Origin of the sequence: Gluconobacter japonicus, assembly GCF_015244665.1 — a bacterium.
In the GTDB taxonomy this organism is placed as follows: Bacteria; Pseudomonadota; Alphaproteobacteria; order Acetobacterales; family Acetobacteraceae; genus Gluconobacter; species Gluconobacter japonicus.
Map to the genome: position 1 here is coordinate 628375 of NZ_JABCQN010000001.1, position 55818 is coordinate 684192.

Sequence of the window (55818 nt, forward strand, 5' to 3'; positions counted from 1 at the left end):
TTCTATCAGTTTGAAGTGCGCGTACACGATGAGCGCGCTAAGGGTGAGTTGTCCGCAGAGCAGCTTGGCTCCATCTGGCGCGATGTGCAGGAACGCAGCCTCGGCCCGGCGTTTCACTTTACACCGGATTATGACGCTTACTGGTCCTACATTCCGCACTTCGTGCATTCACCGTTCTATGTGTATGCCTATGCCTTCGGGGACTGTCTGGTGAATGCGTTGTATGGCGTCTATCAGGATCAGCCTGAGGGTTTTGCTGACAAATATCGGACCATGCTCGAAGCTGGCGGAACGCTTCGCCACAAGGAATTGCTAGCGCCGTTCGGTCTTGATGCGACGGATCCGGGTTTCTGGCGTAAAGGACTGGATGTAATCTCGGGTCTGATTGATCAGCTCGAGCAGGAGGGCTGAGGGCACCATGGCGCGCGATCTCGATAATACCGGTTTGATGGGCGAACTGCGCCGGATGGCTCGGACATCTGGTGCAGTCGGCGGCATCGCTGCGCGCCTGGCTGGAAACCGTCTTGGCATCAAGACGGACAAGGGTGTTCACGCGGAAGGTCTGAAGTCTTCGCTGGGCAATCTGAAGGGGCCGCTTATGAAGGCGGCCCAGCTTCTTTCCACCATTCCCGGTGCCCTCCCGGATGAGTATGCGGAAGAATTGGCTCATCTTCAGGCCAATGCACCCCCGATGGGCTGGAACTTCGTGCGCCGTCGAATGACGGCGGAACTGGGGGTCGGCTGGGAAAAGAACTTCCGCTCTTTCAGCCATGACGCCGTGGCGGCTGCCTCATTGGGGCAGGTTCATCGGGCCCGTCTGGTTGATGGACGCGAAGTGGCCTGCAAGCTCCAGTACCCGGACATGCAGGGCGCGGTGGATTCCGATCTAAGGCAGTTCCGTGCGGCTCTTGGTGTTTACAAGCGGTTTGAGACGACGATCCGTCAGGACGAGGTTTACACCGAATTGTCCGACCGCCTTCGGGAAGAGCTGGATTACCGTCGGGAAGCCAGCCATCTGCGCCTGTATCGGGACATGCTGTCCGAAACCCCGACTGTGACGGTTCCGGCCCCCATTGAAGAACTGTCCACCGGCCGCTTGCTGACCATGGACTGGGTCTCGGGTCGCAGCATGAAGACGGTGCTGGCGTCTGATGCAACGCAGGAACAGCGGGATGATATGGCGCGGGCGTTGTTCCGGGCCTGGTATACGCCGGTCTATCGCTATGGCGTCATTCACGGTGACCCGCATATGGGCAATTTCACCGTGCGGGATGATTACGGTCTGAACCTGCTGGATTTCGGTGCCGTCCGTATCTTCTCTCCTCGCTTTGTTGAGGGCGTAGTGGATCTGTTCGCGGCTCTGCGGGACAAGGACGAAGACCGTGCCTTCCATGCTTATAGCAAATGGGGCTTTGAAGGGCTTTCCCGCGAAACGGCTGCTGTGCTGAATGAATGGGCGCGGTTCTTCTATCGCCCGCTCATGACGGATCGCGTTTGTGCCATGCAGGAGAGCAATGATCCGGCAGAAGCCAAGCAGGTTTTGGAACGGGTCTATGAAGGGCTGAAGCGTACGGGGGGCGTAAAACTGCCTCGTGAGTTCGTTCTGATGGACCGGTCAGCCATTGGACTGGGCAGCGCGTTCCTGCGTCTGGGAGCACGTCTGAACTGGCATCAGATGTTCCAGGAGTTGATTGAAGGCTTTGACGTTAATGTTCTTGCTGAGCGTCAGAAAGAAGCACTCGCTAAAGCCAAGGTTCCTCCAGCGATTTCGTCTCGCTGAACCAATTGAAAAGGCGCTTCTCTCAGGGAGGCGCCTTTTTTCATGGAATGAGGATCTCGCTTCCGGTTTTGACGCGGTCCAGCGCAATCAGACTGCGATAGCTGGCAACGGCTTCGTTCTGCGCAAACAGGCGGCGCGTTGTTTCTTCGTATGTTGTCATGTCCTGTGAGACGATGATCAGCATGAAGCTGACGCCGCCGGTCACATAATAGCATTGCTGGACTTCTGGCGCGGCGCGAAAGAGAGCCTTGGCCGTATCAACAGTCTGAATCCGTTCGTCCGTCAGCATGACTTCAACAATGGAGGTGATGCCCATCTGAACGGCACGGGCCTCTACTGTGGCGCTGTTGCGGGTAATGACGCCGGATTTTTCCATGGCGGCAATGCGTCTCTGCACAGCCGCAGCAGACAGATTGACCTTCTCGGCAATCTGGCGCTGCGGCATTTTGTTGTCTTTCTGAATGATCCGCAGGATGGCGCGGTCAAACGGGTCCAGGGAGCGGGAGGGCGCAGGAGGCTTCTTGGTCATGGGATGAGTTTTTGTTGCATTTGATCCCCCAATCAAGAGCGCAAAACTCGCCGAACCGATGATATGCCTCTCGTCCCCAGAGGAAAGATCATCGTGAACACATCGTCGCATCATTCAGACAGATCCAGTCAGACCACATTGGGAGTTCTGTGTGGTGCAGGGGCGGGGGCGTTGTGGGGGCTGGTTTTTCTGGCTCCCGAATTGGTGCGGTCTTTTGCGCCTCTTCAGCTTTCTGTAGGACGGTATCTCGCTTACGGTCTTATCGCCGTCATTCTGATTGCTCCCCGCTGGAACCGTGTTTTCTACGCCGTCAAATTTCAGGACTGGAAAGCCCTGTTCTGGCTCTCTTTGTTTGGCAACACGCTCTATTACGTTCTGGTGTCTTCTGCCGTGCATGCCGGGGGGATTGCCCTGACGTCGCTTGTGCTGGGGTTCATGCCGGTGGCTGTGACGATCATTGGCAGTCGGGATAAAGGTGCGGTGCCGCTCAGGTCTCTGCTCCCGTCATTAGGATTATGTGCGGCGGGTGCGGTGTGTATCGGGTGGCAGGCGCTGACCATGCCCTCATCGTCAGGGCAATCCGTGATGGGGTTGGTTTATGCGTTGGCTGCTTTGACGTGCTGGACGACCTATGCCGTGTGGAACAGTCGATGCCTGATGCGTCTGCACCATCTTTCGGTGCATGACTGGAATCTGCTGACCGGGCTGGTCACGGGAGGGCAGGCGGTGGTTCTGTTGCCTATTGCTGTGCTGGTGTCTTCAGGCAGTCACTCCCTGCCGGAATGGGGGCGCTTTGCACTTGTTTCGGCAAGTGTTGCCGTGATTGCCTCTTTGTTCGGAAATGCCCTGTGGAACCGAATGTCCCGACTTTTGCCGCTGACCATGACGGGCCAGATGATCCTGTTCGAGACACTGTTTGGTCTGACTTACGGATTTTTGTGGGAGCAGCGAGCGCCGCGTGTTCTGGAAATGGCGGCGTTTGCTCTGGTGATCGGGAGCGTTCTGTCCTGCGTTGCCGTTCACCGCAGGTATTCAGCCCGCGAGACGCTGCCAGTCGTGGATCTTGCGGCCTGATGAGGTCTGCTTTTGTCAGTGGATGATCGGGCCAGACAGTCTCAGAAGATTTCCTTGATGAGATCATTCCCGATACTGAAACCAGCGCCAGCTTCAACGGAACGGGCAAAGCCAGAATTGAGGATATTGGAAAAGAAACTGTTTTCAGCCAGTTGTTCCACGGCCTGAACAGGAGGCTGTGCTTGATATGGCTGGGGCGAGACATAGGTGTTCTGGCTGTTTGCCGCGCTTTCAAGCGCTGCATGCAATTGCTGGAGCAGGGTTGTGACCTGTTGCTGCTCGGCCTGAAACGAGAGCGCGACTTCCCGCAGATCCAGTGCCCATTCCCGAGCCTGCATGTCTCCGCTCTGGGCCGCACTCTGCATCTTGGCGCCTAGCGTCTGGAGAGAATGTGCGGATTGCTGGGCCTGTTCCTGAAGCTGGTTATATGTCTGCTCGATCGCCTGGACGTCCATGATCGGTTTCCCTTCAAAGATACGCGGCCTGAATACGCCCTCTTGGCGAGTCTCTCCATCCTTTTCAGCAATAAAATGACATAAAGATACGCCGCCGGAACGCCTTCCGTGCTGCTGCGCTCTTGTGATGTTCCCGTTTCTTTCCCATCTTGGATCTCATGGCCAAAAAACCTTCCGCCCTCCGCAATGCGACCGCAATGCCCATGACGGCATTCATTCCTGAAAAGCAGCCTGCAAAGGCCAAGACGCGGAAGTTCGTGGTCAAGGCGGACTATGAGCCGGCAGGCGATCAGCCCACGGCCATTTCCGAACTTGTGCAGGGCGTGGAGAATGGGGAGCGCGATCAGGTTCTGCTGGGCGTGACGGGGTCCGGCAAGACGTTCAGCATGGCGAAGGTCATTGAAGCGACGCAGAAGCCGACGCTCATTCTGGCCCCGAACAAGACTCTCGCCGCGCAGCTTTATGGCGAGATGCGGCAGTTTTTTCCGGATAATGCCGTCGAATATTTCGTCTCGTACTACGACTACTACCAGCCGGAAGCCTATGTTCCGCGGTCGGACACGTATATCGAGAAAGACAGCCAGATCAACGAGCAGATTGACCGGATGCGCCATGCGGCCACGCAGGCACTTCTGGAGCGGAATGACGTTATCATCGTTGCATCCGTGTCCTGTATTTACGGTATCGGGTCGGTTGAGACGTACTCGAAAATGGTCGTTCGGCTTGAGGTCGGGGGCGAGATTGATCGCGAGAAGCTCATCAAGGCCCTTGTTGAACTTCAATATCGTCGAAACGATGCCGGGTTCGAGCGCGGGACGTTCCGGGTGCGTGGAGAGCAGATCGACATTTTCCCGGTCCAGAATGAAGACCGCGCCTGGCGCGTCTCGCTGTTTGGCGACGAGATTGATCAGATCACCGAGTTTGACCCGCTGACGGGTAACAAGACGGCAGATCTTGCGGAAATCAGCGTTTACGCAAACTCCCATTACGTCACGCCGCGCCCAACGTTGAATCAGGCGATGATCGGAATCAAGAACGAGCTTCGTAAGCGGCTGGAGGAATTCACGGCTGATGGAAAACTGCTGGAAGCCGAGCGGCTGTCCCAGCGAACGACCTTCGATCTGGAAATGATCGAGACGACCGGCGCGTGCAAAGGCATCGAGAATTATTCCCGGTATCTGTCTGGCCGTGGGGCGGGCGATCCACCGCCTACATTGTTCGAATATTTGCCCGAAGATGCGCTTCTTATCGTCGATGAAAGTCACGTTACGGTTCCGCAGATTGGCGGCATGGAGCGTGGGGACAGGGCTCGGAAATCCGTTCTTTCCGATTATGGGTTCCGTCTTCCGTCCTGCGTTGATAACCGGCCATTGGCCTTCGGGGAGTGGAATGCCTTCCGGCCCCAAAGTATTTTTGTGTCTGCCACGCCGGGCCCATGGGAAATGGAACAGACAGGCGGCGTCTTTGCCGAGCAGATCATTCGCCCGACAGGTCTGATTGACCCGGTCACGATCGTGAAGCCCGTTGAAGGGCAGGTGGATGATCTGCTTCATGAAGCGCGTGAGACGATTGCGCAGGGTGGGCGTGTCCTTGTCACGACGCTGACCAAGCGCATGGCTGAGGATCTGACGGACTATCTGGGCGAAGCCGGGATCAAGGTCCGGTATCTGCATTCTGATGTGGATACACTGGAGCGGATCGAGATCATTCGGGACCTGCGTCTGGGCGCTTTTGACGTTCTGGTTGGCATTAACCTGCTGCGTGAAGGGTTGGATATTCCAGAATGTGCGCTCGTCGCCATTTTGGACGCAGACAAGGAAGGCTTCCTGCGCTCACGGACGTCACTGATCCAGACGATTGGTCGTGCCGCCCGTAACGTGGATGGGCGTGTGCTGCTCTATGCAGACAAGATGACGGACAGCCTGACCTTCGCCATTGAGGAAACGGCTCGACGTCGGACCCGTCAGATGGAATGGAATGAGGCGCACGGCATTACGCCGATGACGGTTCGTTCCAAGATTGGCGATGCACTGTCGTCCATCTTCGAGCAGGACTATGTCACGGTCGCGCCTGATGAGGCCGGGGATACCGAGCAGTTTGTTGGGAAATCCCTGCCTGTCACCATTCAGGAACTCGAAAAGCGGATGCGTGAAGCCGCTGCCAATCTGGACTTTGAACAGGCGGCGCGTTTGCGTGATGAAGTGCGTCGTCTTGAAGCGATTGATATGGGGTTGGAGCCTCCGCCAGTCGCGACATCGACGGCTGGGCGGCCTGGAGGAGGCAAGAAGCCAAAAGGTCCAACGCCACTTGGTCCAGGCGGCGGCGGGTATGATCCGGCCAAACGCAAACGTGGCGGTCGTCGCTGATCGGGGTATATGGGGCGACCCCGGTTGCCCATGACCGACCGCCACTATCAGGATTGCAGACTGTCATGATTGAATTGAGCCGCGGTAAGAGCCGCCTGACCATCCTCCCCGAAACGGGAGGCGCTGTGGGTGTCTGGCAACGGGACGGGAAAGACATTTTTCTTCCGGTGCCGAACGAAGCCCTGGCCGCGCAGAAGGGGGAGGCCGTTGGGGCATATCCGCTGATTCCCTACTCCAACCGGATCGCGAACGGACGTTTTTCATTTAATGGGCAGGATTATGATCTGGCCCCCAATATGGGCGATCACCCGCACACGATTCATGGCAATGCGTGGGAGCAGGAATGGACGGTCGCCCATCAGGGTACGAGCCATGCTGTCCTGACGCTGGATCATGTTCCGCAGGACAATGACCGGCAATGGCCCTTCGCCTATCGTGCGGTTCTGTCCTATCTGCTGACTGACGATGTGCTCGATGTCCACATGGTCGTCGAAAACCGCGATACGGTCGATCAGCCGGTCGGTTTTGGCTTTCATCCGTTTCTGGCAGCCGAGGGGCTGGCGACACTTTCGTTCGATGCGGAAAAAGTCTGGCTGACTTCACCGGATGGTCTCCCTGTTGAGTCCGTTCCGTGTGAAGGCGAATGGTCTTTTCACGCTGCAAAGGATGCTCACGCGCGGTCCATTGATAATTGCTTTGCAGGTTTTGGGGGAACGGTCGGGCTTGATCGTCCGGACGCAGGCGTAAAAGTCTCAGTAGAAGCTGATCCGATCTTTACACACCTAGTCGTTTTTACGTCTCCTGATGGACCTTTCGTCGCTGTGGAACCGGTGACGAACATGACGGATGCGGTCAATCGACCTGATATTCCGGGCCGGGGGCTGCATATACTCAAGCCGAAAACGCGGATTGGTGGCCGGATGCGTTTTCGTGTCGGGGCCGTCTGATGTCTGAAAAGACGCCGCTTTCGCATTACCTGTCTCCAAAAGGTGCTGCTGTCATGCGTGCGGAGCTTAAGGAACTGGCGCAGAAGGAGCGGCCTCGTATTGTCGAGATCGTATCCTGGGCGGCAGGGAATGGAGATCGGTCCGAAAACGCGGATTATCAGTACGGCAAGCGTCGTCTGCGTGAGATTGATCGTCGGTTGCGCTTTCTGGGTAAGCGGCTGGAAAACGCCGTGATCGTCGATCCGGCGGCTCAGACCACGCGTGATCGCGTGTTCTTTGGGGCAACAGTGACGTATGTCGATGAGGATGACACGGAACATACCGTGACGATTTTGGGTGTGGACGAGTCGGATCTCGTGCGGGGGGAAGTCAGTCTCATTTCCCCGATTGCACGTGCCCTTATGCGTACCCGCGTTGGGGATGTGGCGATGTTGCAGACGCCCCGTGGGCCTGTTGAAATCGAAATCCTGAAAATTACTTACCCTGATCTGCAGGACTGAAGAGGCATCTGTGCAATCTGAACCTCGCATCGGATGTGGTGCCGCCATTCTCGTTGACGGAAAGCTGCTGCTGATCCGCCGCAAAAAAGAGCCTGAAGCCGAATGCTGGGGGCTTCCAGGCGGCAAGGTTGATCTTTTTGAACCTGTTGCCCGCGCGGTTGAGCGGGAAGTGGCTGAAGAACTCGGCGTTACGATTCACGCCCGACAGATGCTGTGTCTGGTGGAACAGTCTGATCCCGCCGCAGGTACGCACTGGATTGCGCCCGTTTATCTGGTCACCGAATTCACAGGCGTACCAGCCCTCATGGAGCCTGAAAAACATAGTGCTTTCGGCTGGTTCGCTCTCGGGGAACTGCCCTCTCCACTGACAACGCCGACCATTCAGGCTGTAGAGGCACTTCACGGACATCCTCTCTAACGACAGGCCCATGCCCCGGCTTTGAAAAAGTCGTGCTGCCCGCTACAGAAGAATTCTCAACGTTTTTTCAGTTGGAGTTTCCGACATGTCCCGCTCACTCCGGGTTGCCGTACAGATGGACCCGCTAGAACAGGTCAATATCGACGGCGACTCCACTTTTGCCCTCATGCTTGAAGCGCAGGCGCGTGGACACGAGCTCTGGGTTTATCCTGTTTCCACCCTCAGCCTGACGGAAGGGCAGGGGAAAGGCGGTCGTCTTCAGGCCCGCGCCCGTCGTGTCGAGGTTCGTCGCGTGCATGGCGACCATGCGACGTTTGGGGAAGAAGAAATCCTTCCGCTGGGTGAGACGGACGTCATTCTGATGCGTCAGGATCCCCCCTTCGACATGGGCTACATCACAGCAACGCATATGCTGGAGCATGTTCATGGTGTCGGTGAGGGCCTGTCTCTGGTCGTGAATGATCCGGTGGCGGTCCGGAATGCGCCGGAAAAGCTGCTGGTAACGCATTTCCCACATCTGATGCCGCCGACACTGGTGGCGTGGGATCCACGGGATATTCTGGCCTTCCGCGAGAAGCATCAGGACATCATCGTCAAGCCGCTTTACGGCAATGGTGGTGCAGGCATTTTCCGTATCAAGCCTGATGATGAGAATCTGAAGGCCCTGTTGGAAATGCATTTTGCACGGACCAACGAGCCTCTGATGATCCAGCGCTATGAACCGGCTGTCCGTCAGGGCGACAAGCGCATTATCCTCGTGGACGGGTACCCGATCGGAGCGATTAACCGTGTTCCGGCGACAGGTGAGGCGCGTTCAAACATGCATGTTGGCGGGCGCGCCGAGCGTGTGGATCTGACGGAACGGGACAAGGAAATCTGTGACGCGATTGGCCCGTATCTTCGCGATCATGGCCTGATTTTCACGGGGATCGACGTGATTGGAGACTGGCTGACGGAAATCAACGTCACCTCACCAACCGGACTTCAGGAACTCGATCGTTTTGAAGGGATCAATAGCGCCGGTTTGATCTGGGACGCTATTGAACGGCGTTACCCGTCCTGAGCTGAAGGAAAGGCGGCTGAAAGCAGAATTCAGCCGTCACTCTTTGCCTCGGGCTCCGGCTTGTAGCGAATGGGCTCCGGTAGCTCGTCGGAAGCGGATGGTTCATCTTTTTCAAATCGGTTTGCAAACCAGGCTACGATCTCTTTGCGAAAATACATGGCGTAGATGCTTGTCCACAGAACAAGGCAAAGCAGGATCAGAAACACAATCAGCATCTGTTGCTTCCAAAATGATGAAAAACGGTCGAGTTAGTGACCATCCGCAACCCGTGTCTTGCCAGATGCATATCCGGAAGGGCAAGAAGGAGCCAACTGAACTACGTTTCCGGATATGCTCTCCAGTCTTGAGGGGAGCGGACACAGAAGGTCGCATAGAATATGTCTTCAACCCTCTCCCCGCGTTCCGCACTGGATGCGGAGGCCGTCAAAGCGGCCTATCGTCGATGGGCCCGCGTTTACGATACTGTTTTTGGCGGTATTTCCGGTTACGGGCGCAAGAGGGCTGTTGAGGCTGTCAATGCTCTTCCGGGTGAACGAGTACTCGAAGTCGGCGTTGGAACGGGACTCGCCCTGCCGTCCTACACGCCAGAGAAACGGATCACCGGCATTGATCTTTCAGAAGACATGCTTGACCGGGCACGGATGCGCGTTCTTCAGGACCGTCTGACGAATGTGGACGATCTTCTGGAAATGGATGCTGAAGCCACGACTTTTGAAGATGACAGTTTCGATATTGCCGTAGCGATGTTCGTGGCTTCCGTTGTGCCACATCCGGATCGTCTTCTGGCGGAGCTCAAGCGTGTTGTTCGGCCGGGCGGGCATATCCTTTTTGTAAATCACTTTCTTGCAACGGGTGGATTGCGCCTGACAGTTGAGCGGGGAATGGCCCGTGCATCCCGTTCACTGGGCTGGCATCCGGACTTCGCGATCGAATCCCTTCTGCCTCCGGAAGACCTGAAACGCGCTACTCTGACGCCTGTTCCGCCTGCAGGGCTGTTTACACTCGTGACATTGCCGCAATGCGAGAGTAAAAGCGACGCCGCAGCCCTGGTCGCCTGATCGGCGTATGGTTCCGGTATTGGCCGGCGCCGAGTATTCCGACGCTCGCTGCGGTATTCCTTGGCAGGGACCGACTACGCGACCATGACTTATCAGGCCTTCGACTCTACCCCCGTTCTTTCCAACAGACGGATCGGAACATCCTTCATTCTGCTGGCGCTGTTTGCCGGTCTTCTGGGTGGGTCGTTGGCGTTGCCATTTCTTCAGACACATCCGACAGCAGGGCTCGCGTTCTGCCACGGGATTCTGATGGCATTTTTCGTGATTTGTCCGGCTGCGCTCGGCGGGTTTGGCCAATGGCTGCTTCCAGCCGAGCTGGGGACGGACAGAACCACGCTTCCTGCTTTCAGTCTGGCCGGTTTCGGTTTTCTGTCTTCGGGCGTTGTCCTGCTGCCGTTGCAACCTCTTCTGGCTCTTGCACTTTGGGCCGTCGGCGTTCTTGCGCTCGCAGTGGATATCATCACGACTGTCCTCGAGGGCCGGACGCGCCTTTTTCGTACGCTGTCTCCACTTGCCTGGTCTATGTTGGCCACGGCTTCAGGCGTGGCAATTGTGGCCCCAACGCTTGCGGCTGTTGTGACCCGCATGCTGATCAATGATGCCCCTGACAGTGCGGCTCAGGGTCTGATCGGGATGCTCCATCTTCCTGAGACGGCGTTGATGCTGACGCCTGCTCTTGGTCTGGTGTGCCATCTTTTGATGCCGCGTCCGGATACGAATAGTTTTTCAGGCCGCGTTGCGCCTTATGTGTTCGGATGTATGTCCGTTCTGGGACCGCTCTGCTGGATGGATAGTCTTTTCGGCGGAATGCCGGGTCTTTCCCAGAGCAGCTTTGTCGCTCTGACGCAGCTTCTTCCGTCTTTTGTGCTTGTGGCGACACTTTGCGTGGATGTCTGGAAGCAGAAGCGCGCCTTGGACGGTACAACGCTTTGGGCGTTGGGGAGCCTCGTTCTTTTCTCGGCGGGCTGGATTGCGGAGTTCATGCCGGGGCATGCGCTCGACCATACTGCTGCGGCATTTGGCGGTGTGATGGCACTCTGTGGCGGGTTCTACGCCTGGATGATGCGTCTTCTGCCAGATCATATTCCTGCGCCTCTCAGTCGTCTTCATGCAGGCCTGACGTTCGTGGGGGCTCTTTGCTCTTTGACGCCGGTTCTGATGCCTGTTGGCGAAGGACTGATGGGCCTTAGCCTGCTGACATTCGGGCTGCTGGGACTGTTCCTGATCAGGGAGACCGGGCGTGCCCGGGTCAGAGCATGAGCGAGACAACCCCTCTAGCCCCGTCGGGGCTTTTTTCTGTTCTGGGCGCTGACGGCGACTCGTCTTTGAAGGACTGGCTTGCGCTCCTGAAACCACGCGTCATTTCACTCGTGGTCTTTACGGGCGCAGCAGGCATGGCGGTTGCGCCGCGATGGCCTTCCATCCCCATCGGGATTATTACCATCCTGTGTATCTGCATTGGGGCAGGAGCCGCCGGTGCGATCAACATGTGGTACGACCGCGACATCGACGCGATTATGAAGCGTACGAATGTCCGACCTATCCCAGACGGACGGATGCCAGCCGATAGTGCGCTGATCTACGGTGTGGTGCTGTCAGTTCTGTCTGTGCTGGTGCTTTGGCTCGCAACCAATGCTCTGGCCGCTGGTATTCTGGCGTTCTCGATCTTCTTCTACAGCGTGATCTACACAATGTGGCTCAAGCGAAGCACGCCACAGAATATCGTTATTGGCGGCGCGGCGGGCGCATTCCCACCCATGATTGGCTGGGCTGCAACCATGAATTCCATGGCTGTTTTGCCTGTCGCCATGTTTGCCATCGTGTTTCTGTGGACGCCGCCGCATTTCTGGTCCCTGTCGCTGTATGCCTGTAAGGATTACGACAAAGCCGGGATTCCGATGTTACCGGTCGTCAAGGGTGCACGACACACGCGCTGGCAAATCCTGCTCTACACATTCATTTTGACGGCTGTTTCGCTGGTTCCGTCTTTCGTCCATGAATGTGGACTGTTCTACACGGTTACAACCAGTCTGCTTGATCTCGGATTTATTCTCTGCGCGGTTCGTGTGCTGATGGATCAGCAGGACGCTCAGGGCGTCAGCCTTACAAAAGACAAGCCCGCACGGTTCGCGTTCCGCTACTCGCTGGCGTATCTGTTCTTCTTGTTCTGTGGATTGTTGGTGGATCGGGTGCTGCTGTCATGAAAACAACAACCGATCTTGCCGCCAAGAGGCGTCAAAGCCGGATCGTGGGAATTGCAGCAGGGGTCATCACCCTCGCTGCAATCTTTTACGTGATTACCCTGATCCGCTTCTAAGAAAGTTTCTCAGCCACCCTGCTGAATGGCTGAGAGGATCCAGTTTCCGCGCCCGTCAGCACGAACAAACGTCCAGAGTTCCGTGACTGTAACCGGCTCGGTCGAACTACCGTCAATGACATTACCAAACGAGTCTGTCGTCACGTCGGTCATGGAATACTGCATGGCGACTGTGGCGTAGGTCAGGTTGCGTTCACGCCAGGCTTCCGAAAGATCACCACGCAGGAACCGGACGTTGGAAACGATATTCCGTGCACCACGGCTCGCCAGATCGGACAACTGTTCGTTGAAGTAGCCTGCCATTTCCGGCGTTGTCATGGACGACAGGGCGCGCATGTTCTGTGCGCTCCAGGCAGACTGGATGTCGAGCAGCAGACGCTGGAAGCTGGTGTAATCGTCGTTGCTTAGCGTCACTGGCGCATTGCCGCTGGCTGCACCAAATGGCGTTGCAGCAGATGAACCAGAGGCGCCCTGACGGCGGTTAAACAGGCGCAGAGCGAACATGATCAGCGCGCCAATCACAAAAACCTGGAACAGGAAGCCAAGGATCGACGTCCCGCCTGTCATGCCGCCGAAGAAGCCGTGTCCGCTCAACATTCCAAAGAGCCCAGCCCCCAGTAGACCGCCCGCAAAGCCCGTCATGAACGGGTGGCGGTTTGGGAAAGAGGGACGGTACCCTGGTGTCATGGGCGCCATAGGGCGAGGGGCGGCGGACTGGGCACCGTAGTTGGACTGCGGCGTCATGGTCCGGTCCATCGGGCGTGTCCAGCTCGGCGTAATGGAGGTCCGGGGAGGCGCGCTCCAGGTACGGGATCCACGGCTGCCCATGGACGACCCTCCACCCGGACGGGCATCAGCGGAACCCAGCACACAAAGAAGTGCACAGGCGATAGAGAAAAGACGAAAATTACGCATCAAAGTCCTGCAATGCTCATGCCATCAATCCGGATGCTCGGCGCATTCACGCTGTTCCGGAAGGAAAGATCACTGGCTGGAACCATCCGGGTGAACATGTCCCGCAGATTCCCGGCAATCGTGAGTTCCGCTACCGGCTCAGCAAGTTCACCGTTGCGGATCATGAAGCCGGAAGCCCCACGGCTGTAATCCCCCGTCAGCATATTGACGGACGATCCCATGAGTTCCGTAACCAGAATCCCTTCCTTTATATCGGAACGCAGTTCAACGGCGGAAAGATCACCCGGTGCAAGATGAAGATTTGTCACACTTGGGCTTGGCGGCCCCGAAACGCCCCGGCTGGCTCGACCATTCGAGCGTAGGTCCAACTGGCGGGCGCTTCGTGAGTCCAGCAGCCAGGTTTGCAAAACGCCGTCGATGACGAGATCCAGCACATTAGCAGCACAGCCTTCCCCATCGAATGGACGCGAAGCGGGGCCGCGGACAAGGCGTGGATTGTCCCTGACCGTCAGACCTGTGCTGAGGATTCGTGTCCCCATTGCTTCTTTCAGGAAGGACGTACCGCGCGCAATCGATGCACCGTTGATCGCGCTGACCAGATGTCCGAGCAGACTGGAGGAAACACGGGGATCATAGATGACGTCATAAGTGCCCGTCTTTGGACGGCCTGGATTAATGCGGGCAACAGCGCGTTCACCAGCCAGACGGCCAACGGTTTCAGGCCTATCCAGATCTTCCAGATGCACGGTGCTGTGATACGCGTAGTCGCGCTGCATGGACGCCCCTTCGCCCGCAAGAACGCTGGCGCTGAGGGAATGGCCGGTGCGGCTGTAGCTGCCCATGAAGCCAGCGGACGTGCCTAAGGCAATCACAGTGCGGCCGTGTCCGACGGATGCGCCGTTAGTGTTGGTGACGCCTGATACCGCCAGAGCGGCCTCTTCGGCTTCTCGGGCGCGGCTCAACAGGGTGTCCATATCTGGTGATGCCGTGTCGGACAGATCCAGCCCTTCAGCATCGAAATGCCCGATCATGGCATCAGGAGCCAACCCTCCAAAGCGGTCTTCCGGCACCACAAGCGCCATGGCGCAGGCCTGTTCGGCCAGACGGTCGAATTCGGCATCATCTAGCACGCTTGTAGAGACGGAAGCTGCTTTCTGGCCACGGAAAACCCGCAGACCGAGGGCTACGCTTTCAGAGCGCTCGATGCCTTCGGGAATGCCTTTCCGCACCATGGCGGACTCGGATTCGTTCCGGATGAAAATGGCGTCGGCATGGTCGGCGCCGTGACGTTTTGCCGCAGCAAGAAGGGCTTCAACGTGACGGGTTGTACTCATGCAGCAAGCCTCGCGGTGATGTCGTTCATCGTCGGCATGTTCTTGACCGGGCCGATGGCGGTGAAGGTTGGTGTGCCAGCGAAAATTTCGCGGGCGACGCGCAGAATGTCCTCTTCCGTCACGGCATCAATCTTTCCGACCGTTTCGGTTACGGGGACAGGGCGACCATGGATCTGGATCTGGCGGGCGAGCTGCTCACAGCGGCTGCCTGTGCTTTCCAGAGACATCAGCAGAGAGGATTTAAGCTGTGCGCGGGCACGGGACAGTTCTTCCGCTGTCAGGCCATCCTGAAGGCGCTTGAGTTCGTCGATCATGACCGGGACAAGTTCGGCCGTCTCGGCTTCACCAGTGCCTGCGTAGAGGCCAAACAGTCCGCTGTCGCTGAAGGGAGAGGCGAAGGAATAAACGCTGTACACCAGACCACGGCGTTCCCGGATTTCCTGGAAGAGACGTGAGGACATGCCGCCGCCCAGAAGGGTGGAGAGGATCATAACCGCGTAATGATCGGGATGGTGATAGCTGACGGACGGGAAGCCCATGACCAGATGGGCCTGATCCAGCTCGCGTGTCGTGCGCAGGTCACCACCCGCATAAGCTGCCCCTCGGGGGCGCGGCGTCTGATGTGTTGGAAGGTCCCGGAAGTGCTCTTTCACCAGATCGACAACCTGCTGATGATGCAGGTTTCCGGCGGCGGCGATCGTGATGTTGTGCGTGGTGTAGTGCTCACGCATGTAGCCCATCAGGGTCTCGCGCGTCATACCGGAGACGAGCTGTTCCGTACCGAGTGTCGGGCGACCCATGGGCTGTTCCGGGAAAGCGCGTTCCTGAAACTGGTCGAAGATGATGTCATCCGGCGTGTCATTCGCCTGACCGATTTCCTGAAGGATCACGCCGCGTTCACGCTCGATCTCGGCATCCAGAAACGTGCTGTGCGTCAGGATATCGCCGATGATGTCCACGCCGAGAGCCAGATCTTCTTTAAGAAGTTTGACGTAGTAGGCTGTGGTTTCACGGGCGGTATAGGCATTGATGTAACCGCCGACATTCTCGATTTCCTCAGCAATACGGGAGGCAGAGCGGCGTTCGGTTCCCTTGAAGGCCATATGTTCAAGGAAATGGGATACACCGTTGTTTTCGGCGGTTTCGTCACGGGTGCCAATCGAGACATACGCCCCGAACGAGATCGTCTCAACGCGATCCATGCGTTCCGTAATGATGGTCAGACCGTTGTCGAGCGTAGTGACTTCAATCGTATCGGGCATGAGTTTCCGTAAGTCATAAAAAGACAGGCTCCCTGAGATGGGGAGCCTGCGGGAAGGAACAAGGTATTAGTGGCTTTTGAGATGGGTACGGACCGCATCCTGAATGCCAGTGATCTGACTGCTCATCGTGTCATAGCGTTCCGGACGCTCGAAAAGATCGGCCAGATGTGGAGGCAGGGCAGCTCTGATGCCGGTCGCTGAGAAGACTGCATCCGGGAATTTGGCGGGATGAGCCGTCGCGGCGGCGATCATCGGAATACCGGGTTCCTGAAAGCGTTTGCCGACAGCCAGACCGATGGCCGTATGCGGATCAGCCAGATAGAGGCTCTCATCATAGAAATGACGCATGGCTTCGCTGGTCTGCTCATCATTGAGCGTCATACCATCGAAGACGTCTTTCATGCGCGTCCAGGCATCATGCGGAACAGCCATACGGCCAGTTTCGCGGAACTCTCTCATGATCGCAGCGCAACGCGTTGGGTTACGGTCCAGAAGTTCGAACAGGAGGCGTTCGAAGTTGGACGAAACCTGAATATCCATCGACGGCGACAGGCTGGGCTCAACCGTGCGGACGCTCATGTCGTTTTCCAGAAGGAAGCGCGTGAGAATGTCGTTGCGGTTTGATCCGATGCACAAACGGCGGATGGGGAGGCCCATCTGGCGGGCAGCCCATGCCGCAAGCACATTACCGAAATTGCCAGTCGGAACGGAGAAGGACACTTCCCGATCTGGCGCGCCGAGAGCCAGCGCTGCACGGACGTAATAGGGAATCTGTGCGGCGATACGTGCCCAGTTGATGGAATTGACGGCGGACAGGGAGACTTCGTCCCGGAACGGCTGGTCGGCGAAGAGCGCCTTGACGATATCCTGACAGGTATCGAAGTCACCTTCGACAGCAATATTCAGAATGTTGTCGTCCGGTACAGTCGTCATCTGGCGACGTTGGACTTCCGAGGTGCGACCCTTCGGGTGGAGAATCACAACCGAGAGGCGTTCACGGCCTCGGCAGGCTTCAATGGCAGCCGAACCGGTATCGCCGGATGTTGCGCCGACGATCGTGACCTTCTGGTTTCGCTGGGTCAGAACATGGTCGAACAGGCGGCCAAGCATCTGCATCGCCATATCTTTGAAGGCGAGCGTCGGACCATGGAACAGTTCGAGCGAGAACAGATCCAGCTCGACTTCGCAAAGCGGTGCTACGGCCGCGTGATCGAAACCGGCATAGGCATCCCGGGCCATATCGCGCAGGGTATCGCGATCAATGGCACCTTCAGAGAACAGGGAAATGACTTCAGCCGTCAGATCTGCGTAGGACAGGGAGCGCCAGTCCCGGAATGTCTGGGGGCTGATTTTGGGCCATGTCTCCGGCATGTAGAGACCGCCGTCTCCAGCAAGGCCGGCAAGCAGAATGTCGGAAAAGTTGGGGGCGTCGGCGGTCAGGTCGCCGCGAGTAGATCGGTAGCGCATGCCGCCTTTATATCACGACCTTCTATGGCAAGGCGATGCGAAGAATGTGCGGTTTTCCATCTTCTGATGTCAGAACACTGACCTCATGATCGCCTGAAACCGCCAGTGCCCCAGCATCAAGAAGACGTTTGTCCCGAAGAAGGATCAGCGGATTGCGGTCGCTACCGAATTTCAGCAATGCCCCATCAGTGATGTCAGACATATAGAAAATATTGTCTGCGGACAGGGTGAGACCGCCCAGGCTAGGTGTGTCACGCCATTCGACGATCCCATCAAGTTGTTCCACGGGCGTGAAAGCCGGGTCGGTAAGAAGGGCGCTGCCAATACGATAAAGGGGGCCACAGGCAGGCATATAGAACAGCCACTGGCCTTTGGCATCCAGCGTTAGAAATCGCACATTTCCGCCTGTCAGCGGATGATTGTCAGGACCATTGGTTATCTGGTCGTTCCGTTTAAGGGGGCGGCGACCTGTTACGGAGGGATCATAGGGAAGAAAACGCTGTGCCTTGCCGTCTCTGAGCGCCACTACAACGAGAGCAGCCTGTCCTTCATCGGTCAGATAAGCGTAATTTCCATAGACCTGAATGGCCGTGAAACGGCTGCCTGCGCTGTGGGCACCTTGAAGAGGAATTGTTTGAAGCAGTTTTCCGTCTGAGGATAACTGAACGAGCGCGGCTTCTGGGGAGGCTGCCAGTCCCCAAAAAATAGTGTCCTGTTTGGTGAGCGCGGAAAGAGGCGGAATTTTTGCTCTTTCAGCCCCATTTTCAGGAAACAAATGTTCCTGATTGGCCGAATCGATGAGGGCAGGTCGTCCATCTACATCCAGCCCCAAGAGAGACAGGGCATTATGCTGCGTCAGGGCCGTAAGCTGAATATTCTCAAGTTGGGCATCCGTCGTAATCCTTGCTGACTGAGGCGCGTCTTTCCACGGATGATCGGCGTACGCAGGAAAAGCGAACAGACAGGACGTTCCCAGAAGAACGGCGGAGACGGAATGCAGAAGCCAGCTTTTCATGGTTCGAGACATCGGCCTGTCTGGAAAATTTGACAAGACCGAAAAGGGATTAATTCTCCAGTGTCAGCTCTGAGCAGGCTTTGTCAGTAAACTTCGCACTTGGAGAAGATGAGCCTGCTTTTTCTGGAATGCGGGAATCTTGGTTTGTTGGGAGGGGCGCTGGGCGCGGATTGGATAGCCAGGGGGCATGTTCATGCTCCACAGGGAAAAGAACAGCCGCATGCATCAGGAGAGCGGAATCGATGGTCTGGCATTCAATGGACCAGCGTTGATCGGGCATACGGGAAATGTAGTGCCCTGACGCAGTTTGTCTGACTTCAATCGGGAAGGTTCGTGTCGTCATACCCTGACGGACTGTCGCGAAAACCAGGCCGGGAACATTGCCTGTCCGTTGTTCAAGATGCATGGTCAGACGCCTCTGATTGTCTTGTTCACACGCACCATGCTGTCCAAAGACTGAATACTTCGTTAACGGCGTTTAATATTCACCGGATATATCGGTACGTTGTGACGGAGATGTACCGGCTTTTCTTTCTCCTTCCGGTTTGACGGAAACACGATGCGCAGCCTTTCTTCTGATCCCACCCGATATGCTTTTGAATGCTTTGCTCGGGGAGATCTGAGCGAAGCGGCGCGCTGGTTTCAGGATATTCTGACGTCTGATCCGACGCAGCCGGATGCTCTGCATGGTATGGCCTGTCTGGCACGTGCCAACGGCCGAAACGCTGTGGCGATTGCGCTATGTGGAAAGGCCCTTAAAGCGGCTGAGGGCCTCCCGCGATCCCGGCTGGCCCGTATTCATCTCACGCTGGGTCTGGCCTTAATGGCGGAAGGTCATTCGGAGCCTGCACGTGCTGCTCTTGTTGTGGCTCAAACGCTTCAGCCTTCTGATCCGCGTACGTCGGCGGCCCTTGGTGAGGCTTTGCTACTCTTGGGGCGGAGAGACGAGGCGAAAGAGGCCTTTGGAGAAGCCGCCAGACTTGCGTCAGACGACACGAATTATCTGACAAGGCTGGGGCAGATTTATCTTGAGGATGGTCAGGGGGAGCAAGCTGTTATCTGCTTTGAAACAGTCACGCGCCGCTGTGCACAGGACGGACGGGCCTGGGCAAATCTCGGAGCCGTTCTGTTCGGGCTGGGGCAGTATGGAGAGGCGCGGGAAACTTTACTGCGGTCCTGTGAGCTGGGGCCGCGAACGGCGGAGACGCTGAATAATTTTGGTCTTGTTCTGATGGCGCTGGGAGATTTGCCACAGGCGCGATCCGTTCTCGAAGAGGCGCTGTCGCTTCGACCGGAGGATGGCCGTGTTGCCAACAGTCTGGGTACGGTTCTCATGGAAATGGATGAGGATACCGTAGCGGGAGCGCTTTTTAGTGCTGTGATGGAGCGTGAGAGCGGTTTTGACCGGGAGCAGGCGCGCTTTAACCATGCGACACTTCTTCTGGGGCAGGGCGTTTTTGCTCAGGGATGGAAGGAATTTGAAAGCCGCCATTCTTTGTTGGGGTATAGGCCGCGGGTTCCCGCCTGGGATGGTTCCTCCGGGGAAGAACCGATTGCGGTCACGGCGGAGCAGGGGCTGGGCGATAGCGTGCAGTTTCTGCGGTTTCTGAGGGAAGCTGCAAAGCGCCGTCCTTTGAGGCTTCAGTTCCCGGCTGCTGATCTTGTGTCTTTCATGCCTCAACTGGGGGCATCCCGAATTCTGGATCGTCAGGGCCCAGTAGAGAGCGAAGTCAGCCTTCTCAGCTTGCCCTTTGTTCTGGGTGTTCAGGGCGCACCAGACCAAAAGCCTTATCTTGAAACAGGTTTGGACCCGGCGCCGAAGACGATTGGTGTATGTTGGGCGGGCAATCCATCATACCGCTTTGATTCGAGACGCTCGTTGAAGTCAGAGTGGCTGGATCCGTTGAGAAACGTTTTAGGCTTGAGGTTCGTGTCTCTTCAGCGTGGTGAATGTCCGGGCTGGATGGAAAAGGTCGATCTCTCGACTTTGCAGGCTTTGACATGCGCTGTCAGCCAATGCGAACTGGTGATCAGCGTTGATACGTTGGTTGCTCATGTTGCGGGGGCGACAGGCCGCCCTCTTTGGCTTCTCAATCGGCGAGGAGGAGACTGGCGTTGGAAAGATGTGTCCTGGTACCAGAATGTTCGACAGTTTCGGCCTGACGGATTTCTGCCTGAGGACTGGCCACTCGTTATTGAACGAGTGGCCGAAGCCCTTAGAGTGTGGGAGCGGCAGCCGACTTCTTGACAGGGAGTGGTGTCAGTGAAGACAGCAGGGAGTCACGGATATGGGCCAGTCGAGCCGGGTCCGTGATTTTCATGCCCAGAAGATCGCGGACGTAGAAGACGTCCACGGCGCGCATCCCGTAAGTCGTAATATGGGCCGAGGAAATCTGAAGGGATTGCTGGCTCAGGGTCCGCGTAATGTCATGGAGCAGGCCTGGTCTGTCACGGCCATTGATTTCAATGACGGTATGACGGTCTGAGGCTGTGTTATCCATGACCACTCGGGGCGGAACATGAATGGCGCGCATCCGGCGCGATGCGCCACGGTGGCGGGCTTCGGCAATTCCCTTTTCCAGATCCAGACGACCAGACAAAGCCTGCTCAACGAGATGATTCAGACGACCAAGCTGGTGCGGGTCTTCGAAAGAGCATCCATCTGCGTCCTGAACCCAGAACGTGTCCAGAGCCATGCCGTCGCTGAGCGTGTGAATTCGGGCGTCTACGATGGAAGCACCGGCAACGGCGAGTGCTCCGGCGATCTGTGAAAACAAGCCGGGATGATCGGCGCAGAGGACGGTGAGTTCAGTCACGCCACGGTCCGGAATGGGATAGGCTTCTACCGTAACGGGAGAGCGGTAGCGGTCCGAATCGTGGATCATGCGGGCGTGGCGCATGTGCGTGTCGGTATCGAAGCCCAGCCAGTAGCTTGGGTAGCCGAGGGATAGGAAGTGTTCGACGCTGCTCTCGGGCAGGAGTGGGGTCAGGCCGTCGCGGGCAAGCTCGCGGGCATGGCTGACGCGTCCATCCTGTTCCGTAGCGGCCAGTCCGCCCTCCAGAACTTCGGCGACGCGGGAAAACAGTTCGCGCAGCAGCGTTGCTTTCCAGGCGTTCCAGACTTTTGGGCTGACGGCGCGCATGTCTGCGATGGTGAGCAGAAGCAGGAGGCGTAGGCGTTCGGGAGACTGGATGGTGTCTGCGAGATCCAGAATGGTGCGAGGATCGTCGATGTCCCGTGTAAAGGCCGTTTGTGACAGCAGGAGATGGTGGAGGACTAGCCAGGAAACGGTGTCTGTTTCTTCCGGATCCAGTCCAAGCTGGGGGCAGATGTCCAGTGCCAGATCCGCTCCAAGTTCCGAATGGTCACCGCCACGGCCTTTGGCGATGTCATGCAGAAGAACGGCGACATACAGGGCACGACGGGACCGCAGATCCTTGGCCAAGGCATAAGCCAGCGGAATTTCATCCGCCATGTGCCCCGCTTCGATCTGCCCCATCATGCGGACGGCCTCGATGATGTGCTCGTCCACCGTATAGATATGATAGCTGTCGAACTGCATCTGCCCGACAACGCGGGACCAGTCTGGCAGCAAACGTCCGAGCAGGCCGGTTTCGTTCAGAATGGGGAGCCAGAACGGAACATTTTTCGTCTCATCCGCACTGGGTTCGCAGAGCAGGTTCAGGAAGATCTGAGCCGTTTCGGGGTCATCCCGAAGTTCGACCGCATGACGTTCGTTGCGAATGAGTTGCTGGATGGCGAGGGGGTGAAGTTCCAGATCGTGACGCCGGGCACAATCCAGCATGCGGAACATGTCACGCGGATTTTTCGCGAACGTCACGGGTTCGACAGGGCACAGACGCCCCGCAATGCGCTCGAAGCCTTCAGGTCCGGCCAGGGTTTCCGGCTGGGTGTCGCTGGCCTGATCCTGAAGGCGCATCAGGACAATGGGCTGAAGCACATGCGTCAGACGCATGACATCACGGGCTGTCAGGAAATAGTGGCGCATGAAGCGCTCGACACCACGCTGACGACCGTGTGTTGCATAGCCCATGCGACCACCGATGACGGGTTGAACATCGAAAGTCAGACGTTCTTCAGCACGGCCGGTGATGTAGTGAAGATGCAGGCGGACCGTCCAGAAAAAATCCCACGCACGCCGGGCGCGGTGGGTTTCACGATTGGTCAGGAGGCCAAAGGAAATGAAGGACGGTGTGGGCACGGCTTCGGCTGGGGCTGCCGTCTGGTCAACCGTCGTAATCGCGCAGCCAAGGGCGGCGCGGCCCATCCAGTTCAGGGTCTGGAGGTCTCTTAGGCCACCACGACCTTCCTTGATGTTTGGCTCCACCATGTACGGATTGTCGCCAAAGCGGCGGTGACGCAGTTCGCGCTCTTCAATTTTGCCGCGTACGAAATCGCACAGCGTATCGTTCTGAAGATCGGCACCAAGGGCAGAGCGCAGGTCACGGGCGAGGGTACGATCTCCGTAAAGTGGACGCAGATCCAACAGGGCCGTACGGATCGTCAGATCTTCTGCGACGTCCTTGATGCAGGCGCTGATGGAGCGGGTGGCATGGCCGACGCGCAGACCGAGATCCCATAGGGCGTAGAGAATGAACTCGATTCGGATCGTGAGGGCAGCGGATGCGTCTTCCGGAATCAGGAAGAGAATATCGATGTCACTGAAAGGCGCGAGAAGGCCCGCACCATAACCGCCTGTCGCACAGAGACAGAGCGGTTCGTCGGATGCGCCGTCCTGCCGGGCCGACAGGTCTGCCAGGGCGTAGACAACGCTGTCTGCCTGAGCCGCAAGGGCACGTGCGGCTGCAATGCCGGAGATCTGGCGGGTTTCAAACCGCTGACGGATGGCCGCGTGACCGTTGCCAAGGTGGCGACGGAGGACGGAGAGAACATCTTCACGGGATGTCTGCCCCTGGGCTGCAGCATTCTGGAGAGCTGCTTGCAGCGACGGGGTCATGGCTTTGCGGTCAGACAGGGTCGTATCCGTATCGTCAGCGAAAGGGGAAGGGTGACTTTCGCCCCAGAAACCCGCTTTTTTCAAGTCCTGTCTCCTGAGGCGAGGCGTTTAAGTTCATATAATGCCGCTAATGCTTCCCGGGGAGAGAGTTCATCGGGATTTAGCGTTGTGAGTGCTTCCAGGGCGGGCGATTGTGGCTCTGATGTCTCACTGGCCGGGTCTGGTGTGTCCGCCACGGCTTCAAATAATGGCAGGGAAGAGCGTGCTTCGGCCTGTTCACGTTCGAATGTTGCTAGCAGCCGCGAGGCACGATTGACGACCGACTGCGGGATGCCTGCAAGCTTGGCGACATGCAGCCCCCAGCTTTTCCGTGCCGATCCGGGGCGGACTTCATGCTGGAAGATGACTTCTCCGCGCCATTCCTTCACGGCCATGGTGTATGGGGCGAGACGGGGAAGAAACTCCGTCAATGCACCGAGCTCATGGAAATGCGTGGCGAAGATTGTGCGGGAGCCGAGTTGCGTATGGAGCGCTTCAAGCGTGGCCCAGGCGATGGAAAGACCGTCCAACGTGGCCGTGCCCCGACCAATTTCATCGACGACGACGAGGGATTTTGGTCCGGCCTGATTGAGAATGGCGGCGGTCTCGGTCATTTCAACCATGAAGGTCGAGCGGCCACGGGCGAGGTCGTCCGCGCCGCCGACGCGGGAAAATAGCCGATCCACGACGCCGATTTTGGCGCTCTTCGCGGGAACAGGCAGCCCTGCCTGCGCCATGATGACGGCTAGGGCTGTCTGACGGAGGAATGTCGATTTACCCGCCATGTTCGGGCCAGTGAGAAGCATGGCGCGATGTTCAGGCGGCAGTTTGCAGTCATTGGGAATGAAGCGTGCGTCTGCACTTCCTGATTCCGCCAATGCGGCTTCTACAACGGGATGACGACAGGCGACGAGTTCGAAATCGGTCCCGTCTGTGACGTCCGGACGGCACCATGAGCCACCTTCGGACAGCAGTGCGCAAGAGCGCAGAACGTCTGCCAATGCCAGAAATTCCGCCACTTCGTCCAGAGCAGGGGTCTGGAGAATATGCGTGCAGAGCTCGGCAAAGAGACGGCGTTCCAGCGTGCTGGCCTTGTCGGCGGCTTCCAGAATCGCACGGTCCAGAGCAGCGAGTTCTTCTGTTGAAAACCGTGCGAGGCTGGCCGTTCCCTGACGGAAAGACAGTTCGGGCCGATCCTTCAGCTTCGCACCGGCAGCGGATGGCACTTCGATGACATAGCCGAGCTGGGCGTGGTGGCGGATCTTCAGATTGCCGATGCCGTATTCTTCCGACAGTCGCCCCTGAAGGGCTGCGACAATCCGGCGGCTCTCATCCCGGAGCGTGCGATAACGATCCAGTTCTTCATTAAATCCGGCAGCAATGAACCCGCCATCTTCAATACGGGCCGGAAGATCTTCGGCAACAGCAGCTTTCAGGCGATCGAGCAGGGTGTCTGCCCTGCCATATAATCCGGCTGTTAGAGTACGAATCAGCGTTGGGGTTTGTTCGTCGCAAACGGGCTGTAATAAGCCGGTGAGATCATCTGCGGCGATCAGTGTATCCCGAATGGCGGCAAGGTCACGGGGCTGGCCGCGCCCTGCAGACAGGCGCCCAAGCGCACGTGCCGGATCGGGCGTGCGTTTGAGGATGTCACCCAATGATCCCACCAGGCACGGCACGGACTGAAGCCAAAGCCATGCGTTTTGTCGGTCCGTGATTTGCTGGGCGTTGGTAAGCGGCGAGGACAGCCATTGTGAAAGAAGGCGTGAGCCGGCGGCTGTAGCCGTGCGGGAGACGACGCCAAAGAGACTGTACTTCGTTTCGCCATCGCGGGTGCGGAGAATGTCGAGGCTCGCGCGGGTGGCCGGGTCGATTCCCAGAACGCCGCTGACACCCTGTGGGATGGGGCGGGACAGGCGTGGAAGCGCACCGGCCTGACTGCGCTGAACGTAATTCAGCGCCATGGCACAGGCGATGGCCTGCTCGTCGGGAAAGTCTCCCAGCGCATCAAGCTGGGCGACGCCATAGGCGCGGGCGATCAGAGTGCGGGCGCTGTCGATGGTTGGCGGGACGGCAACTGGTGCCAGACGGCTCGTATGATCAGCAGGAATGAGTTCCGGATCGGACAGGACTTCTGCAGCATCCAGTCGGGCCATGAGTTCCGGAAGCGCCGCTTCAGGCACCGATGTTGTTTCGAAAGCGCCGGTCGAAATATCGATCCAGGCGGCGCCGATCATGCTGGACCGGCGGCTCCCGGAGCGGGCAATGGCCAGTAGAAGATTGGCGCGTCCTGCTTCCAGAAGTTCGTCTTCGGTCAGGGTGCCGGGGGTGACGACGCGGACGATGGCGCGGGGCAGCGGGCCTTTCTGGCCTTTCTGTGGAGTCTGTGTCTGTTCGGCGACGGCGACGCGGAAGCCGCGACGGATCAGGCGGGAGAGATAGGCTGGCGCAGCGGCGACGGGCACACCGCACATCGGAATCGGCTCGCCATTGTGATTGCCACGGGCTGTCAGCGCGATATCGAGCGCCATGGCTGCTGCCTGTGCGTCCCCGAAGAACAGCTCGTAGAAATCCCCCATGCGGAAGAACAGCAGGGCATCCGGCTCCTGATGCTTCAGGTCAAACCACTGAGCCATGGAGGGCGTGGCATTCGCAGCAGAAGGCAGGGGCATGAACGTGCCGATGGGTCCAGTCTCCGGTAGTGAAAGGGGAGGGGCGGGAAACTACCCTGTCCCTGCCGGTGTGTGAACCGGCAGGATGACTCTCTCAGCGAGTGCGGCGTCGGGCGATGCGCGTTTGCAACGCCGCGGCTGCGTCCCGGAGTTTCACGACCTTCAGGGCGTCGAGGGAAATGGCATAAACCATGCCACCAAAAACGATCAGTGCGCCAAGCATGCCCAGACGCCAGACACCGTGCCAGTTTGGTAGATCGGGAGCGACGAATTTCTGGGCGGCGGCAACCCACAGACCCATCATGATGGCCGCTCCGACGATACGTGTGACGCGACTTTTCAGGCGAGGATCGGGTTTGAAAACGTCACGACGACGAAGAAGGACGGCCAGAATGGCGACGTTGACGAGTGCGGCGATCGTGCTGGCCAGAGGAGGGCCAACGTGCGCGAGCGGCTTGTAGAGTGCCAGATTGAGGGCGAGGTTCAGGGCAAGTGTGAAGAAGCCGATGCGGACTGGCGTACTGGTGTCGCCCTCTGCAAAGAAGCCCGGTGAAAAGACCTTGATGAGCACGAAGGCAGGCAGGCCAAGCGCATAGGCACGGAGCGACTGAGCGGATTTCATGGCGTCTGCGACTGTGAAATGTCCGTAGCTGAAGAGGCCAGCCATGATGGACGGTGCAAGTGCAATCAGCCCGATGGTGGCGGGCAGCGTCAGGAGCATCGCGTAATCAAGCGCTCGATTCAGGCTGGCGTGCAGAGAGGCACGATCCTTGTTAGCGACATGACGGGTCAGAAGCGGCAGGAGCGTTGTGCCAGCCGCTGCGCCCAGAACGCCAAGGGGAAGCTGGTTGATCCGGTCTGCGAAGTACAGGATGGAGGGGGACCCGACCGGCAGGCGGGTAGAAATGATGGTGTCTACCATCAGGTTCATCTGGGTCACGCCAGACCCGACAAGGCCCGGCCCCATGCGACGCAGCAGGGCGCGGATATCCTGTGAAAAACTCGGGCGAATCAGGTGTGGAGCAACTCCGGCACGATGAGCTGCCCAGTAGAGCGCGCCAAGCTGCACAATGCCGGAAATCGTTACGCCCCAGGCGCTTGTGAAGGCAACATTGTGCCAGACATACGCACCCAGGAAGATGGCGGCGATGCCGATGATGTTGAAACTCAGATAGGCAGCGGAAGCAGCACCGAATTTTCCAAGACCATTCAGTACGCCGGACACAAGAGCCGCCGCACAGATCATAATCATATAAGGGAAGGTGATCTGCGTCAGTGTCAGGGCCAGTGCGAAACGTTCGCCCTGAAAGCCGGGAGCCAGAATTGAAATGATGAACGGCATGAACAGTTCGCAGAGAACCGTCAGAATCACGAGCCATGCGACGAGGGCCGAAAGGGCTTGTCCCGCGAAACGCAAGGCAGCCGTTCGGCCTTCTGTTTCATATTTCGCTGTGAACATTGGCACGAAGGCGGCATTGAACGCACCCTCGCCAAAGAGGCGCCGGAACATGTTGGGCAGACGCAGGGAGACCAGATACGCGTCCTGCACGGGGCCTGCGCCCAGAAAAGCTGCGAGAAGCTGGTCACGGATCAGGCCCAGAACACGCGAAAGCATGGTCCAGCTGCCAACGGTCAGGAAATTGCGAAGCATTTCCCGTCTCTAGCCTATCCCGTCAGCGGGTAACATATCCTCCTGAAGGCAGGAGGAACGATTTTTATCGCAGAACGGTTTCCCGGGCGTACAACTTCTCGGAAGGGCGCGTCATGCTCGGGCGAACAGCGGCCAGCCCGATGCAAAGCAGGACAATTTCCAGCGTCAGCATGACGCTGGCCCAGAAGATGCCGGGAAGGCCCAGAAAGCTTGAGACGTGATGGGCAACAGACGGCGTGAGTGCCCCGAGAGCGGCGACGACCAGCAGCGGCAGAATAGGGCGCAGAACAGACACCGTCATGACAAGCCTCCTGTCATATTGCTGTCATGAAGCTGGCGTTTTTGAGTGCATGGCGTCAAGGAAAAAGACGCAACTTCCGATCCCGTTGCTGTGTTGTTTTGTATCATGACCAAAACTTCGTTCACTACGTCTCCCTCCAGCACCGAAGACCTCATGCAGAGGCTGGAGAAGTTGAGGCGTCTTGCCTGGATTTTGAATGCTGCGGTGCGCATCCCCGGTCTGCGCCTGCGGGCGGGTGCAGATACGATTCTAGGTCTTGTTCCGGGTGGGCTTGCGTTCGGAACGCTTCTTTCACTTTACATCGTGTGGGAAGGCCATCGGATGGGCGTTGGAAGGCGCATTGTTCGCAAGATGCTGCTGAATGTCGGAATCGAAGCGGCTGTTGGTGTGGTGCCGCTTCTTGGAGATGTGTTTGATACGGTCTTCAAGGCTGATCTCCGGAATGTTGCGCTAATTGAAGAGGTTCTTGCGCGGACGACATTCCGGAATAATGCGGGATCAGTGATCGAGAAGAATCCGGCGGACGGACTCTTCTACCCGTCCCGAAGTCGGTTTTGACAGCGGCGTGAACCAGCGGGTGAGATTACCGTCACGGCCGATCAGGTATTTGTAGAAATTCCAGCGTGGGCGCGAAAGGAAGCCACCCTCCTGACGAAGCCACTGGAAAAGGGGAATGGCTTCTGGTCCTTTCACATGAGCCTTTGCGGCCATGGGAAAAGTCACGCCATAGTTCCGATAGCAGAATGTTTTAATTTCTTCCGCTGATCCTGGTTCCTGCTCGCCAAAATCATTTGACGGGACGCCAAGAACCATCAGTCCATCAGGTTTGTCTCGCCCGTAGAGAGACCAGAGATGTTGCAGGTCTTCATATTGAGGCGTGAAACCACATTTTGATGCTGTATTGACCACCAGAAGTGGGCGGCCACGATAGGCGGAGAGGTCGATGGTTTCACCTGACAGGCCCGGCAGGTGGAAGTCATAGGCGCAGGACATGGGTTTCTCCCTCTCGTTTTGAATGAGTGTAATGGCATAACGCGTCGGACGCGAGAGGAGGGCTGGACACGGCGCTGTCATGCAGACAGTTTGGGAACCGTTCTGTCTCTGAAAGGGAGCTTCTGTTCGTGATCCTGCGCGTCCTGATCGGCATGGCCGGTCTTCTTTGTCTTGGCGCGCTGTTTTCTACGAACCGTCGGGCAATCGACTGGGCTTTCGTTCTGCGGGCACTCGCTTTGCAGGTTGGCATTGCCGCTGTGATCCTTTGGGTTCCGATGGGCGCGCATCTCCTGCATTTGGTTTCTGATGGTATTACAAAAGTGCTGTCTTACGGCGACCAGGGAAGCGCTTTTCTGTTTGGTGGGCTCGTTGGGCCCAGAATGGCGGATGTGCTGGGCAATGGTGGCTTTGTTTTTGCCCTGAAAGTTCTGCCTGAAATCGTTTATGTCGCGGCCCTTCTGGCGCTGTTGCAGCACTGGGGCGTTCTCCAGTTTTTGTCCCGACTGATTGGTGGGGGGCTTGCCAAGATTTTGCGAACCACCCGGATTGAATCTTTCTCCGCAGTTCTGACGATTTTTCTCGGGCAAAGCGAAATGCCCATCGTGCTTCAGAGCTGTCTGGCTGGATTGTCGATGGGAGAACTGGCGACCGTTCTGTGTAGCGGGACGTCCTCTATCGCGGGGTCCGTACTGGCCGGGTATGCGTCTCTGGGTGTGCCGATGGAGAACCTGCTCGCAGCGTCTGCCATGGCTATTCCGGGTGGTTTGCTGTTTTCCCGGGTGCTGTTCCCCGGTCCGCGGCATGCCAGCACGGAAATTGCCGGGGCCGATCATGGCCATCACAGCATGTTCGAGGCTTTGGCCGAAGGCGCGATGAACGGGGCCAGGATTGCCGTTGCCGTTGGTGCGGTTCTCATTGCGTTTGTAGGAATTATTGCGCTGACGGATGGGCTTCTCGCTATGGTCGGGCTGTCTCTGTCCCGCATTCTGGGAATGGTTTTCGCGCCTTTCGCATGGCTGATCGGGGTGCCTTGGGCGGAATGCAATGTCGCGGGTGGCCTGTTGGGTCAGAAAATCGCGTTCAATGAGTTTGTGGCTTACGTGAATCTGTCACCGATGATCCAGGCGCACGCTCTGTCCCATCGGACGATTACAATCCTGTCTTTTGCGTTGTGTGGCTTTGCTAATATTTCCACGATTGGAATTCTGATCGGCGCGTTCGGGAGCGCGGAACCACGTCGGCGGACGGATGTAGCGAAGCTGGCTGTCCGGGCAGTTGTGGCTGGAACGTTTTCCAATGCGATGAGTGCAGTGATTGCGGGACTGTTTGTTTGACGCGGCTTCTGGAGACGGGCTTCAGAGGCGTTAGGGCTTTGGCGACGTTCTTTTAAAAACGAGCATTGCCCATAGGGAAGCTACGGCGATCCCGACCCATTCCCAGAAGTGAAAGCTGTTGAAGATGTTCTCTTGGGTCGTGAAGAATTTCAGCAGGTTGACGCCTATCCCGAGCAGAGAAAAAATGAGCATCGTCAGAAAAAATTGCCGCGAGAGTTTCATATTTGTCGTTTCAATATAAGGAACTACTCAACTGTTGGTGGACGATCCAGCAGCAGGGACCGGGCTTCGTCGATCGTCAGCTTCTCTGAGAGAAGATGCGTGATGGTTTCGAGAATGGGGACCTGAACATTCAGGCTTCGTGCCAAAGTGACGAGCGCCGGAGCTGTGAGGACACCTTCAGCCACAGTAGTGCGAGAACTTAGGATGTCCGTTAGTGAGCGTCCTTCACCGAGTTCGATGCCTAGGCTGTAGTTTCGTGATCCCCGCCCGGTGCACGTCAGGATCAGATCGCCAACGCCGGAGAGACCTGCAAGGGTGGAGGCTCGACCGCCGAGAGCTTCCGCCAGACGGGCGATTTCTGCCACAGCGCGTGTGATGAGAGCGGCGCGTCCATTCTCACCAAGCCCTGCGCCGATGACGATGCCTGCACCGATTGCCACGACGTTTTTTGCGGCTCCAGCAAGCTGGACACCCGCAATATCCTGGCTTGCATAAAGGCGGAACGATGAGGAATTAAGTTGACTGGCCAGATGTTGGACGAGTGGCAGATCAACGCTGGCGAGCGTCGCGGCGGCGGGCAGGCCTTGGGCGACTTCAATGGCGAAATTCGGGCCGGAAAGGACGGCTGTTGGCCGACCGGGCATGGTCTCGGTGAGAACATCGAGGGGGAGAAGGGATGTGCCTTGTTCCAGTCCTTTGCAACAGGTGATGACGGGTATCCCGGGGGCTAAAGACTGTTCTAACGCACTCGAAACCTGCCGTGCGGTTTGAACAGGGACGACCAGAAGGACCAGATCGGCCTGCGTCGGAAACTCTCCCGTGACGTGCACTGTATCGGGCAGGCGGATACCGGGTAGGCGAGGGAGTTCCCGAACATCGGGGGCAACAGGCGAACGCATCCAAAGCGTCACACTGGCTCCCGTTCGTGCTGCGGCGCAGGCGAGAGCCGTTCCCCAGGCGCCCGCTCCGATGACGGCGATATGGCGGCCCGTCATGCTCATTCTTCGGCCAGTCGTTCGATATGTACCTGCATGTCTTCCCGATCCTCTGTAGCCAGTCCGGTTTTCATAGCCTCCAGAACTGTGCGGGCCTCGTTCTCGAACCCATATGGGGCGTTTACGACCAGCATTCCACATCCATTCAGGCGGGAGGGGTCGAGGGCGGGGCGTAGCAGGAATTCACAGGCGATAATGTCCCTGATGCCAGCATCGGTCAGGGCATTGTAGAAGGCGCGGACGGGCGTACGATGTTTGATCGGGTACCAGACCGCTACGATCCCAGCGCGGAAGCGATTGCGGATAAGTGAAACGGCCTGTGCGCATTGCTGGAAATCATCCAGCTTTTCAAACGGGGGATCGATCAGGACCAGACCGCGCTTCAAATGCTTCGGTGGCAGGAGCGCACGCAGGGCTTCATAGCCGTTGCGATGATGGATGGAGACCTGTGGATCATCCCGAAACAGACGACGCAGAGGGCGAACGTCTTCCGGGTGTAGTTCGCAGGCGATGAGTTCATCCTGCGGGCGCAGGGCGTGGCGTGTGAAAGCCGGGGAGCCGGGATACAGCCCAAGATCCCGTACAGCTGCCAGGTACTCCTGAAGCGCAGGGTCTTCCGAACCTTCCAGGAGGCCGATCCCTGTTTTCCACTCGCCGGTTTTCTGGGCTTCCTCGGAAGAAAGGTCGTATTGTCCGCAGCCGGCATGCGTGTCGAGCACGCAAAATCCTGCCGGTTTGCGGGCGAGGGCTTTCAGAAGGACCAGAAGGATTGCGTGTTTGACGCAGTCCGCGAAGTTTCCCGCGTGGTAGGCGTGGCGGTAGTTCAAGGGTTCTGTATTCCGGCTTGGGGTCAGGACAATGCGGTGGCGGGCTGGCGTTCCGAAAGAGGCCAGCGGGGACGTGCGGCGACGTCGATTTCGTGTGGCTGTTCGCCTGCATGCAGACGTTCCAGGGCGGCCCAGCCGATCATGACGGCGTTATCCGTGCAGAGGCGTAGGGGCGGTGCGATAAAGGGGATGCCATGATGGTCGGCAACAGCTTCGAGCGCGCTGCGTAGCGTGCGGTTCGCCGCGACCCCTCCGGCCACGACAAGGGCCGTGGAATGCGGCGCCATGGTGAGCGCGTGTTCCGCACGATCTGCCATGACGTCGGCAACGGCGCGCTGAAAGGATGCGGCAACATCAGCGGCGAACTGGCGGGGGAGCGCGCCGGACCCTTGTGGTTCGATAAGGCGGCTTACGGCGGTTTTCAGACCAGAGAACGAGAAGTCGCATCCCTCGCGTCCTTTGAGCGGACGAGGCAGGGCGAAGGCATCATCCCGGCCTTCTGCTGCGAGTTTTTCAAGAGCGGGTCCGCCGGGCCAGCCGAGGCCGAGCATTTTGGCAACCTTGTCGAAAGCTTCACCGGCGGCGTCGTCGATGGTGCCTCCGAGGCGGGTATAGTGCCCGGTTTTCTCAACAGAGATGCACTGGCAATGGCCGCCAGAGACCAGCATCGTCAGAAAGGGGAACTGAAGGTTAGCGTCAAGCGCGGGCAGTCGCGCCGTCAGGACATGGCCCTCGATGTGATTGACCGCAATGAAGGGCTGCCCGAGTGCAAGGGCCAGACCTTTCGCATAGGAACTGCCGACAATCAGGCCACCGATCAGGCCGGGTCCGGTTGTTCCTGCAAAGGTAGCGATGTCTGCCAGTGTGAGGGAGGCTTTGGCGAGGACGGACTGAACCAGTGCGGGCAGGGCATCCAGATGCGCACGGGCTGCAATTTCGGGAACAACGCCGCCCAGAATGGCATGATCATTCTGGGAGAGGACGCCTTCGGCCAGAATGGTGCCGTCATAGGCAAGAATGGCGCAGGCGGTATCATCACAGGACGTTTCGATCGCCAGAAGCGGGCGCAATGCAGCAGGGTCGGACATGCCATGCATTATGACCGAGTCTCTCTCATCATGACAGCCCCGCGTGAATGAGCTAAAGCTGCCGTCCATGAATGCTTCCGTCCTGTCTTCCGACGCCCTCCAAAAGGTCGCGGCGGAAGCCGTCCGCCGATCTCATGCCGCCAGCCCCTCCGGTCAGCGCAAACTCCCGCTTAGAGTTGGCTCACGCGCCTCTCCGCTGGCGCTCTGGCAGACGCGCACGTTTCTGACCCGTCTGACGCGATTTTGCCCGGTCCTGCGCGACATGGGAGCGTTTCAGGAGCATCAGATCAGCACTGAAGGCGACCGTAATCTTACGCAGCGTCTGGCTGAAATTGGTGGCAAAGGTCTGTTCGCCAAGGAAATTCACGAAGCACTTGTGGCTGGACGGATTGATTTTGCGGTTCACAGCCTCAAGGATCTTGAAACAAATTTGCCTCCCGGTCTTGTTCTGGCCTGTACGCTGAAGCGCGAAGATGCGCGTGATGCGATCATCCTTCGTGATCGGACGCTCAAGGTTGACCCAGCTGATCCGTATGCGTGCTTGCCAGAAGGTGCTCTGATTGGCTGTGCGTCTGTGCGTCGTCAGGCTCAGATGCTGAGTCGGCGCCCGGATCTGCGGTTCGGATTGCTGCGTGGGAATGTCCAGACTCGCCTGGACAAGCTTCAGGCTGGCGCTTGTGATGCTACGCTTCTGGCGCTTGCTGGTCTGCGCCGTCTCGGGATGGAAGACCGCGTTGATATCGTGCTGGAGCCGGATCAGATGCTGCCTGCCGCCGGGCAGGGCATTGTGGGTGTGACGGTGCGTGAGAGCGATACGGAACTGCGTGAACTGCTCTCCGCGATCGAAGATCCGGAAGCTCGCGCTGTGTCCACAGCGGAGCGTGCGCTTCTGGCTGAGCTTGATGGCTCCTGCCGGACACCGATTGGCGGTTATGCCCGCATCGAAAATGGCGTTCTGAAGCTGACTGGTATGATCGCCAGTGAAGATGGAACATTCCTGATCCGTCGCGAAATTACTGGCGCGCCGTTGGAGGCCGCTCGCATGGGAACGGAACTGGCGGAGGAACTACGCCGGGATACGCCTGCGGCCATTTTCGCTGAGATGATCCGCGCCTGACCATGAAGCGGCAGGCCGTTCTTGTAACGCGTCCTGAACCGGGTCTGACGGGCACGCTGGAGGACGTCCGGCGCCTTGGGTGGAGCGCGATCGCCTGTCCAATGCTGGATGTTGGGGCTTATGCGCCTATAGCGGTGCGAGAATGTGTTGCTGTCGCTATTACCAGTGCGAATGCACTGGTCGCGCTGCAGGACTGGCCGCGCGATCAGCGTATTGTCGCTGTGGGCTCAAGCACCGCTGCCCGTGCTCGCGATATGGGATTTCAATGGGTCGAGGCGGCGGATGGTGATGCGTGTTCTCTCGCTGCGTATTGCCATAGTCATAATCTGACCGGTCCCTCACTCCTGCTGGCTTGCGGCGAAGGCTACGGGCTGGATCTTGCAGAAGAACTAAATGCATCCCGGGTGAGCGTTTATGGCGTGACCAAAAATGTCAGGCTTACGGATGCCGCTCGGGAGGCCCTGTTGAGGCATGAGGTCGAGGCCGTTGTTTTTTATTCCGGAAAAACGGCAGACGCCTTCATGGAGGCGCTGGAGGAACAGGACCGGAAAAGTCTGTCCGGGGTGAGGGCGCTCTGTCTGTCAGAGGCCATCGCTGCACGCCTGACCGAAAAGAACTGGCGTGCAGTGGAGTGGCCCGATCCGCTGGAACGGCTCGGGCCTTACTGATCGGAAGATCAGGCTTCGCCAGCTGGCTCCGGGAACTGCTGGGCGCGCTTGGCCTGCCACAGGGCCACGAAGTCGATCGGCTGCAGAACCACCGGCGGGAAACCACCGTCACGGGTGACGTCGCTGATGATGGAGCGCACATACGGGAAGATCAGACGCGGAACTTCAACCAGAAGAATTGGCTCAACCAGTTCCTGCGGGGCGTTGCCCAGCGTCACGATAGCGGCGTAGGTCAGTTCGGCGATGAACACCGTGCGGCCAGCCTTGCCACCTTCTTCTGCTGCGGGTTCAGCAGCTTCGGCGCGGACGGCCAGAGCCACTTCATAAACCGGCTGATCTTCTTCGAGGCGGTTTGCCTGAACGTCGATGTTGACGGAAATCTGTGGGGCGGAGCGAAGCGTTGCGAAAATGGAAGCGCCAGCCGGGACTTCGAAGGACAGGTCCTTCGTGTACTGCAGGTTGACAGCAAGCGGCATCTGCGGCGGAGCGCCGTCAAGATTTTGCGTGGCGTTGTCGTTGATGGTCTCGGACATAAAACGGTCTCCCGATCCGCGAGGCGGATAGCAATAGAACGATTGCGATACAGTGGCGGTAGCATGATGTGTCATGCACGCCAAGACAGGCTTCCTGCATGCATGAGGTTGAGATTGGGCCGCGGTCGCCCTATCTGTAAGAGAATAGAAACCTTAACGATCTGCGTGAAACATAACCTTCATGTCTTCTGACGACATTCATCTCCCGTCCGCCCTGATCGGTCATACTGGCCACGACTTCCCATGGGACATCGTGGTGCTGGCCGTTCTGGCGGTTGCGTTGGGTTTCCGACTTTATCGCGTGCTGGGACGTCGTATCGGGATGCAGGGCGTACGTCAGGCACGCCCCCCTGTGTTCCCGGGAGCGGCAGGACAGGCTCAAACGCGCCAGACGCCGCCGCCTCTTCCGGAGGCTGCCGGACAGGGGCAAGCCGAGCCTGCGGCTCAGGTCGATTATGATATTCCCGCCCCAGCTACGCGTGTGGGTGGTATTCTGGGACAGATGACGCAGCTTGATGGCAGTTTCACGCCGCAGGGCTTCCTGAAAGACGCCGAGACTATTTTTCGTCAGGTGGTTCCTGCTTTCGCTGCGGGAGACCGGGCGGCACTGTCAGGTCTGATGACACCGCAGACAGAAGAGGCATTTCTGGTTGCCATTAACGCCCGAGCGGAAGCTGGTCAGACGCAGCGTAGTGATCTTCGTGGCATCGATAGCATGGCTATTCTGGATGCGATGCTTGTTGCCGGGAACGCCAATACGCAGACCGGTCGAATCGAAGTACGGATTGTGTCGCGTCAGGTGAACATGTTGACGGATCGTCAGGGCGAGCCAGTACAGGGCACGGATGCCGTGACCGAGTTCCATGATCTGTGGTTGTTCGAACGCGAGTTTGGAGCCTCTGGAACACAATGGCGTCTGGCGGCATCCTGCCCGGCCTGATTATATACGCGCATCATGAAAAAACTGCTGACACTGGCTGCGCTTGCCTTCGTGGCGGGCTGCGCCACACAAAATGAGACGTCCGCTCCCCTTTCCCTGACAGCGACCAGCTTTGATGCCCTTGCAGGCTGGAACAGGGAGGATTTTTCCTCTCTCCTGCCCGTTCTGCGGCAGAACTGTCATCGGGTCATGCAGCTTCCGCCAGAAACCCCTTTGGGGGGCGCGGACGAACTGCCCTATGGCCGGGAAGCGGGGAACTGGTCTGCAGCCTGTGCGGCTCTTGAGACCACGACGGATGCCCGGAGCTATGTTCAGACATGGTTTCAGCCTTATGCTGTTGATGGAGGTGCCTTCTACACAGGCTATTTCGAGCCACAGATCGAAGCCTCTCTGACACGCGGTGGCCCTTATCAAACTCCGGTTTATGAACGGCCCAAAGATCTTGTTCGGACCAAGGCTACCAATGGTCAGATGGTGACGGGGCGCTGGGACAATGGTCAGTTCAAGCCTTACTACGATCGTGCCCAGATTGATCAGGGCGCGCTGGACGGACAGGGGTTGGAAATTGCCTGGCTGAAAAGTCCGGTGGACCTGTTCTTCCTGCAAATTCAGGGATCGGGTCGATTGATTCTTCCTGATGGTTCCCAGATCCGCATGAGTTACGACGGGAAGAACGGTCAGCCTTATGTGCCGCTGGGCCGGGTGCTGGTTCAGGATAACGAATTGGCGTCCTCGGCCGTCAGCATGGACAGCATCCGCGGCTGGCTGGAAGCGCATCCGGATCGTATGATGGCAATGATGGAGCGTAATCCGAATTACGTTTTTTTCCGTCGTGATGATGGAAGTTTGGCACAGGGCGCAACCGGGGCTTTTGGCGTGCCGCTGACGGCTGGTCGGTCTGTCGCTGTTGATCGGTCTGTTATTCCGTTCGCGACCCCGCTCTGGATCGAGACGAAATTGCCGGATGCCAAAGGTCAGCCTGCGCCATGGCAGCATCTGGTCTTTGCACAGGATATCGGGACGGACATTAAAGGCGCAGGGCGGGCCGATCTGTTTACCGGATGGGGGGCTTTTGCCCAGTATGTGGCCGGTAATCTGCATGAAGGGGGCAGAATGGTTGTTCTGCTGCCACGTCCTCCTGCGGATTCCTCCGCTCCATGATCCGAAGCCGCCGGGAGACGCTCGGCGCCCATACGATGATCCGTGGAGACTGCACGACCGTTCTGCGGCGGATGCCGTCGCAGAGTGTCGATATCGTCGTCACCTCCCCGCCGTATAATCTGGGCATCGAGTACCGCACCTATCAGGACCAGTTGCCTGAAGATGCCTATCTGGACTGGATGGAAGACGTCTGTGCCAGCGTGAAGCGGATCATGAAGGACGATGGATCGTTCTTCCTGAATATCGCGGGCTCATCTTCTCAGCCTTGGCTACCGTTCGAATTGATGTCCCGGTTGCGGAAGCTGTTCGTGCTTCAGAACCATATCACCTGGATCAAATCGATCTCCGTGGGGGAAATCACATACGGGCATTTCAAGCCTTTGAATTCGCCTCGCTTCGTGAATCGGAACCATGAGCACATCTTTCATCTGACCAAGAAGGGCGACGTGAAGGTGGCTCGGCTGGATGCGGGCGTTCCGTTTACTGACAAGAGCAATATCTCCCGTCGGCAGCATGAGATGGATCGTCGCTGTCGTGGGGATACGTGGTTTATTCCCTATGAAACGGTTCGGAGTCGTAAAGAAAAATTCAGTCATCCGGGCACGTTTCCCATAGCGTTGCCGGAAGCCTGTATCCGTCTGCATGGTCTGAAGCCCGGCGGTGTATTGCTTGACCCGTTCATGGGCGTGGGCACGAGCCTGATTGCCGCGGAACGCAAGGGGTTGTCAGGTATCGGGGTCGAGAAAGATACGCGTTACGTCAACATTGCCCGCAAGCGCCTCCGCGCTGCGATTGGCACGCCGGAGGAAGACTGGGAGGACGAATGATCGGTCAGACCTGTGTGTCTGACAGGATCAATCGTTTTGACTTCTTCTGTTACAGTCTCCAAATCTCACGATATCGTGACAGTGAGGAGATTTGCGGTGCGTCGCAGCACACTTACCAAAGGAATTGCCGGTCTGGTGGCACTGGGCGTTGTCGCCTGGGGCGGTACAGTCACCTATCTTGAGCATTTCGATCATGCTGGCGCGCCCAAGCTTCCAGCCAATAGCCCGACACGTCATGACCCTGTTGCTATGACGGCGTTTGCAGCTTTTCAGGAAGTGCGCTGTGATTACTGTCACACGCGGAATGCCGATCTTCCGTTCTATTTCAAACTCCCGCTGGCCAATCAGATCATGAACCGGGATCTGGAACAGGGGCAGCGTCACTTTGAATTTGCGCCAATCATCGAAGCGTTCCAGCAGGGCAAGCCGCCTTCCGTCGAACAGCTTTCGCGTATCGAAGAAGTCATTGTGCAGAACCGGATGCCACCGGCAGCCTATCTCACGATGCATCCTCATGCCCATCTGAACGAGAAGCAGCGCGCTGATATCCTGAAATGGGTGCGTGACCAGCGCGAGCGTTATTATGCCAGCACGGATGTGGCGCCGCAGTTTCGTGGTGAAGTCATTCAGCCTATCCCGGAAACGATTGCCGTGGACTGGAAGAAGGCCGAACTGGGCCGTACCCTGTTCTTTGACAAGCAGCTTTCCGGCAATGGCCAGTTGAACTGCGCAAGCTGTCATGGATTGGACAAGGGCGGCGTGGACAACCAGACGACTGCGACTGGCATCAACGGCCAGACCGGCCCGATCAATGTGCCGACGGTTTACAACTCCGTCTTCAATATCGGGCAGTTCTGGAATGGTCGTGCCAAGGATCTGGCCGAGCAGGCTGCGGGGCCTGTCATGAACCCGCTGGAAATGGGGTCGCATGACTGGGCTGCCGTGGCAGATCGCGTGCGGGCAGAGCCGGGTTATTCGGATCAGTTCACAGCTGTTTACGGGTCTGACGATGTTACCAAGAACACTGTGACCGATGCGATTGCCGAGTATGAAAAGACGCTGATTACGCCGGACAGCCGCTTTGACCTGTATCTGAAGGGCAAGGCAGACGCGATTACGGCGCAGGAAAAGCGTGGTTATGAGCGCTTCAAGGCTATTGGTTGCTCAGGGTGCCATAGTGGTGTTGCGGTTGGTGGCGATGCCTATGAAATTCTGGGTCTGGAAGGGCCATATTTCGAAGACCGTCACAGCAAGCTGACGGCTGCGGATGATGGACGCTTCTCGTTCACCAACAATCCGTCTGATCGTGAACGCTTCAAGGTGCCGAACCTGCGGAACGTTGAACTGACCGGTCCTTGGTTCCATGACGGATCAGCAAAAACACTGGATGCTGCTGTGCGTGCCATGGCACGTTACGAAACGCCGGATCATGATATTACCGACCAGGATGTTGCAGACATCGTGGCGTTCCTGAAGACCCTGACGGGCAAGTATCAGGGGATTCCGCTCAAGGATGTTCCTGCTGATGCCCCGCTGCGAGCCTCGCAGGCGAACTGATTAGGTGTTGAGAGAAAACGGCCTCGGAGTGATCCGGGGCCGTTTTTGAGTCTGGCTAGTCTTCGTTCAGTTTTCGATCTGCGGCACGGTCAATTTCATCCCGCTCTTCCGGTGTGAGAAGCCCCCGTTCTAGCTCCTGCGTAGCGCGGGCTTTCGCATTGCGTGCTCGTGCCTTGGTATCGACAGGATAGGCCCGTTTTTCAGGGAGCCCGAATTCATCGTCAGGTAGGCTGTCCCGTTCTTCTTTTGTGAGTTTGCTCATGGGGCGTCTCCTTGTCTGCAAGGATATGTGGGAAGGGTAGTAACGCTTGTGCAGGTATTACAGATCTGATTCTGACGCTTTATCCCCGCGTGTGCGGGGAACACGCAGCTCGGAAAATCGTTCGGGCTGTTGGACGCGGTTCATCCCCGCATGTGCGGGGAACACATCATCCACGGGTGTGATGCGTCTCACCTGCTCGGTTCATCCCCGCATGTGCGGGGAACACCTCCCGCCTCAAGTTCTGCTCTGGGGTGGCATCGGTTCATCCCCGCATGTGCGGGGAACACTATCCGAGGCCCGTGGTTCTGCCGTCGAACTCCGGTTCATCCCCGCATGTGCGGGGAACACGTTGGCACCCAGCTGAGCGGTCACGTTGCGGCCGGTTCATCCCCGCATGTGCGGGGAGCACTGCCTCTGCACGGTCAACTGCCTGCTGAACCCCGGTTCATCCCCGCATGTGCGGGGAACACCCCGATGAAAGGCCAGAACCGATGACCAACGACGGTTCATCCCCGCATGTGCGGGGAACACTCTTGTGTGCAAGTTTATGATTAAGAAAGGAATTTTTCCACTTCAAAAATCTACCGATTTTCAAAGGGTTTTTAACGCCTGTTTCGGTTGGGAGAATTAAGAGGGCCGGGCAGGAGGGGGAGGGCTGCTTCGGGGCCGAATTCGACCAGTCGAAATCCATCGAGATCGACTGGGCAACGTCTGTTTGCACCGCAGGTATCGAACTCAAATCCAGCGTCGTTCGGGGCGGCCCAGGCCATGACGGCATTGCCGCTGTCAATATAGGCGCAGACCTGTTGCCAGATCATTTCCCGAACTTTTCTGCCATAAGTTCCGACATAAACGCCTGCACGGACTTCCAGCAGCCAGACGGCAAGCCGTCCTCGCAGGCGTGGTGGGGCATTTTCAACCACGATGACCAGCATCGGCCAATCCTTCCGGGTCTTCAAAGGCCACGGGCATGGCTTCTTCCGGTGCTTCGGGAGGGGAGAGGCCGCCTGCGGAGAGAACGTCTTCGATCATTGGGACAAGACGTTCCAGAATTCTGGTTCGGCGGAAGGCATCCCGGCATCTCCGGCGGACGGTTCCCGTCACGTTCGTGATGGTCTCGCCGTCCAGCATGCGGCCTTTCTCAAGGGCTGCGACGACTCTGAATGCTTCCGGAACTACGGTTTCGAATTTTACGATATCGGCGAGGTCGTAGGCGAAGCTCTGGGGTTTCCCGGTGTGAAGGAACCCAATGGCGGGAGCGTATCCGGCTGCGAGAATAGCGGCTTCGCAGATGCCGTACAGGCAGGAGGTTGCTGTTGAAAGAGCCCGGTTGATATCGTTGGCGGATGACCATTCCTGTGGATTATAGCGTCGACCCTCCCATTTTACGCCGTACTGCAAGGCCAGAAGGCGATAGGTCTCCCGAACGCGGGCGCCTTCGATCCCGCGAAGCTGGTCAACGGACCGTCTGGCTGGAGCTTCCTCGCCGAAACGCATAACGTACATCTGGCGCACGACTTTCAGGCGTGCTGTTTCATCCAGAGCCAGTTTTGCCTGATAGAGAAGTCGGTCTGCGCGGGCGCCTCCGGGCTGTCCGGAAGCATACAGGCGTACCCCTGCTTCCCCGACCCAGATCAGGAGGGTTCCTGCGCGGGCGGCGAGGGCTGTGGCGGCATGGCTGACACGCGTGCCGGGTTCGAGCATCAGGCAGCACAGGCCACCAATGGGAATATGGGTGCGGATGCCGCGCTCATCGACCATGACGAAGGCACCATCCAGAACATCCAGCCGTCCTTTTTCAACAAACAGGATGGAAGACCGTTCCCGGATGGGAATGGGACGGGGCGGCGGTAGCCCCGGGACCGGCCGCTCCGTCATGATGTCTTACCAGGCCCGTCGGATGAGCATCAGGCCGCAGCCGAAGCTCTTGGCTCGTCCGAAGCCATTGCGCAGGCTGGCCAGAAAAAGCTCAGGGTCTGTAACAGTCAGGATGCCTTCGAACTCCATGACACCAAAGGTTGCAGGTTTCTGCTGAGAGGTTCGGGGGATGACAACGGTGTCATAGCTGTCCACCCGTGGAGGGACGGGGAGAGAGAAGCCTCGCTCCTGCGCTTGGCGCGTGAGCCATGCTGCGCCAGCGTCCTGAACCAGAGCGAGGCGGGCTTCGGCACGTAAGGTTGATTGGCCGCTTTCTGAGGGTTGTTTGCCAGGAATATGGTGCAGCGCATCCATGACAACATCATGCCGCTTGCCCCGTTTCTGACCGGGAAGGTGACGGCTGATGGTGGCGTTGGCACGGAGTCTGAACTCTAACTGATCGCCGGGGCGCAGATTGGGTTCAAACGGCCGAGGTTCGTCGATTTCGAACAGGCCGTGTGGGTCTGCGGGTGGACGTTCGGACAGAATATAGAAGTTGCCCGGTTCCTCCTGTCTCCACAAAAAATCCCTGTTTCGCTCGGGGGTGTCTCCGAACAGAGCCCAGATCAAGTGATGTCCGCTTTTGATCTGGGCGCTGGCGTCGTGTGGCAGGAGGAGGCTGGACAGGGCCGCAAGCGCCTGACTGTCCCGTCTCAGACGTGCCCGGGAGAGGTAGAGCGACGTCACAGAACCGGAACCGTCATGACGGCCTCCTCTCTCAGGTCAAACTGCCAGCGGGGTCGGGATCGTGGCTGGTCTCGGCGGAAGACGGTCTGGACGGTGTCATCAGGCGCGCCATGGGTTTCGGCATCCTGTTGATCCATGACGATCATGTGCCGCATGGTGTGTTCGGGGTTCTGGTCCGGCGTGGTTGCAAGGCGGTCCCACTCAGCCCAGTGTCTGCGGTTCGGAGCCGTTCGGGCCAGTGCATGACGCAGGGTTGTGCGTTCCTGAGGCGCTGTTGGGGAAGAAGATGAACGTCCGATCGACACTTTGCTTTCAGGGCCATGCCGATAGCGGTCGCGCAGTGCGGAAACGGCAGTGTCATGGCTCTGGAGGTCAGGAGCCAAGGGCAGACCAAGCGGGCAGGATTTGCGCCCCAGATATGGTGTGAAAGCCGGTTCATGCATGGCCTGTGCCAGAGTTTCCAAAGACCATGGGGGTGTTTCGCTGCGTTGCCACAGGGCGCCGAGATGCCAGCTTCCGGCCCTGTAGTCCCGTCGGGAGAGCGTTGTATTCAGGTCTGAGACCGCAAGTTCCTGAGCGCGGGTGTAAAAGCGCGTATTCCGCTGGGCGGATGGCATCTGGGCCGTGTGGAAGTCCGTCAGCAACTGGCCGGGAGCGTGGCAGAGAAGCGCCAGACCGTAATCGCGCGCCAGATCGTCCTGGCGCGGGTCTTCCCGCGTCAGGCCCAGGCAGGCGGCGATCAGTCCCAGAACAGCCGAGCGGGCTGGGCGATCAAACCCGTCCCGCCGTTCTCCGACTGCCACGCCGCCAAAGGCCGAGAGCGGCGCAACGAGGGCGAAGGTCAGATAGCGTGGCATGAAGGTCAGTCCTTCTGCGCGAAGGTGACGATATCTTCCAGTGTTCCATCGCCGCCCAGTACCAGCTCAGCCTGTGCGTCAGAACCGGGGCCGTAAGCCTTGTTGAGTTGATCCCGGAAAGTTTTGAGTTGGGCGATGGAAGCGCCCACGATGTCTGTGCCGGTGACTGGCTGGGCGAAGGCCCCAGCCAGTGTGCGCGGCTGCTGGTTGCCTTTTTCAGCCAGAATGTAATGGGCGCGGGCATGGGCGGCGAAGCTGTTCTGTTTGCCGCTGGGGGCGACGGTGGCAGCGGCCTGCGTCAGAGCCCCGAGCGTGGCAGCGGCAAGTGTTCCATCATCTTCTTCGCCAAGATTGGTCTTCAGAAGATCCCTGTTGATGCACAGATACAGGTAGAACACCCCTGACCCGAACCCGGCTTCGCCCAGAAAGCCTGCGCCTGCATCTTCGGAGGACGTCTTCAGATCATCAACGGCGGTATAGTAGTCGTCTTCGATGGAGACCTTGTGCGTTGTGATGGCGTGAGCCACCTGCGCTGCGGCTTCGCGATTGAAGGAAGGATTGTCTGCCAGCATCCGTCCGAAGAGGGCGATGTCTGCGGCGGTATCAGCCCGCAGGAGCACGGAGGCTGCTTCTTTCTTTGGGTCGATCTTTTCGCCACCCGCCATGCGATCTGCCAGTTCCAGAGCGGCTGCCTTCTCGCGAGGGGAAATGAAAGCAAGCTGCTCGATCGCGGTTGAAGTTTCTTCCTTTTTGAGTTTGCCGAAGATACTTGCGACTTCACGGGCAATCTTGGTGGCTTTTTTAGCGTCCTGACCTGCTGCAATCAGATGATCCAGAATGTCCTGTCCCATGCGCTGGGTGCGCTTGCCAAGATGGTGTTCGAGTGTTGCTTCAAAGACTCCAGAAGTCCGCCATGCACGCTTGAGGGCTTGTGAAGACAGTCGAAGTCTGTTGGCTCCCCCGACCATGGCCGTCTTGGGACGGCCTAGATCATCCCGGTTCAAGTTGGACGGGGGGAAGAACGTCAGAAGGTGAAGCTGAAGAAAACGGCTCATGGAGAATGTCCTTATCGGGCGTCGGCGGGAAGGGCGGAGAGTGGGTTCTGAGATCCAATGCCCCAGTAGTCATGCACCCAGCGGGTGCGGATACGGTCTGCGGCGGCATCTTCTGCCGGCCAGCGAAGAAGGGACTGCGCCAGATCACGGATGTTGAGCGGTGCGTTGGCCAGTCGCACAAGGCGACGGAAAGCCGTCAGACACTCCTCCGGATCGCGGGTTTCCAGCAGTTTTTCCAGTCGGTTGGGTTTGAATCTTGCGGAGGTTGCCACTTCATTCGGGGAGCCGCCGAAGTCTGTTGGTCCGACTTCCCGGGCAACGGCATTTCGAAAAGCCTTTTGGCCGTCCGGTGCTTTTGGCGTGGGTGTTTCTGTCCGAACATGCGCGAGCACGCCCATCGTGAGAGCCAGCGCGGGCAACTCCTCGGGGGACGGAGCGGTTGGGAACTGACGCACCAGAGAGGCGAACGCGGGTTCCATCATGATATCCCAGACAGAGCCGCATCGCCGCAGGCGCGCGCTAACGGCACGCCGACCACCCGTTTGAAGATCAGGATTGGTCGGATACAGGTCTCGCCACCATGTCACGAAGGTTTCGGTTGTTTCCTTATCAAGACGCATGGTTTGTCCTGTTCTTTTTGGGGGCTTTGGGCGGAAGCGGCTGCTTCAGGAACTCGAAAAGCTGCTTCCCGTCTTTGGAGTGTCCGTACAGCGTGCTGAGGAGCCATCGGCGGCTATTCCCGATCTGGGTGCATTCCTGAATGTCCGTATCCGGCGTAGCGGGAGCGTATTCGTCAAACAGATCCAGCGCGACACGACGAAGATCTGCCAACCAGTCATGGCAGGTCTGGTCCTGTGCCGCTGTCGGGTTCTGGCTGTATCGGGTCAGATGCCCGAAAAATGCTGGTTCCGTGCGGTTCCAGAACTCTTCGCGCAGGCAGGTGAAAAGAGACGCATCCAGTTTGACCGTCGCTCCTGCCGAGAACAGAGCAGCGCGTACGGTTGAGCGAAGGGTATCGGCCACGAGGGTGGAGGCCTGAACAAGCCTGCGTGCCATGTCGTCAACGAGGAGTTGGTCTTCAGGCGTGGCGGCCCGGGGAAGCGGAAAATGGCTTTCGGCAAAGCTGCGGAGCTTCATGTTGTCGAAATCTGCGCCGCCCGCGAAAAAGCGATCCATCGGGCGGGGAGTGTCACCGTCGTCCAGATCCGGCTGGCGGTCGTTCCTCCATGTGCGGATGGCAGGCGCTTCGAAGGATGTGTCTGTCGGGATCACCAGTCCGAGCCAGTGCCGGTACCGGATGCCACCCGGTTGCGGATGTTGGAACAGGAGTTCCTTGTCCTTCCCCGGACGGTAGGTTGGCGTCAGGGGGTGACGGGGCGCCCAGTAGTTGTAGTTGGCGCCATAAGGGCGCTGACACCAGCCTGTTGCCTGAATGTCGTCCGGTTCATTCGTGATGTCGCACCGGGCATCGGGCTGCTCTTCAAAATTGAGCCGGATCCGGCGTGGCATGCCCCACCAAGCTTGCAAGGGATGAGCATTCAGTTCCGGCTGGATCTCAAGGTTCTTCTCCGAAGTCAGTGTCGGGGCGAGCCACGGAAACACTTTTGGCAGATCTGATTCAGATGGCGGAGTTCCCAACGGGACATTGGCCCAGCAACGGTGCCATAATGAGTCATGATCAGAAGGGGTTACGAACGTAATAAGGGGGCCTCCTCCGCGAAGGCCGGTCCGGTTTCCTTTGCCACCCGATGGCGCCCAGGACTGCATTGTGTAGAGCGCCATGGCTGCTGCCGGACGCCCCATGCGCTGCACGCGGTTTCTATGGTTGAGAAGATCCATGTTCTTCTTGATCGTCTGCTCGCCGGGGGCTTCGAACAGAAGGCGCTCAATGGGTTCGTTACCATTTGAGAGAGGCTCGAAATCCTGAAGAAAGCGGGGGCCGGGCCCATCCAGATTAAAGGCTTTCCGGATGGGCTCAAATGCGGCTTCCAGATCCTCCAGTGTGGGAGGTGTGCGCCAGAGAGCACGCCATTTCCGTTCAGTGGCGGGCGGGAAAGCCGTTGCCAGTAGCCCGATCAGGAATTCGATACTGGCAATCTGGAAGTCAACGCGGGGCCAATCGAAGTCAACAACTGGATCGGCCTCAATGTTTTCGACAATCTGGGAAGGACGGATAATCTCCGTCTTTCCGGATCTTCGTCGGATTGGAATCCAGGATGTTTTTATCAAATCAAACATTTATGAAATTCCGTGGGTATGAAAAATTACGGAGATATTCGTGCTTATTTTTATAGTAGAAACACATGCTTCCAAAATATGGAAGGTCAGAAAGAGAATACTGATTGGAATTGGGATATAAAGCAAATGGAAGAGAAAATATTTTTGCAGAGTAAGGTTCAAAGGCATTAAGTTGGGTAGCGGCTCGCTTCCTGATCTTTCCTCTTGAAAGAAGTGATGGAAGGTCGTTTCAGATGTGGGAGCATAAAATCTCCTTGTGCTTGTAGGGGCAGCGTTGAGGCTGGAATCCAGGCCGAGCCACCTCATTTCCGAAAGGTGACAGAGCAAATCCTGGAAGTAATGATTTTAAATTTCGAAGAAGAAAATAGAACTTAAAAAATGTTCCCGCTTATGCGGCGAACATTAACCCAGTGACTTTATGATACCGAAGCGCCAAAGCATTGTCATCTTTGTCACAGCCGACCCCTTCAAATCCACCTTCCTCAGCCGCAAACAGAACAAGGACCAGAATGTCGTTCACGGCTTCCCGCTCCCAGCGGGGCCAGCAGGCACGGGCAGTTTCAATGGCGGTTTGTAGGCCTTCCGGGGGAGGGCAGGATGTCAGGCGTGTGCAGGCCACACGGATTTCCGAGAGTGCCCATGCCCGCGCGGGATCGTCGTCGTCTGCGTAAGGGTGAATGGTGCCGTTTTTGAGAAGCGCAAGGCGGACCACAACTGTTGGATCGGTTTCCAGTCGTGTGCGGGCCTGCAGGTCGGTATCCCATTGGCCTGTTCCGGGATCGTAGGGCTCGCCCGTTTTCAGAACCGTCTGTCGTCCCAGCCCCTGTGCGCCGATATTTTTACCCTGCGTGGTGAGCATCTCTTTTTCAAGCGCATCGGGAACGCTGTCAGGGGATGTTGTGTCTGCAGCCTCTTCAATGATCGGACGGACGTCTTCGGGCGTTTTGAGCACGCTGCGCGAAAAAAAGGCACGGGCCGTTCGCCAAAGAAGAGAGGGGTCTCGATAAACGGCGGCTGTTCCGGGCAGGACACGGCGGATCCAGTTTGCATCCGGATCCGAAATGGGGGGCGGGGAAATAATATCCAGTTGTGGAAAGGCGACGGGTCGATTGCTGCGATGATGACGCCAGAGGCGCCCGGCTCTCTGGATCAGGAGATCAGCGGGGGCAAGATCCGTAATGAGGGCATCAAAATCCACGTCCAGAGACTGTTCCAGGATTTGCGAAGAAACGAGAACGCCAGTTCTTTCTTCGGGGGATGACTGTTTGCCGAACTTTCGAAGAATGTCCTGTTCGATTGCAAGTCGGTCCACCATGGCGAAACGGGCATGGAACAGTTGAACTTTTACGCCTCTGGCACGAAGGGTTTCGGCACTTGCGATGGCGTCATCAACTGTATTGCGGATCCATGCGATGGCTGCGCCGGTGCTGGCCAGGTTTATAACGCGTTCTTCAGCTTCGTCCGGGTCTGAAAGCCGGTTGATCGTAACGGTTCTCCCCAGCCCGGGACGTGGTTCGCAAGGTGTTTCTATAGGAGGTGCTTCTGTCGAGACCAGTGTGGTCAGAGGGTAATGCGTGTCATGCAGAGTCGTTCCTGGCAGACCTAGTCCTTTGCGGAACGCGTTCACCAGTGTGGTTCTGAGAGCGTGGGACAGAGTTGCGGAGAGGAGAATGACTGAGCCGCCACGAGAGGCGTGAAGGGTCAGAAGTTCTTTCATTTCTTCAGTCATGTAGGGATCAAAGCTGTGAATTTCGTCACAGCACAGGATCTTGTTGCTTAGTCCCTGCCGTCGGACGGTCGTGTAACGGACAGGCAGGACGGCCATGAGGGCCTGGTCGATGGTGCCGACACCGACCTGCGCCAGTAGGGCTCTCCGGTTCTCCGAGGCCAGCCATTCGGAACAGGCTGACTCGCCGGGTTGCTTCTGATGTTCTGGCGTTGAAAAAGACGGCTTTTCCGAGAGGATTGTTTGCGTGAATCGCTCTGAAAGGCGGGCTTTTCCGTGTGCGAGCGCAAGGGATGGACGATCCAAGGGGTGAAACATTTTCCCGTATGCCGCCGCGACACGATCAAACATTGCATTGGCTGTTGCCATAGTTGGAAGAGCCAGAAAGAGTCCGCTGGCTTGGCCGCGTGCAATCAGCCGATGGGACAGAATCAGAGCTGCTTCCGTTTTGCCGCTCCCTGTCATGTCTTCGATGACGATGAGCGTTGGTCCATCAGGAAGTTGGACGGTTTCGGCCCAGTGCTGCAATGGGGAGAGAGCGTGCTTTTCGAGGTGAGGCAGAAGAGCCTTCGCTGTCTGGAAAGGTGTGGTGCGAATGGACCCAAGTCCTGCCTGTAGAACGGCCTTCTGGGCCTGGGGGAGGGCTTTGTTCCAAAAATAGGCGGAGGGGTCTGTCAGGTCCTCGGGGCTGATATAGGGAAACCATGTACGGTTTGAACCAATCCAGTCTGCTACCGGGAGATATTCCGCGAGGCGCCAGGCGAGACTGTCCATGGCTGCTTCCGTCATGTCTTCCGGAAAGGGCGGTGGCTGGAAAAGAGAGGCCATGACGGTCAGGAAGGATTGGGCTGCTTCCAGAGTTTTTTCTTCAAGAGACGTCAGGTTTGCAGGACGTTGGTAGGCTCGGCTGACCGGTTTGTCATGATGACCGGCAATTCCTGCGAGAATCCGAAGTTTTTCTGTTGCCAGCCAGTCCGGGAAAAGGGTTCGCAGCACGGGATGTGTATTGAGTTGCCCCAGAAGATATAAGCCCGCAGCATCGTGTCGTGGGCCGGGAGGAAGGGCGGCAGGAGTATGACCAAGAGCCGCAGGCCAGAGGTCCGGGCGGAGGAACTGGAAGGTTGCTCCCAGTTTGCCGATGTCATGCAGGCTGGCGAGAAAGCCTAGAAGCCGCCGATCCAGAGGTTGATGATTGATAAGAGGGAGCATGCTTTCCGGCAGGCTGATCGCAACGGCTGCCACATCCAGGCAATGTGCGAGGACAGGATGCATGGGGTGGAGAGCCCCGGTTTGCATGTCTGTTTTGGCCCAGAACTGAGCCAGATCCGTCATATCCATTCAATCATGCTCCCGTCCGGTCATATCAGACGGGATTGTTTCCGATGAGGCAAGGTCAGGAAATTTGGCCTTTGCCATTGTTCGAGAGCCATGGAAGCAGTTACACGTTTCGCAGGTTTGTGCGGGTTGCGCGATCAGGGTCGGTTCAGAGGAAACATGCGTGGCAAAACGGGTTTTGAAGGAGGAGGAAGTGGCTTTGTGGCGCATGGTCGTGCGCGATATTGCTCCCATGCATCCTGCTCGCGCGAAGCCTGAGCCGCAGCCTGTTTCCCAGAAGATCAAAGAAGATCCAAAGCCGATGAAGGCTCTGCCGGCCGCTGTGACGGTGCCGGAAAGGGAGTTGTCTTTTGGGGCGATGCTTGCGCGCCCGGTGGTTCGCCGGACCCGAACGCAGGATCTCCGCATTGGGGTTCGTGCACCCGGGCTGGATGATACGAGCTGGAAGCGTCTTTCGCGTGGCAATCTCAAGGTCGATGCCAAGCTGGATCTGCATGGGTATATTGTTCAGGACGCTTTTGATCGCCTGATCGAGTTCATGCATCGCGCCAAGGCCAGAAACTGGCGTTGTGTCGAGGTTGTGACCGGGCTGGGAAGTGGAGCGACGAGCGGCCTGATCCGCCGTGAACTGCCGCTGTGGCTTCAGAGGGCGGATATTCGCCCGATGGTGCTTGCTGTTGTGCATCCGCACGCCGCCAATCATGGCTCCGTGCGGATTTTGCTGCGTACGAAACGGAAGTAGATTTCAGATCGGGCGTGTTTCCTGCCCCAGTCTCCAGCGCGGTGTATTCATGGCAATCCAGCGCCTCAGGGCGAGGATGGCTCCTATGTCTGGTGTGGCGCGGGACAGAAAGGGAGCAGCGTTATCACCGGCAGCCAGCATGAAATGGTGTTTTTCTGCCCAGCGGTGCACGGTCGGATCAACAGCCGCATCCCAACAGGCTTTCTGCCAGCTTTTGACCAAATCAGGCGGCGTCAACATGGGAAGTGCCACAGTCAGGGCTGTATAGGTGCTGGCCGAGACTGCCTGCCATGCTCTGTAGAGCGCGCCTTCTGGCGGGCGCCTCCGGGCCTGCTGATAGGCCTCAAGGAAGTTCGGAATGCTGTTTGCGCTTGTCTCGGCCAGATCGCCCGTATGATAAAGCGGGACCGTGTCTGGGGGCAGTTTGGCCAGAATGTCCTCAACCGGAACCCCGAGTGTGTAGGGAAGAAGCTGCACGGCATCGACCTGATTGTTGGCCAGCGCATCCAGCGCATCCTCCGTACGCACAAAGCCGGAAACAGGGATGGGGCGCAGACCCAGCAGGGTCAGGCCCAGCAATGCATCAAGTTCTGTCCCTGTTGGCCGTGACACGGCGAGGCGAACGGGATGATCGTGGAAAAAGCCTTTGAGGCGGCTTTTGAGAGTTTTGTGCAGTTCTGCCCGGGCAATCACCACCGTTGTGGTGTGAGCCGTCAGCAGGGGCGTCCATCGGGTAAAATCATAATGGACGCGTGAATCCCCTGTTAGTGAGGCCAGCAGAACACTTCCCGGTGCAATCAGGGCTGTGCTGCCATCGGGGGCCGTATTGGCGTCAAAGAGGTTTGCCGCCCGTACACCATCCTGACCGATGTCAGGTGTGATTTCGAGTGGTGCATCCAGGCCTAGCGTATGAGAAATGACGCCCGCGGCCAGTTCTGCAAACTGACCCTGTATGGAGGCCAGTGTTCCACCAAGGAGGAGGCGGGCATCAGAAATATCTGCGGCCTGAGCCCCCGCCAACGGTATGGCGCTTCCGGCACCGAGCAGGGCCAGCCCTTTCAGGCAGTCACGGCGGGTCGGAGAATGGGGCATCACGGCCAGCGGACTTCCGGTGGCATGCTCATCAGGATTGCTTCCGTGTTGCCGCCTGTTTTCAGGCCAAACAGGGTTCCGCGATCATGGAGCAGATTGAATTCGACGTAGCGACCACGGCGAATGAGCTGAGCTTCACGATCGGCTTCTGTCCAGGGATTGAACATGCGACGGCGGACCACGGCGGGGTAGGCGTCGTGGAAAGCCATCCCCACGTCCTTTGTGAAGGCAAAGTCGCTTTCCAGGCTGCCGGTCGAGAACTGATCGTAGAAGATGCCACCCAGGCCGCGGGGTTCGTCACGGTGATGGAGATGGAAGTAGCGGTCACACCATTCCTTGAAGCGCGGATAGTGTTCCGGGTCATGCTTGTTGCACGCGGCTTCAAACATCTTGTGGAAGTAGTCCGCGTCACTGCGGGCTTCGGCGCTGTCGGGGAACATTGGCGTAATGTCGCCACCGCCGCCAAACCAGCCCTTGGTCGTGATGATCATGCGCGTATTGAAATGCGCGGCACTGACATGGGGGTTGCAGGGGTGCGCGACGAGGGAGACGCCAGTTGCAAAGAAGCGTGGGTCTTCCGATGCGCCGGGAATGTTTTTGCGGAATTCGGGAGAAAATTCACCCCAGACCGTGGAGACGTTGACGCCCACCTTTTCGAAGACACGGCCCCGCATGACGGACATAACGCCGCCGCCACCTTCCGGTCGGCTCCATGCGGTACGGGTGAAGCGACCGGCTTCCGTGCGCTCCCGGAGAACCTGTGAGCCACCTTCGACGGCTTCGTCTTCGAGTTGCTCGTAGGACGCGCAGATCCGGTCCCGGAGAGTTTCAAACCAGGCTTTCGCCTCACGCTTCAGCGTATCATGAGGCACATCCGGGCGAACGAGTTCAGCAAAATCGGGGCTGATCTGGTCCATTTTTCTCTCCCCTACCATCCTGGGTACAAAATCACGTTACGTGGGATGTCCTAGCAAATCGCGCTTGATACGAACAGTTGGCTGGTTGCATGTCTGCTGCGGCTCTGTGGCGTGATGATGGCAGAGAGTGTCTTGCCGCTTCGTAAATATGAAACCGTTTTTTGCACCGGGCTGAGCAGCAGAGGCTTGCGCATGGCTTCGGTCTCGTGTTCCTGAACGATCCTCAAACATGTTCATCAAGGGCGGATTGAACACTCATGTCTTCGGAAACAGAAATTCAGCCGGTTATCGGCGTCATCGGCGGCTCTGGCCTGTATGATATTGATGGTCTGGAAAACAAGGAATGGCGCCGGGTTGAAACGCCTTGGGGCGAAACATCCGACGAACTGCTTTTCGGAACATTTGAGGGCGTAAAATGCGTCTTCCTGCCGCGTCATGGTCGTGGGCATCCGATCCCGCCGTCACGTCTTAACTTTCGTGCAAATATTGACGCTCTGAAGCGCTCGGGCGTGACGGATATTCTGTCGCTCTCAGCTGTGGGTTCTTTGAAAGAAGAATTACCACCGGGTCGTTTCGTGCTCGTCGATCAGTTCATTGATCGCAGTTTCGCCCGCGAAAAGAGCTTCTTTGAGACGGGATGTGTGGCGCATGTCGGCATGGCTGATCCGGTATCAGGCCGTCTGCTGGATGTTCTGGAAGCAGAGTCCCGTAAACTCGATATTCCGGTGACGCGCGGTGGCACTTACATCGTCATGGAAGGCCCACAGTTCTCAACGCGTGCCGAGAGTGAACTCTATCGGTCATGGGGATGCTCGGTTGTAGGCATGACCAACATGCCGGAAGCGAAACTCGCCCGTGAAGCCGAGATGACCTATGCGACGGTTGCGATGGTCACGGATTATGACTGCTGGCACACCGAGCATGACAGTGTCACGGTTGAGGCTGTTGTGAAGGTCATGAAAGGGAATGCGGATAATGCCCGTCGCCTCGTGAAGGCTGTGATTCCCGTTCTGGGGCAGAAGCGCCCGCTGGATCTTTCCGCCGAGCGTGCGCTCGATTTTGCGATCATCACTGCGCCTGAAAAGCGTGACCCGGCGTTGGTCGCCAAATTGGATGCTGTTGCAGGTCGTGTTCTAAACAAGGCCTGATGTTTCTGCCGCCCGCTTTTCAGGCGGGCGGCAACAGGGAAGGCAATCAGGGGCCTTCCTGCTTTTCATCAATCTGGGCATATCCCGGTTGACCGGCATCAGTGCTGGGATCATTCATCAGTTCGCGCTCTTCTTTCCGGTCTGCAACGGGGAAGTGGCGCTGATCACCCTGATCCGTACTGCGCTCGGGAAATTCTCCAAGATTTTCCTGAAGTCTTGGATCTTCTATCTGGACATCGGCCAGTTCTGGCGGCGGCAGGTTCTCAACAGGGATGCCTTCCGGGACACCTTTGATGGAAATCAGATCTGTTGCTTTGTCCAGATAGGCTTCCGGGCCGCCGTCAGGTTTGCCGTCGGCTTCCCAGAGGAGCTTGGCTTCACGACGGATGGCGGCATCGCGTTTGGGATCGACTTCAAGCGGATTGCTGCTCATAATCAAAACTCCTGAATAGGGTAGGAATGCTTCAAAGAGGTCCGTGTCGTTATATCGCTACGGACGTTATGCTCTCTTGAGATGATGTTTCAGGAAGGCAACGCTTCGGCTCCAGGCAAGATCACGTGCATCCTGATTAAAGCTGGATCGTTCCGGACAACCGAAGCCGTGACCGGCTTGATCGTAGAGGAAAACCTCCACTTCAGAGCGTGCTGCCCGGATTTTTTGAACATCGGCTGGAGGAATGGATGCGTCTTCACCGCCGAAATGAAGCTGTGTCGGGCAATGGGGAGCCGTATCGCAATGATTGGCAATGCCGCCGCCATACCAGCCAACGGCAGCATTGAAATGATGCGTCCGTGTTGCTGCAAGCCAGGCGATCAGGCCACCCCAACAGAAGCCAAGGACACCCACAGGACGTTGATCATCATTTTCACGCAGTTTTTCGGCACAGGCTGCGAGGTCCTGCTGGATCAGGTCCGGTGAAATTCCGCTGCGAAACTCCAGGCCTTCCTTCAGGCCTGCTTCGTTATAGGCGAGAACCGTATGGGGTTTGACCCGGTCAAATAAAGCCGGGGCGAGGACATGGAAACCCTGTTGTGCCAGTTCCGAACAGACCTCCCGGATATGTCCGGTCAGGCCAAAGATTTCCTGTACCACAACGATCGAGCGGGGGGACTCGGGGGAGCCGGTTTCCCAGGCTTCAAATTCATGTCCGTCAGCCGCCTTGAGGCGGATCATGTGACCTTCGGTCTTCTCTTGGGAATGCTTGTGGTCCATTGATTTCTGTCCAGTTTCTGTAACGCCGGAAAGGCAGGTGCCATGAGCGACGTCATCAATCTCCGTCGGGAACGCAAACGCCGCAAGTCTGTTGAGGATGCGAAGGACGCTGAAACTAATCGTCGTCTATTCGGGCGAACTAAGGGGCAAAAAATGGCAGATTCTCTCGAGAAGCAGCGCCTCAAAACCCTTTTGGACGGCAAGAAAATTTTTTCCCTGAAGGAT

Annotated in this window: 54 protein-coding genes and 1 CRISPR repeat array (2 of these 55 cut by a window edge); of the genes, 23 read left to right on the top strand and 31 right to left on the bottom strand. The window is 57.8% G+C overall.

What is annotated here, in order from left to right; translation table 11 throughout:
* Both HKD32_RS02900 and HKD32_RS02905 read left to right on the top strand, forming a co-directional pair.
* Positions 1-411, top strand: partial view of a M3 family oligoendopeptidase gene (locus tag HKD32_RS02900; RefSeq protein ID WP_194257487.1) — the 3' end only. 1407 nt of this gene lie to the left of the window's left edge; the window shows 411 of its 1818 coding nt (coding positions 1408-1818); the start codon falls outside the window, past its left edge; it ends in the stop codon at positions 409-411.
* Between the two features lie 7 nt (positions 412-418).
* Positions 419-1780 (top strand): ABC1 kinase family protein, encoded by a 1362-nt coding sequence (locus tag HKD32_RS02905; protein ID WP_194257488.1) that lies wholly within the window; start codon positions 419-421, stop codon positions 1778-1780.
* A gap of 40 nt (positions 1781-1820) precedes the next feature.
* Here the strand turns inward: HKD32_RS02905 and HKD32_RS02910 are convergent, their stop codons facing one another.
* On the bottom strand, positions 1821-2309 hold the full coding sequence (locus tag HKD32_RS02910; protein ID WP_061931563.1) for an Lrp/AsnC family transcriptional regulator: 489 nt from the start codon (positions 2307-2309) through the stop codon (positions 1821-1823).
* A gap of 93 nt (positions 2310-2402) precedes the next feature.
* Here HKD32_RS02910 and HKD32_RS02915 point away from each other — a divergent pair, with 93 nt between their 5' ends.
* Positions 2403-3383, top strand: a complete 981-nt coding sequence (locus HKD32_RS02915) for an EamA family transporter (protein ID WP_194257489.1) — start codon at positions 2403-2405, stop codon at positions 3381-3383.
* Between the two features lie 41 nt (positions 3384-3424).
* Here the strand turns inward: HKD32_RS02915 and HKD32_RS02920 are convergent, their stop codons facing one another.
* Positions 3425-3838 carry a hypothetical protein gene (locus HKD32_RS02920; protein ID WP_194257490.1) on the bottom strand — a complete coding sequence of 138 codons (414 nt, stop codon included), beginning with the start codon at positions 3836-3838 and terminating at the stop codon, positions 3425-3427.
* 158 nt (positions 3839-3996) lie between these two features.
* Between HKD32_RS02920 and uvrB the strand changes: the two genes are divergently transcribed.
* The 5 genes from uvrB (at position 3997) to gshB (ending at position 9132) form a co-directional block, all read left to right on the top strand.
* A complete protein-coding gene (uvrB, locus tag HKD32_RS02925; protein ID WP_061931567.1) occupies positions 3997-6204 on the top strand; it encodes an excinuclease ABC subunit UvrB in 2208 nt (735 codons plus the stop codon).
* A gap of 65 nt (positions 6205-6269) precedes the next feature.
* The gene (locus tag HKD32_RS02930) at positions 6270-7151 is read left to right on the top strand and encodes an aldose 1-epimerase (RefSeq protein WP_061931569.1); all 882 of its coding nucleotides are present in this window, start codon (positions 6270-6272) and stop codon (positions 7149-7151) included.
* Positions 7151-7651, top strand: coding sequence for a transcription elongation factor GreB (gene greB, locus HKD32_RS02935; RefSeq protein WP_010502741.1), 501 nt, complete (start codon positions 7151-7153; stop codon positions 7649-7651). Before HKD32_RS02930 ends, greB begins: the two co-directional genes overlap by 1 nt.
* A 10-nt stretch (positions 7652-7661) precedes the next feature.
* Positions 7662-8069: an NUDIX hydrolase gene (locus HKD32_RS02940; RefSeq protein WP_061931571.1), complete on the top strand. Its 408-nt coding sequence runs from the start codon at positions 7662-7664 to the stop codon at positions 8067-8069.
* Between the two features lie 85 nt (positions 8070-8154).
* Positions 8155-9132: a glutathione synthase gene (gene gshB / locus HKD32_RS02945; RefSeq protein WP_194257491.1), complete on the top strand. Its 978-nt coding sequence runs from the start codon at positions 8155-8157 to the stop codon at positions 9130-9132.
* A gap of 29 nt (positions 9133-9161) precedes the next feature.
* Here the strand turns inward: gshB and HKD32_RS02950 are convergent, their stop codons facing one another.
* Positions 9162-9347 carry an OadG family protein gene (locus HKD32_RS02950; protein ID WP_061931575.1) on the bottom strand — a complete coding sequence of 62 codons (186 nt, stop codon included), beginning with the start codon at positions 9345-9347 and terminating at the stop codon, positions 9162-9164.
* Between the two features lie 162 nt (positions 9348-9509).
* Between HKD32_RS02950 and HKD32_RS02955 the strand changes: the two genes are divergently transcribed.
* The 3 genes from HKD32_RS02955 (at position 9510) to HKD32_RS02965 (ending at position 12394) form a co-directional block, all read left to right on the top strand.
* Positions 9510-10190, top strand: coding sequence for a class I SAM-dependent methyltransferase (locus HKD32_RS02955; RefSeq protein WP_010502747.1), 681 nt, complete (start codon positions 9510-9512; stop codon positions 10188-10190).
* Positions 10191-10274: 84 nt separating this feature from the next.
* On the top strand, positions 10275-11450 hold the full coding sequence (locus tag HKD32_RS02960; RefSeq protein WP_061931578.1) for a cbb3-type cytochrome c oxidase subunit I: 1176 nt from the start codon (positions 10275-10277) through the stop codon (positions 11448-11450).
* Entirely contained in the window at positions 11447-12394 is a 948-nt protein-coding gene (locus tag HKD32_RS02965) for a heme o synthase (protein ID WP_010502749.1), read from the top strand. Before HKD32_RS02960 ends, HKD32_RS02965 begins: the two co-directional genes overlap by 4 nt.
* 122 nt (positions 12395-12516) lie before the next feature.
* Here HKD32_RS02965 and HKD32_RS02970 read toward each other — a convergent pair whose 3' ends face one another.
* From HKD32_RS02970 to HKD32_RS02995, 6 genes are all read right to left on the bottom strand, one after another.
* A complete protein-coding gene (locus tag HKD32_RS02970; protein ID WP_194257492.1) occupies positions 12517-13422 on the bottom strand; it encodes a Tim44 domain-containing protein in 906 nt (301 codons plus the stop codon).
* Positions 13422-14756 (bottom strand): TldD/PmbA family protein, encoded by a 1335-nt coding sequence (locus tag HKD32_RS02975; protein WP_061931582.1) that lies wholly within the window; start codon positions 14754-14756, stop codon positions 13422-13424. Before HKD32_RS02975 ends, HKD32_RS02970 begins: the two co-directional genes overlap by 1 nt.
* Positions 14753-16018 carry a M16 family metallopeptidase gene (locus HKD32_RS02980; protein ID WP_010502752.1) on the bottom strand — a complete coding sequence of 422 codons (1266 nt, stop codon included), beginning with the start codon at positions 16016-16018 and terminating at the stop codon, positions 14753-14755. The genes HKD32_RS02975 and HKD32_RS02980 overlap by 4 nt, the downstream gene beginning before the upstream one ends.
* Positions 16019-16084: 66 nt before the next feature.
* Positions 16085-17485 (bottom strand): threonine synthase, encoded by a 1401-nt coding sequence (gene thrC, locus HKD32_RS02985; RefSeq protein ID WP_061931584.1) that lies wholly within the window; start codon positions 17483-17485, stop codon positions 16085-16087.
* A 22-nt stretch (positions 17486-17507) separates the two neighbouring features.
* Positions 17508-18500, bottom strand: coding sequence for an SdiA-regulated/phytase-like domain-containing protein (locus HKD32_RS02990; protein WP_061931803.1), 993 nt, complete (start codon positions 18498-18500; stop codon positions 17508-17510).
* A gap of 49 nt (positions 18501-18549) precedes the next feature.
* Entirely contained in the window at positions 18550-18906 is a 357-nt protein-coding gene (locus tag HKD32_RS02995; RefSeq protein ID WP_061931586.1) for a hypothetical protein, read from the bottom strand.
* Positions 18907-19059: 153 nt separating this feature from the next.
* Between HKD32_RS02995 and HKD32_RS03000 the strand changes: the two genes are divergently transcribed.
* Positions 19060-20748, top strand: coding sequence for a tetratricopeptide repeat protein (locus HKD32_RS03000; RefSeq protein WP_061931588.1), 1689 nt, complete (start codon positions 19060-19062; stop codon positions 20746-20748).
* On the opposite strand, the gene HKD32_RS03005 is transcribed toward HKD32_RS03000, so the two are convergent.
* From HKD32_RS03005 to HKD32_RS03020, 4 genes are all read right to left on the bottom strand, one after another.
* Positions 20717-23563: a [protein-PII] uridylyltransferase gene (locus HKD32_RS03005; RefSeq protein ID WP_061931590.1), complete on the bottom strand. Its 2847-nt coding sequence runs from the start codon at positions 23561-23563 to the stop codon at positions 20717-20719. The two genes, HKD32_RS03000 and HKD32_RS03005, sit on opposite strands and share 32 nt — an antisense overlap.
* Entirely contained in the window at positions 23560-26190 is a 2631-nt protein-coding gene (gene mutS, locus HKD32_RS03010) for a DNA mismatch repair protein MutS (protein ID WP_194257494.1), read from the bottom strand. The genes HKD32_RS03005 and mutS overlap by 4 nt, the downstream gene beginning before the upstream one ends.
* 94 nt (positions 26191-26284) lie before the next feature.
* Positions 26285-27841 carry a murein biosynthesis integral membrane protein MurJ gene (murJ, locus tag HKD32_RS03015; protein WP_061931595.1) on the bottom strand — a complete coding sequence of 519 codons (1557 nt, stop codon included), beginning with the start codon at positions 27839-27841 and terminating at the stop codon, positions 26285-26287.
* 64 nt (positions 27842-27905) lie between these two features.
* A complete protein-coding gene (locus HKD32_RS03020; RefSeq protein WP_007282397.1) occupies positions 27906-28142 on the bottom strand; it encodes a hypothetical protein in 237 nt (78 codons plus the stop codon).
* Positions 28143-28247: 105 nt separating this feature from the next.
* On the opposite strand from HKD32_RS03020, the gene HKD32_RS03025 reads away from it, so the two are divergent.
* Positions 28248-28700, top strand: coding sequence for a DUF4112 domain-containing protein (locus HKD32_RS03025; protein ID WP_061931805.1), 453 nt, complete (start codon positions 28248-28250; stop codon positions 28698-28700).
* Here the strand turns inward: HKD32_RS03025 and HKD32_RS03030 are convergent.
* On the bottom strand, positions 28641-29135 hold the full coding sequence (locus HKD32_RS03030; RefSeq protein WP_010502768.1) for a glutathione peroxidase: 495 nt from the start codon (positions 29133-29135) through the stop codon (positions 28641-28643). The two genes, HKD32_RS03025 and HKD32_RS03030, sit on opposite strands and share 60 nt — an antisense overlap.
* Positions 29136-29287: 152 nt before the next feature.
* On the opposite strand from HKD32_RS03030, the gene HKD32_RS03035 reads away from it, so the two are divergent.
* Positions 29288-30469, top strand: coding sequence for a NupC/NupG family nucleoside CNT transporter (locus tag HKD32_RS03035; protein ID WP_061931807.1), 1182 nt, complete (start codon positions 29288-29290; stop codon positions 30467-30469).
* 245 nt (positions 30470-30714) lie between these two features.
* On the opposite strand, the gene HKD32_RS03040 is transcribed toward HKD32_RS03035, so the two are convergent.
* From HKD32_RS03040 to tsaD, 3 genes are read right to left on the bottom strand one after another with little or no spacing between them, the layout of a single operon-like run.
* Positions 30715-31692, bottom strand: coding sequence for an NAD(P)H-dependent glycerol-3-phosphate dehydrogenase (locus tag HKD32_RS03040; protein ID WP_061931599.1), 978 nt, complete (start codon positions 31690-31692; stop codon positions 30715-30717).
* Positions 31689-32513: a 23S rRNA (adenine(2030)-N(6))-methyltransferase RlmJ gene (locus HKD32_RS03045; RefSeq protein ID WP_061931601.1), complete on the bottom strand. Its 825-nt coding sequence runs from the start codon at positions 32511-32513 to the stop codon at positions 31689-31691. The genes HKD32_RS03040 and HKD32_RS03045 overlap by 4 nt, the downstream gene beginning before the upstream one ends.
* A gap of 23 nt (positions 32514-32536) precedes the next feature.
* Positions 32537-33610, bottom strand: coding sequence for a tRNA (adenosine(37)-N6)-threonylcarbamoyltransferase complex transferase subunit TsaD (tsaD, locus tag HKD32_RS03050; protein ID WP_061931603.1), 1074 nt, complete (start codon positions 33608-33610; stop codon positions 32537-32539).
* 34 nt (positions 33611-33644) lie between these two features.
* Here tsaD and hemC point away from each other — a divergent pair, with 34 nt between their 5' ends.
* Together hemC and HKD32_RS03060 are read left to right on the top strand one after the other, a co-directional pair.
* Positions 33645-34718 carry a hydroxymethylbilane synthase gene (hemC, locus tag HKD32_RS03055; protein ID WP_194257496.1) on the top strand — a complete coding sequence of 358 codons (1074 nt, stop codon included), beginning with the start codon at positions 33645-33647 and terminating at the stop codon, positions 34716-34718.
* A 2-nt stretch (positions 34719-34720) separates the two neighbouring features.
* Positions 34721-35386, top strand: a complete 666-nt coding sequence (locus HKD32_RS03060) for a uroporphyrinogen-III synthase (RefSeq protein ID WP_061931605.1) — start codon at positions 34721-34723, stop codon at positions 35384-35386.
* Between the two features lie 8 nt (positions 35387-35394).
* On the opposite strand, the gene secB is transcribed toward HKD32_RS03060, so the two are convergent.
* Positions 35395-35919 carry a protein-export chaperone SecB gene (secB, locus tag HKD32_RS03065; RefSeq protein WP_010502784.1) on the bottom strand — a complete coding sequence of 175 codons (525 nt, stop codon included), beginning with the start codon at positions 35917-35919 and terminating at the stop codon, positions 35395-35397.
* A gap of 181 nt (positions 35920-36100) precedes the next feature.
* Here secB and HKD32_RS03070 point away from each other — a divergent pair, with 181 nt between their 5' ends.
* From HKD32_RS03070 to HKD32_RS03085, 4 genes are all read left to right on the top strand, one after another.
* Positions 36101-36859 (top strand): Tim44/TimA family putative adaptor protein, encoded by a 759-nt coding sequence (locus HKD32_RS03070; RefSeq protein WP_061931607.1) that lies wholly within the window; start codon positions 36101-36103, stop codon positions 36857-36859.
* 15 nt (positions 36860-36874) lie between these two features.
* The gene (gene mltA / locus HKD32_RS03075; protein WP_061931609.1) at positions 36875-38020 is read left to right on the top strand and encodes a murein transglycosylase A; all 1146 of its coding nucleotides are present in this window, start codon (positions 36875-36877) and stop codon (positions 38018-38020) included.
* Positions 38017-38847 carry a DNA-methyltransferase gene (locus HKD32_RS03080; RefSeq protein WP_010502789.1) on the top strand — a complete coding sequence of 277 codons (831 nt, stop codon included), beginning with the start codon at positions 38017-38019 and terminating at the stop codon, positions 38845-38847. The genes mltA and HKD32_RS03080 overlap by 4 nt, the downstream gene beginning before the upstream one ends.
* Before the next feature lie 96 nt (positions 38848-38943).
* Entirely contained in the window at positions 38944-40404 is a 1461-nt protein-coding gene (locus HKD32_RS03085; RefSeq protein WP_061931611.1) for a cytochrome-c peroxidase, read from the top strand.
* A gap of 55 nt (positions 40405-40459) precedes the next feature.
* Here the strand turns inward: HKD32_RS03085 and HKD32_RS03090 are convergent, their stop codons facing one another.
* From HKD32_RS03090 to HKD32_RS03130, 9 genes are all read right to left on the bottom strand, one after another.
* Positions 40460-40666 carry a hypothetical protein gene (locus tag HKD32_RS03090; RefSeq protein ID WP_010502791.1) on the bottom strand — a complete coding sequence of 69 codons (207 nt, stop codon included), beginning with the start codon at positions 40664-40666 and terminating at the stop codon, positions 40460-40462.
* A 75-nt stretch (positions 40667-40741) separates the two neighbouring features.
* A CRISPR array of direct repeats spans positions 40742-41197; the repeat unit is 29 nt; unit sequence CGGTTCATCCCCGCATGTGCGGGGAACAC.
* A gap of 71 nt (positions 41198-41268) precedes the next feature.
* A complete protein-coding gene (gene cas2e / locus HKD32_RS03095) occupies positions 41269-41601 on the bottom strand; it encodes a type I-E CRISPR-associated endoribonuclease Cas2e (RefSeq protein WP_061931613.1) in 333 nt (110 codons plus the stop codon).
* Positions 41582-42544 carry a type I-E CRISPR-associated endonuclease Cas1e gene (gene cas1e, locus HKD32_RS03100; RefSeq protein ID WP_061931615.1) on the bottom strand — a complete coding sequence of 321 codons (963 nt, stop codon included), beginning with the start codon at positions 42542-42544 and terminating at the stop codon, positions 41582-41584. Before cas1e ends, cas2e begins: the two co-directional genes overlap by 20 nt.
* A 6-nt stretch (positions 42545-42550) precedes the next feature.
* On the bottom strand, positions 42551-43270 hold the full coding sequence (cas6e, locus tag HKD32_RS03105; RefSeq protein WP_061931618.1) for a type I-E CRISPR-associated protein Cas6/Cse3/CasE: 720 nt from the start codon (positions 43268-43270) through the stop codon (positions 42551-42553).
* Positions 43267-44127, bottom strand: coding sequence for a type I-E CRISPR-associated protein Cas5/CasD (gene cas5e / locus HKD32_RS03110; protein WP_061931620.1), 861 nt, complete (start codon positions 44125-44127; stop codon positions 43267-43269). Before cas5e ends, cas6e begins: the two co-directional genes overlap by 4 nt.
* Before the next feature lie 5 nt (positions 44128-44132).
* Positions 44133-45182, bottom strand: a complete 1050-nt coding sequence (gene cas7e, locus HKD32_RS03115; protein WP_061931622.1) for a type I-E CRISPR-associated protein Cas7/Cse4/CasC — start codon at positions 45180-45182, stop codon at positions 44133-44135.
* Between the two features lie 11 nt (positions 45183-45193).
* The gene (gene casB, locus HKD32_RS03120) at positions 45194-45802 is read right to left on the bottom strand and encodes a type I-E CRISPR-associated protein Cse2/CasB (RefSeq protein ID WP_010502799.1); all 609 of its coding nucleotides are present in this window, start codon (positions 45800-45802) and stop codon (positions 45194-45196) included.
* Positions 45792-47420 carry a type I-E CRISPR-associated protein Cse1/CasA gene (gene casA, locus HKD32_RS03125; protein WP_061931623.1) on the bottom strand — a complete coding sequence of 543 codons (1629 nt, stop codon included), beginning with the start codon at positions 47418-47420 and terminating at the stop codon, positions 45792-45794. The genes casB and casA overlap by 11 nt, the downstream gene beginning before the upstream one ends.
* 388 nt (positions 47421-47808) lie before the next feature.
* A complete protein-coding gene (locus HKD32_RS03130; RefSeq protein WP_061931625.1) occupies positions 47809-50484 on the bottom strand; it encodes a CRISPR-associated helicase/endonuclease Cas3 in 2676 nt (891 codons plus the stop codon).
* Positions 50485-50644: 160 nt separating this feature from the next.
* Here HKD32_RS03130 and HKD32_RS03135 point away from each other — a divergent pair, with 160 nt between their 5' ends.
* A complete protein-coding gene (locus HKD32_RS03135; RefSeq protein WP_061931627.1) occupies positions 50645-51223 on the top strand; it encodes a Smr/MutS family protein in 579 nt (192 codons plus the stop codon).
* A gap of 3 nt (positions 51224-51226) precedes the next feature.
* Here the strand turns inward: HKD32_RS03135 and HKD32_RS03140 are convergent, their stop codons facing one another.
* Complete coding sequence (locus HKD32_RS03140; RefSeq protein ID WP_010502807.1) at positions 51227-52315, bottom strand: hypothetical protein; 1089 nt, start codon at positions 52313-52315, stop codon at positions 51227-51229.
* Positions 52315-53232: an oxygen-dependent coproporphyrinogen oxidase gene (hemF, locus tag HKD32_RS03145; RefSeq protein WP_061931629.1), complete on the bottom strand. Its 918-nt coding sequence runs from the start codon at positions 53230-53232 to the stop codon at positions 52315-52317. The genes HKD32_RS03140 and hemF overlap by 1 nt, the downstream gene beginning before the upstream one ends.
* Positions 53233-53489: 257 nt before the next feature.
* Here hemF and HKD32_RS03150 point away from each other — a divergent pair, with 257 nt between their 5' ends.
* Complete coding sequence (locus HKD32_RS03150) at positions 53490-54380, top strand: S-methyl-5'-thioadenosine phosphorylase (protein WP_023945265.1); 891 nt, start codon at positions 53490-53492, stop codon at positions 54378-54380.
* Between the two features lie 46 nt (positions 54381-54426).
* On the opposite strand, the gene HKD32_RS03155 is transcribed toward HKD32_RS03150, so the two are convergent.
* Positions 54427-54813, bottom strand: coding sequence for a DUF2934 domain-containing protein (locus tag HKD32_RS03155; RefSeq protein WP_061931631.1), 387 nt, complete (start codon positions 54811-54813; stop codon positions 54427-54429).
* A 66-nt stretch (positions 54814-54879) separates the two neighbouring features.
* Positions 54880-55593, bottom strand: a complete 714-nt coding sequence (locus HKD32_RS03160) for a dienelactone hydrolase family protein (protein ID WP_010502815.1) — start codon at positions 55591-55593, stop codon at positions 54880-54882.
* Positions 55594-55635: 42 nt separating this feature from the next.
* Between HKD32_RS03160 and HKD32_RS03165 the strand changes: the two genes are divergently transcribed.
* Positions 55636-55818, top strand: partial view of a DUF4169 family protein gene (locus HKD32_RS03165; RefSeq protein ID WP_010502817.1) — the 5' portion only. The gene runs 12 nt beyond the window's last position; only the first 183 of its 195 coding nucleotides appear in the window; it begins with the start codon at positions 55636-55638; its stop codon lies beyond the right edge, outside the window.

Excerpts from the sequence above, each read along its gene's own strand:
- HKD32_RS02905 (WP_194257488.1), top strand. The coding sequence starts at position 419 with ATGGCGCGCGATCTCGATAATACCGGTTTGATGGGCGAACTGCGCCGG.
- HKD32_RS02910 (WP_061931563.1), bottom strand. The coding sequence starts at position 2,309 with ATGACCAAGAAGCCTCCTGCGCCCTCCCGCTCCCTGGACCCGTTTGAC.
- HKD32_RS02920 (WP_194257490.1), bottom strand. The coding sequence starts at position 3,838 with ATGGACGTCCAGGCGATCGAGCAGACATATAACCAGCTTCAGGAACAG.
- uvrB (WP_061931567.1), top strand. The coding sequence starts at position 3,997 with ATGGCCAAAAAACCTTCCGCCCTCCGCAATGCGACCGCAATGCCCATG.
- HKD32_RS02930 (WP_061931569.1), top strand. The coding sequence starts at position 6,270 with ATGATTGAATTGAGCCGCGGTAAGAGCCGCCTGACCATCCTCCCCGAA.
- greB (WP_010502741.1), top strand. The coding sequence starts at position 7,151 with ATGTCTGAAAAGACGCCGCTTTCGCATTACCTGTCTCCAAAAGGTGCT.
- gshB (WP_194257491.1), top strand. The coding sequence starts at position 8,155 with ATGTCCCGCTCACTCCGGGTTGCCGTACAGATGGACCCGCTAGAACAG.
- HKD32_RS02950 (WP_061931575.1), bottom strand. The coding sequence starts at position 9,347 with ATGCTGATTGTGTTTCTGATCCTGCTTTGCCTTGTTCTGTGGACAAGC.
- HKD32_RS02955 (WP_010502747.1), top strand. The coding sequence starts at position 9,510 with ATGTCTTCAACCCTCTCCCCGCGTTCCGCACTGGATGCGGAGGCCGTC.
- HKD32_RS02960 (WP_061931578.1), top strand. The coding sequence starts at position 10,275 with ATGACTTATCAGGCCTTCGACTCTACCCCCGTTCTTTCCAACAGACGG.
- HKD32_RS02965 (WP_010502749.1), top strand. The coding sequence starts at position 11,447 with ATGAGCGAGACAACCCCTCTAGCCCCGTCGGGGCTTTTTTCTGTTCTG.
- HKD32_RS02970 (WP_194257492.1), bottom strand. The coding sequence starts at position 13,422 with ATGCGTAATTTTCGTCTTTTCTCTATCGCCTGTGCACTTCTTTGTGTG.
- HKD32_RS02975 (WP_061931582.1), bottom strand. The coding sequence starts at position 14,756 with ATGAGTACAACCCGTCACGTTGAAGCCCTTCTTGCTGCGGCAAAACGT.
- HKD32_RS02980 (WP_010502752.1), bottom strand. The coding sequence starts at position 16,018 with ATGCCCGATACGATTGAAGTCACTACGCTCGACAACGGTCTGACCATC.
- thrC (WP_061931584.1), bottom strand. The coding sequence starts at position 17,485 with ATGCGCTACCGATCTACTCGCGGCGACCTGACCGCCGACGCCCCCAAC.
- HKD32_RS02990 (WP_061931803.1), bottom strand. The coding sequence starts at position 18,500 with ATGAAAAGCTGGCTTCTGCATTCCGTCTCCGCCGTTCTTCTGGGAACG.
- HKD32_RS02995 (WP_061931586.1), bottom strand. The coding sequence starts at position 18,906 with ATGCATCTTGAACAACGGACAGGCAATGTTCCCGGCCTGGTTTTCGCG.
- HKD32_RS03000 (WP_061931588.1), top strand. The coding sequence starts at position 19,060 with ATGCGCAGCCTTTCTTCTGATCCCACCCGATATGCTTTTGAATGCTTT.
- mutS (WP_194257494.1), bottom strand. The coding sequence starts at position 26,190 with ATGCCCCTGCCTTCTGCTGCGAATGCCACGCCCTCCATGGCTCAGTGG.
- murJ (WP_061931595.1), bottom strand. The coding sequence starts at position 27,841 with ATGCTTCGCAATTTCCTGACCGTTGGCAGCTGGACCATGCTTTCGCGT.
- HKD32_RS03020 (WP_007282397.1), bottom strand. The coding sequence starts at position 28,142 with ATGACGGTGTCTGTTCTGCGCCCTATTCTGCCGCTGCTGGTCGTCGCC.
- HKD32_RS03025 (WP_061931805.1), top strand. The coding sequence starts at position 28,248 with ATGACCAAAACTTCGTTCACTACGTCTCCCTCCAGCACCGAAGACCTC.
- HKD32_RS03030 (WP_010502768.1), bottom strand. The coding sequence starts at position 29,135 with ATGTCCTGCGCCTATGACTTCCACCTGCCGGGCCTGTCAGGTGAAACC.
- HKD32_RS03035 (WP_061931807.1), top strand. The coding sequence starts at position 29,288 with ATGGCCGGTCTTCTTTGTCTTGGCGCGCTGTTTTCTACGAACCGTCGG.
- HKD32_RS03040 (WP_061931599.1), bottom strand. The coding sequence starts at position 31,692 with ATGAGCATGACGGGCCGCCATATCGCCGTCATCGGAGCGGGCGCCTGG.
- tsaD (WP_061931603.1), bottom strand. The coding sequence starts at position 33,610 with ATGCATGGCATGTCCGACCCTGCTGCATTGCGCCCGCTTCTGGCGATC.
- HKD32_RS03060 (WP_061931605.1), top strand. The coding sequence starts at position 34,721 with ATGAAGCGGCAGGCCGTTCTTGTAACGCGTCCTGAACCGGGTCTGACG.
- secB (WP_010502784.1), bottom strand. The coding sequence starts at position 35,919 with ATGTCCGAGACCATCAACGACAACGCCACGCAAAATCTTGACGGCGCT.
- HKD32_RS03070 (WP_061931607.1), top strand. The coding sequence starts at position 36,101 with ATGTCTTCTGACGACATTCATCTCCCGTCCGCCCTGATCGGTCATACT.
- mltA (WP_061931609.1), top strand. The coding sequence starts at position 36,875 with ATGAAAAAACTGCTGACACTGGCTGCGCTTGCCTTCGTGGCGGGCTGC.
- HKD32_RS03080 (WP_010502789.1), top strand. The coding sequence starts at position 38,017 with ATGATCCGAAGCCGCCGGGAGACGCTCGGCGCCCATACGATGATCCGT.
- HKD32_RS03090 (WP_010502791.1), bottom strand. The coding sequence starts at position 40,666 with ATGAGCAAACTCACAAAAGAAGAACGGGACAGCCTACCTGACGATGAA.
- cas2e (WP_061931613.1), bottom strand. The coding sequence starts at position 41,601 with ATGCTGGTCATCGTGGTTGAAAATGCCCCACCACGCCTGCGAGGACGG.
- cas1e (WP_061931615.1), bottom strand. The coding sequence starts at position 42,544 with ATGACGGAGCGGCCGGTCCCGGGGCTACCGCCGCCCCGTCCCATTCCC.
- cas5e (WP_061931620.1), bottom strand. The coding sequence starts at position 44,127 with ATGCCACGCTATCTGACCTTCGCCCTCGTTGCGCCGCTCTCGGCCTTT.
- cas7e (WP_061931622.1), bottom strand. The coding sequence starts at position 45,182 with ATGAGCCGTTTTCTTCAGCTTCACCTTCTGACGTTCTTCCCCCCGTCC.
- casB (WP_010502799.1), bottom strand. The coding sequence starts at position 45,802 with ATGCGTCTTGATAAGGAAACAACCGAAACCTTCGTGACATGGTGGCGA.
- casA (WP_061931623.1), bottom strand. The coding sequence starts at position 47,420 with ATGTTTGATTTGATAAAAACATCCTGGATTCCAATCCGACGAAGATCC.
- HKD32_RS03130 (WP_061931625.1), bottom strand. The coding sequence starts at position 50,484 with ATGGATATGACGGATCTGGCTCAGTTCTGGGCCAAAACAGACATGCAA.
- HKD32_RS03140 (WP_010502807.1), bottom strand. The coding sequence starts at position 52,315 with ATGCCCCATTCTCCGACCCGCCGTGACTGCCTGAAAGGGCTGGCCCTG.
- hemF (WP_061931629.1), bottom strand. The coding sequence starts at position 53,232 with ATGGACCAGATCAGCCCCGATTTTGCTGAACTCGTTCGCCCGGATGTG.
- HKD32_RS03150 (WP_023945265.1), top strand. The coding sequence starts at position 53,490 with ATGTCTTCGGAAACAGAAATTCAGCCGGTTATCGGCGTCATCGGCGGC.
- HKD32_RS03155 (WP_061931631.1), bottom strand. The coding sequence starts at position 54,813 with ATGAGCAGCAATCCGCTTGAAGTCGATCCCAAACGCGATGCCGCCATC.
- HKD32_RS03160 (WP_010502815.1), bottom strand. The coding sequence starts at position 55,593 with ATGGACCACAAGCATTCCCAAGAGAAGACCGAAGGTCACATGATCCGC.